The following is a 57,671-nucleotide window of genomic DNA, read 5'->3' as shown; positions in this document are numbered from 1 at the left end:
CGGGGGAGTAATACCGCCAACAGTTGGAAAAGCTAAGGTAGATAAAACAAAATTAGAAGAATAGACTGGTGGGGAACGCATACGGATGTGTTCCCTGCTTTTTTTATAGGGAGTGAAAAAATGGTTGAAATTGAAGACGTGAAGAACAGCTTACGGATTGATCACAGTTTAGATGATGAATTAATAGAACAACTCATAGCCACAGCAGAAAGTTATGTAATTCATGCGGTAGATAGCCGACTAGACAAAGAAGAATTTAAAAAATATCAGCAATTTGATTGGACAGTATCGTTATTAGTTCAACATTGGTACGTGAACCAACAAATTTCAGACGTGGAGCATATTCCGTTTACAGTAACAAGCTTAATACAGCAATTGAGAGGAAGTGCGTGGCATGCCGATAGTGAATAATCCAAATGAGTTACAAGAACGTGTGACTTTTATTGAATTGGTTGAATCTGACGGACCCGAAGCAGGTATGACCGAAGAAAAAGAATTGTTTTCTTGCTGGGCTAAGGTGCGTACACAATTTATTCAAGATATAAAAGCGCAATTTGATACAGAATATCAAAATTCTTTAGAAATTGTGATTCGACAGCAGCAAGATTATTCAATTGATGGTGAAATGAAAGTAAGATGGCGTGACAAGGATTATAACATTCTTGAAATCAATCCAGATTATGCCGAAAAAGCTTATATGGTGCTAGTTGTGAAGGCTTAAAAGTGTAATTTACAATTGTAAACAAATGCGAAAAATGGTATAATATAGACAAGCAGAAAGAAGCTTGATCGTCTTTTATTATGCTAGGGTAGCACCCGAACCGATTGCCAGACTGAAAAATTGTAGCAAGTTGCTAGCAAGCTTGTGGACTAGGAAAGGCAAACGGTTAGACGTCACAATTTATGAAGTAGGAAGGCGGTGGAAATCGCCTACTACCTTTATATATCCAAAAAATATTAAGGTATAATAGTGAGGGTAGAACGTTTAGCTGTGGGGCTAGACGTTTTAAAGAAGGGGTACATTAGGGTGTATCATTGCCAGCAGTTTCTGTTTAAAGACTAATGGCATTCTTATCTTTTCGCCTCTTCTTTCTTTTTCTTTTTTTCTTTAAGGCCATTCTTTTTTAAAGAGTGGCCTCTTTCTCTTTTATATCAAGCTTTCTGAGCTTTTTTAATGGATAATCATTCATCTAAAAAGTTTTAAAGTGCTTAGAATGCTCCTATATACATAAAAAAGCCTAAAAGCATGAGCTAATAGGCTAGTTTTAGTATAAAAATTATGTATGCCCCCAGCGCAAAAATATAAATCTAAAGAAATATCTAAAGACTTTAATAATAGACAAGCCTAAACCGTGCTATTATACAGTTTTTTCATTGTTTAGAAAAAACATAACTTTTTTTGTGTTAAAATATAAGAAACTGTGTAGGAAAAAAAAGAAAGATTGGTGAAATAATGCTGAATTTTAACGATTTTGCAGAAAAAACGCTAACTAGAAAAGAAATATATAAAGGAAAAATCATTGACGTGGCTTTAGATGATGTAAGGCTTCCCAATGGTCAAACTTCTAAACGAGAATTAGTTTTCCATGCAGGGGGCGTGGGAATTATTGCGCTAACGCCAGAAAATAAGATGGTGTTTGTACGTCAATTTAGAAAACCAATGGAAAAAGTGATTTTAGAGATACCTGCGGGTAAAATTGATGAAGGCGAAGGGAATCATCCAGCAGAGACAGGAAAAAGGGAATTAGAAGAAGAAACTGGATATAAGTGTGGTTCTATGACTTTTCTTACTTCAATGTATTTATCACCTGGTTTTTCCAATGAGATGATGTATATTTATCAAGCCAATGATATCAAAAAAACATCTCATCCTAGATCACAAGATGAAGATGAGCTGCTTGAGCTTTACGAATTGACATTAGATGAAGCTGAGCAGGCAATTAAAGACCAAACGATTTGTGATGCTAAAACGATTTATGCGATCACCTGGTGGAAATTGTTGATCGCACAAGGGAGTGTTTAACCTATGGCAAAAGGTCCGCTTATTTCTCGCTCGCAGTTGCGCAAGCATCGTGTTGAAGACGAAAAAAAGCAAGAAGAACAAAGACAAGAGGAAACACAATATCATAAAGAGGAGCAACGAATCGATAATTATTATCGTAAACAATTAAAAAAAAATAAACCTCTTAACGCAACACGATCTAGTCAAAACCAGCGCTCAAGACAAATGAATAGTTTCTTGATGAAATGGATCGTTATTGTATTTTTATTACTGGTACTGGTGTTAATGATGGTTTTCTTTATATAAATTTGATGAAAAGGTAGGAAAGACATGAAAATAGGAATTATTGGTGCAATGGCACAAGAAGTAAAAGTTTTGACTGAATCGTTCAAAGAAATAAAAAAATGGGAGAAAGCTGGCGCCACTTTTTATTCTGGCGAAATAGCTGGCAATGAAGTGATTGTCGTACAGTCCGGTATTGGTAAAGTATTGGCTTCACTCACAGCAAGTCTTCTGATTCAACACTACCAAGTCGATCTTTTAATTAATACCGGATCGGCTGGCGGGATCGGTGAAGGACTGTCCGTTGGAGATGTGGTTATCGCAGAAAAGCTAGCTTATTATGATGTAGATGCTACAGGCTTTGGGTATAGTTATGGTCAACTTCCAGGTGGAATGCCTCTGTATTATGAAACAAATAGTAAGCTAGTGGCACAAATTACTGTTGCAGCAGAGAAATCTAATCTTTCTATAAAAAAAGGTTTGATTGTTACGGGGGATTCTTTTATCGATGATCAAGATAAAATCCAAGAAATTTTAAGTCATTTTCCAGCAGCCTTGTGTTGTGAAATGGAGGGAACAGCAATCGCTCAAACAGCTTACCAATTTGATGTACCGGTAGTTGTTATTCGAGCAATGAGCGATACAGCGGATCATGCTGCGACGCAAAGTTTTGATGAGTTTATTGATGAAGCAGGTCAACGTTCAGCTGAGATGGTGCTGACATTTATCCGCTCTAATTAAAAAAAGAAGACGACAGGAAAATCTGTCGCCTTCTTTTTTTAATTACCAAATTTTCACTCGATTTTCAGGTTTGCGGTACATCCCATCAGTAGACTGGATGTCGAAAACAGTGAAAAAGTCGTCTAGATTTTGTAGCTGAACATTGGCTCTTAGTTTTGCTGGTGCGTGTACATCGATAGCTAACAATAACTGTTGATATTGTTCTTTTGCTTTTGTGCGCCAAATTTTGGCCCAGTTATAAAAGAAAGCTTCTAAGTGATTTTGATCTTCTTTTTTCGCTGCCTCTAAAGCACAGCTGAGTCCACCAGCATCTGCGATATTTTCTGAGACTGTTAGTTTACCGTTGACTGTACCACCAGCAAATTGTAAACCATCAAACTCTTTGATCATTTCTTGCGCCAGTTTTTCAAAGGAAGCCAGATCTTCTTTTGTCCACCAATTGTTCATATTTCCGTACTCATCAAATTTCGCGCCGTTATTGTCAAAAGCATGAGAAATTTCATGGGCAATCACAGCACCAATTCCGCCATAGTTAGCACTTGCTGATTGTTCAAGGCTATAAAACGGTGCTTGTAAAATCGCTGCTGGGAAGACAATGATGTTTAAGGAGCCATTATAATAGGCATTTACAGTAGAAGCGGCCATTTCCCATTCATTCCGATCTACAGGCTTTTTGAATTTCTTAAAGTTAGCGAGTCTCGCTAGCTTTGAAAAATTTCGAACATTAGCAACCAGAGAGTCTTCTTTATTGGTTACTAATTGATGATAGACAGCCGGAATTTTATCTGGGTAACCTACGTTAATTCCTATATTATCTAATTTTAAAACTGCCTTTTCTTTCGTTGCTTCTCCTAGCCAATCGTTTTGTTTTAAACGATCCTTATAGATAGCAATCATTGAATGAACCATATGCTCTACATCTTGTTTTGCTTTTTTACCAAAATAATTTTTTCCATAGTAAAGACCAATAATTTGATCAAATTGGTTTAAAGTTAAATGGAAAGCGGCTTTTTCTTGACTAGGGATATTTTCAATGCCGGATAAAGCACGGCGATATTGGCTGGCTGCTTGCCGGAAATCTTCACTTAAGTATCTGGCATAGCCAACGACAGTTAATGCAAACATCCAACTTTTTAGTAAAGGTAAGTGACCGTCTGTGATAAAGGTATTAAAGTTTTCGAAATATTCAGGTTCGGTGATAATGACTTGTTCAACCGTGTCATCAAATAATTGATCAAAAGCTTGTGTAAGATCAATTTGATCAGAATAAGTAGTGACAGTTTTTCTATCCCGAGGGTTGTAGATTTTGGTATAGTCAGCATTTTCTTCGGCTGTACGCACATAGGGGACTAAACTTCGATCAAAAGCTAGTGCTTGTTCTGCAATTGTTTCGCTTTCTGATTGGCTACACCCTGTCAGATTCAACAGTTCAACTACCATATCAAAAAAGACTTGCAATAATTTTTCACCTTGTTCACTATCATAATAGGTTTTGTCTGGTAAAATTAAAGCAGTTGGCGCCAGGTATAAAGCATGTTTTTGCGTATCTTTCATATCCGCATCGACAAAAAATTCAAAAGGTAAGGGAAGTCCATCTTTTATCCAACTAGCTAATTGTTGGTTAAGATCTTGATAACTATCGATCTCCTGAATCCGGTCAAGCAGATCTTGGATCGGTTCGGATTTGAGCGAATTTCTTTTGTCATAATCATTTGCTAAACGATAAAAAGCGATAGCTTCCTTCATTTTACCTTCAGGGATTTTACTTTCATCTACACTCATTTCGTTTAATTGCTTGATTAAAAGTTGTTCAATATTTTCTGCTATATCTTGAAATCCTCCTGTAGCGGGCTTATCAGACGGGATTTCTGCAGTTTCTAACCAATCTTGGTTAACAGCTTCATAAAAATCATCTTTTATATTTGTCATTTTTAACCTCCATTCATATCATCAATTATGATACAAATAAAAAAGAGAAACAAGTTTCTTATTTTATAAGCTTTAAATGTAAATTAATGTAAGAGCCAAAAGGTAACCGTTTGGACTTAAGTTAGGCAAATGAGTGTCCGGTAAGGAAGTTTTTGGATTCAAGTACGTAAAAGTAATGGCTATATTAAAGATAAGAACTAAAACTTGAAACCTATTTTTCGATACTTATCCCTTGGTATACCAAGCATCTTATGCACAAAATTAACTTCAACCTGCTTGCTTGAGCTGTTTTTGCATGGAGAAAGGTAGTTTTTCAAGGAACTGTTCGATAATGTTATTTAATACGGCTTCATCCAAAACATATTCATCCGCAAAAGCTTCTTGAAATAAAACGAGTAATTGCAGAATGGCTTCCGATACAGAAAGCTCGGAAAGCTCATCAATGAGAAGATAAAATAACTCGCCAAGCGTTCGGTCGTCTTTACTTTCACGTTCTTGCACCGCTAGGATCATATAACCGATAGCTACCAGTGTCGTATGCGCAAAGATCCCGTCATAAGAAATCCCTTGGTACTTGGCTAATTTTAAGTATTGTTTGCACATCTTGAAGTAGACTTCCACCGACCAGCGTCTAGCATAGAGCTGAATGATCTCGTCTTCGGTCAGATCGATATCGGTCGAAGCTAAGACCAAATAGTCGTTTCGTTTATTGCGATTGCGAATATATACCAACTTAATGGGAAGGATTTTCCCTTCTACGACAGCTTCTACTTGGACACTCAAAAGATAGCGAGAACGACCGCGGCGCTTTTTATTTCGTTTGAAGATTTCTTTGACATCCATCTTTTGGCCTTGATAACGATAGTAGATCTTTTGACTACGTTTAACCATCGCTACGCAGTGGCATTTCAGGTCACGGACCTGTTGGAACATTTTGGGACTGGAAAACCAGGTGTCAAATAAAACATAATCTGCAGAGATCCCTTGGTTCAAAGCCGATCGAAGCAGTTCCAGTGTCACTTCCGTGCCTTTACGAAGCGCTTGAGCTTTACGTTTCCCCCTATTCGTGCGTTGATCCCCGATATCAAGATCAGATTGGAGCTTTCTTTTCCCGGAGAGCAACGAAAAAGCAACAGGGACAAAGCTATTGCCATCACTCCAGCCTAATTGTAAATAACGAAATCCTTTGAAATATTTTTTCTTGGCATGGTCGTATTGTAAAGCGGCACATTCCACTTTTTTCGCATTCGAGCGGGTATACATGGAGTCATCCACGATAAACGTGGTCTTTCGGGCATCATCCGTCAATGGACGTAGGAAAGTAATGACGGATTTAGCCACTAAGATCAGTAATTTTTGCCAATGAATGTGCGGATCATTCAAGACATTGCGAAAGGTCTTATCCGAAAAAGGCAACTGTTCCTTCTGCTTTTGGTAAAACCGATAGGTAGAACCGTTGGTAAAGATCGAGGCCAATAAAAACGAAAAAATAACAGGAACCGAAAAACCCCTTTTATGGACTGCGTTTGCCTTTTTCAACGCAGAAGCCACATGGAATCGATGAAAAAAATCACTCACAGAGTTGGAAATTTTTTCTGAATTTGACGTTTTTTGTGTTATAATTGACATGGCATGAACACTCCTTGGTTAGTGGTTTTTTGGTAATTCTATTATACCAAGTTTTGAGTCGTTCATGCTATTTTTGTATCAAAAAACGTTTATTTATCAAGGGATGAACTGTATTTTTGAACTTTCAAGTTTTAGATAAGAAGTGATAAATGATTTTTGCTGAATAGTTATAGTACAATGTTAAAAAGAGGGGATAGTTATGGAGGAAAATCAGTGGGTTGGCTTAACAGCAGATAAGTTCGAACCATATAAAAATTGGATCACTTCTAAAAATGGTTTATGTGGGACAAACGCAGCTAGTGTGTTCATAGCTTTTTATCAGGATAATTTAGATGAGTCGATTGTTCCAAGTTTTATTCGGGAAAAAAATAGTAAAAATAATACGCATTTAGTGCATTTTCTACGCTTATTTATTCAAAAACGGGGCTGGCCTACAATTGCTTTTCAGCTAGCTCATGGACTATCAAGTTATTTTTCTTACTTTGGTCTTAGTTATCAGGCGCGTGCGACCATGATTGGCGGCTGGCAACGTGTAACTAAAAGGATTGATCAAGGAAAGCCTGTAATTATTGGGCTGAATAAATATTTAGGAAGCAGTTACGGGAATCATTGGGTCGTTGCTTATGCTTACAAGGAAACAGATAAAGGGCAACGTTTTGTAAAAATTCATGACAATTGGGGAAGTTATCAGAAAATTATTCCCGCAAAATGGATAAATGGCACGATTTCTTTACCTTAAACATCATGGCAAATTAGAATAAAAATATGTTAAAATAGAGAAAAAGTTTAATTGGAGGCACACATGGTCGCAAAAAATGAAGATGAATCGTTAAAAATTTTTAGTTTGAATGGTAATATTCCACTAGCAAAAAAGGTCGCTCGAGTTTTTGGCACAGAATTAGGCGAGTGCTCGATTAAAAGCTTTAGTGATGGGGAAATTTCTATCAGCATCGAAGAAAGTGTACGAGGAGTAGATACCTTTATCATCCAGGCTACCAATCGACCGGTGAATGATTATTATATGGAATTATTAATCATGATTGATGCGATGAAACGTGCAAGTGCAAAAACGATTAATGTCGTTTTGCCTTATTATGCCTATGCACGACAAGACCGCACAGCGAATCCTCACGAACCGATTACGGCAAAGTTGATTGCTAATCTTATTGTCGAAGCGGGGGCCACTCGTGTATTAACGTTAGATCTTCATACAGTACAAGTCCAAGGTTTTTTTGATATTCCTGTTGATAATTTGTTTACCATGCCTTTGTTTGCACAATATTATCGGGAAAAAGGTATGATGGATGATGACTATGTTGTTGTTTCACCCAAAAATAGCGGTGTTCAACGTGCACGAAGCTTGGCAGAGTATTTGGATACAACGATTGCAATCGTTGATCAAGGTGAGACAGAAGCAGACGAAGGTTACGTGATTGGAGACGTTCAAGATAAGAGCTGTATCCTCGTTGATGATATTTTGAACACTGGAAAAACTTTAGCCAATGCTGCAGAGCTTTTAAAAGCAAATGGCGCTAACAAGGTGTACGCATGTGCTTCTCACGCATTATTTTCTGACGGTGCAAAAGAAGTGTTGGAGCAATCAGAAATTCTTGATATTTGTGTGACCGATTCTTGTTTAACTGAAAAAGAGCAACAACCTCAAAATGCCAGCTACATTACTTGCGCAAAACTGCTAGGCGAAGGTGTTAAAAGAATTCATGAAAATACACCAATGAGCCCTTTATTTAATAAAGTAGATAAAGATTTTTTGTAAAAAAGAAACCAATGGAAAAATATTGAATTTTTTCATTGGTATTTTTCTCAATAATGGTTTAAGTTGTAAATAAAAGAAGGTGAGAAAATGACTTATTTAGATCATGCAGCAACGACGCCTATGCATCCAGCTGTGATCGACGAAATGAGTAAAGTGATGGCAGAAACTTTCGGTAACCCTTCTAGTATCCATCAATATGGCCGTAATGGGCAAGCAAAGTTAGAAAATGCCAGACAAGTCATCGCGGATAGCTTGCAGGTAAAACCGCATGAAATTATTTTTAATAGTGGGGGGACAGAAAGTGATAATACAGCGTTAATTGAGACAGCTTTGTCTAAACAAAAGCAAGGAAAGCATATTATCACAACCGCAGTCGAACATCCAGCGGTTTTGAATACGGCCAAATACTTAGAAAAAATAGGTTTTGAAGTGACCTATTTAGCAGTAGATGAAAATGGACAATTGTCTGTTGATGAGGTAAAGAAAGCTTTACGTGATGATACTATTCTCGTTTCAATTATGATGGCAAACAATGAGACGGGTAATCTTTTTCCCATCGCTGAGGTTGGCGAATTATTAAAAGATCATCCAGCAGTTTTCCACACGGACGCTGTACAAGCTTACGGGAAAATTGCAGTTCATCCGAATGAATTACAGGTAGATTTGTTGAGTGTATCTGCCCATAAGTTTAACGGTCCTAAAGGGGTCGGCTTTTTATATAAACGTGACGATGTCAGTCTTCCTGTTTTTTTGCATGGCGGAGAACAAGAAGAAAAACGTCGAGCAGGCACGCAAAATTTGGCAGCTATTTGTGGAATGGCTAAAGCAATTGAATGTTTATCCCCAGAAGTACAAAAGAGTAATCAAGAAAAGTACCAAGCTTTTTCTACTCAATTATTGAACGCTTTAACAGCTGCAGGAATTGAGTATCACGTAAATGGCGATATAGAAAATAAATTATCTCATGTATTAAATCTACAATTTGCGGGTATTTCTAATGACCTGATGTTGATGCACTTAGATTTAAAAGGGTTTGCTATTTCCACTGGCTCTGCTTGTACGGCTGGCAATGTTGAACCTTCCCATGTGCTTGAAGCAATGTATGGAAAAAAATCGCCAGCTATTGGGGAGTCTGTGCGTATAAGCTTTGGTTATGGTAATACTGAAGATGAGGTAGATCGTTTTGCGCAAACGATTATCGACACTGTAGAACGTTTGAAAAGAAATACTAGAAAAACCGGATAAAAGCCCTTATAATAATGTTAAAAGTATTGATGAGGTGAAAAAATGGCTTTTCAAGAAGTAACAACAATTTTAGGCGCACAGACTAGTTATAAACTAGCCCCTACGGCTAAAAAATATACTTTGCGCGATAATGGCTTTAGTGAAACATCCAGTGGAAACTTTCAATTGATTCGTCCCCTTGAAGCGACCCCGCAGAGTAAAGAAGGACTGAAACTGAAAATTACTGTAGATAAAGATATCCAAAAAATGAAGATGTCAGTGACAACAGCTAACGGTTTAAAGGCAGTGAACATTTTTAAGATGAAAAATGAATTGTTACAGGAAAAATTTTATTTTTTGATGGATGGATTTATCGACCGCGGATTATTTGAAAAAGCTTAAAATAGTTTATTATTTAAAACTTGCAAAATAGAATTTGCAAGTTTTTTGTTAGATTTTACTATGGGAAAAATCATTTTTAATTTTATATTTTCAGGGAGTGTTTTTCGTTTTTACTCATCATGTTTGAAAACATGAGGAATAGATCGAAGCTTCACTCTCTCATATTTGTTCTTTTAATTATTTATTGACTTTAAGAATCCTTGCGTGAAATTCTTTGGGTTCTGCTGTATAATGGCAATTACTGGAAAGTTGCGACCTTCAAATCGTAGATATTTCAGAATCTATATTGAAATGATGGTGATAGCATGACTGACAACAGCAACACACGCGTTGTCGTCGGAATGAGTGGCGGAGTAGACTCGTCTGTCACAGCCCTTTTGATGAAAGAACAAGGGTATGATGTCGTTGGTATTTTTATGAAAAATTGGGACGACACAGATGAAAATGGCGTTTGCACTGCAACTGAAGATTATAAAGATGTTGCAAAAGTAGCAGATCAAATTGGTATTCCTTATTATTCTGTCAATTTTGAAAAAGAATACTGGGATCGTGTATTTGAATACTTTTTAGCAGAATATCGTGCAGGACGTACGCCTAATCCGGATGTAATGTGTAACAAAGAAATTAAATTTAAAGCTTTCTTAGATTATGCAATGGACTTAGGTGCTGACTATGTAGCAACAGGACACTATGCGCAAGTAGAAAAAGACGAAAACGGTGTAGTACATATGTTGCGCGGCGCTGATAATAATAAGGACCAAACTTACTTTTTAAGTCAATTGTCTCAAGAACAACTTGCTAAAGTGAAATTTCCTCTGGGAAACATCGAAAAGTCAGAAGTTCGTGAAATTGCTGAAAATGCTGGACTTGCCACAGCCAAGAAAAAAGATTCTACCGGCGTATGCTTTATTGGCGAACGGAATTTCAAACAATTCTTAAGTAATTACCTACCAGCGCAAAAAGGCGATATGATGACACTTGATAGAGAAATTAAAGGACAACACGATGGATTAATGTATTATACAATCGGTCAACGTCAAGGTTTAGGTATCGGCGGCGGCGGTAAATCTAGCGCACCTTGGTTTGTAATCGGAAAAGATTTATCCACCAATACTTTATATGTAGGCCAAGGTTTTGAAAATCCTGCGTTGTATGCTGACCGCTTAGATGCAAGTGAAATCCACTTCACAACGGAAGAAGCAAAACCAAAAGAATTTCGTTGTACAGCCAAATTCCGTTATCGTCAAAAAGATACTCCAGTGACAGTACGGTTATTAGAAAATGAACGTGCTGAAGTCATTTTTGACGAAGCGGTACGGGCAATTACCCCGGGTCAAGCCGTTGTTTTTTATGATGGAGATGAATGCTTAGGTGGCGGTTTAATCGATCACGCATATAAAGCAGCAAAAACATTGCAATATGTTTAATAATAAAAGGCAGGAGCGCTTCCTGTCTTTTATTATTAGCAATACAAATTTTCACAAGCTAATTCATTGCAACTTTTTTTAAAACTCACTACCATTATTTTTAGAAAATACTTTATAGGAGTGAGTCTATGTATCAAGTAATAACCATGTATGGGGACAACGAGCCATGGTGGTTTTTTGAGGATTGGCAAAATGACATTCAAGAAGAGACTAGTTTTTTGTCATTAGATGACGCAAAACTTTTCTTTCAGAAAAAATGGGATTTGATTTGCAATCATTATACATATATTAACTCTAAAACCAACTTCTTAAGTGCTTTTTGGAATGATGGTGAAGAACGTTGGTGTGAGGAATGTGATGATGATTTGCAACAGTATAAGGGTTTGGCACTATTAAAAAATTATCAACCAATTACAGTTGAAAGCGAAAGGAAATTTTATGAAGCAACTAATTCTAGCGGAAAAGCCAAGCGTTGCAAAAGACCTGGGCAGAGTATTAGGAGCTAATAAAAAAACAAAGAACTACTACGAAGGCCCTAATGTGATTGTCACATGGGCCCTCGGTCATTTATTGGGTCTAAAAATGCCAGAAGATATCAATAAAAATTGGCAGACTTGGCAAATGGAAACATTACCGATGATTCCCAAAAACATTGGGATTAAACCATTACCAAAAACTGGGCAACAATTAAAAGCGATTAAACAATTAGCTCATAGAAAAGATATTAAAGAATTTGTTATTGCAACCGATGCGGGAAGAGAAGGCGAGTTAGTAGCTCGCTGGATTCTCGAATGGGTTCATTTTGACAAGCCAGTAAAACGTTTGTGGATTTCTTCGCAAACAAATAAAGCGATAAAAGAAGGATTCAAACAATTAAAACCAGCAAAAGAATATGATGCACTTTATGAATCAGCGCTAGCTAGGTCCAAAGCAGATTGGTTAGTAGGACTGAACATTTCACGGGCTTTAACAGTGAAGTATGAAGACAGTTTAAGTGCCGGAAGGGTTCAAACACCGACATTATCTTTTGTAAGGCAGCAAGAAAAACAAATTGATAAATTTCGACCACAGACCTATTATGTCATTGAATTAGAGGTGGCTGGTCAAAAAGCAGCTCGCATACAAAAAAATCCTTATGAAATAAAAGAACAACAAGAAGCACAAAACTTGATTACACAAATGAGTCAGCATGCGGGTGCTGTAGTGTCTGTGAATGAAAAAAATAAAACAGAAAATGCGCCATTGCCATATGATTTAACTGAAATTCAACGCGAGGCTAATCAGCGGTACGGTTTTTCAGCTAAAAAGACGCTTTCTGTAGTTCAAAGTCTTTATGAAACGCATAAGGTAGTTACTTATCCACGTACTGATAGCAAATATCTAACAAACGATATGAAAAAGACGATGAAAGAGCGTCTACAGGCAATAGCGAATTTTTCCCCTGAAGTAAAAGACTATATTAAATCAGGAGCCAAGGTTGAGCAAAAAGCCGTATTTAACGATGCAAAAGTATCTGATCACTCTGGTTTAATTCCTACTGAACAAGGCGCTAATCCAGCCAAATTTTCAAATGACGAACAAAAAATTTACAATATGATTGTTACGCGTTTTCTAACTTTATTTGCTAAAGCTCATAAAAAACTGCAACAAAAAGCGACAGTTAAATTTGGTGATGAAACTTTTGTATTTACTCAAAATAAAATGATTGAAGCTGGCTGGAAAGGTCAAGAAGAATCTGAAAAAAATGTTAACAAATGGCAAGAAGGACAAAAAATTCAACCTAATTTTTCTATAAAAAAAGAATTAACCAAGCCACCAAAACCTTTGAATGAAGCGAGTTTACTGGCTAAGATGGAAAAATTTAGCTTAGGGACACCCGCTACACGAGCAGAAATTATTGATAAATTACTTCGTTCAGAGCTAATGGAAAGAACACCGAGTGGTTTGCAAGTTTCTCCTAAAGGTAAGCAATTACTTGATTTGGTAAATCCATCGTTAGTAACCCCTGATTTAACTAAGAAATGGGAAGAAGAACTAGAAGCTATTGCACAAAATAAATTCTCGAGCAAAAAGTTTTTAGCACAGATTGAAAAAGATACAAAAGAGTTAGTTAATGAAGTAAAAAACAGTCAGAAGAAGTATCAAGACTTTTCGATAACACAGAAGAAATGCCCGGAGTGTGGATCTTTCTTAAGAGAAAAAAATACACGTAATGGTAAGATCTATGTTTGTTCAAATTCAGAATGTAGTTACCATCGTCGTAAGGATCCTAAGGTAAGTAATCATAGATGTCCTCAATGTCATAAGAAAATGGAAATTATTGAAGGTAAAAACGGGGCCTATTTCCGTTGTAAGTTTGATGGTATTACCGAAAAGATCCCAAATAAAAAAGAACAAAAGAAAAAAATGTCCAAGCAAGAAGAAAAACGTTTGTTAAAACAATATTCCAAACCAGATGAGCCAGAAGAAAGCCCACTAGCGATCGCGATGAAAGAAGCGATGAATAAAGACTAACGTTTATGTTAGGATGATGTTTAAAACACCAGGTTGAATTACCTGGTGTTTTTTAATTAATTATAATCAATAATGGCTAGATACTATTTGCGCACCAAAAGGCATTAATGCTAGACGTGCAAGTTTAAAAGATTGTCTAGCAAAAGGGATGCCAATGATTGTTATACATAAAAAGAATGCGCTTATTAGGTGACTAATAGCCAGGGGTAGACCACTTAAAAGCAACCAAATAATATTTAGTAATAAAGAAGTACCGCTATTATAATAAATAACTTCTTTACCAAATGGCCAAAAACTCATGGTAGCTAGTTTGAAACACTGCAGTCCAACAGGGATACCAATAATTGTAATAGACCATAACAAGGCAGCGAATAACCAGCAAAGCCCGCCGAACAAACCACCAAAAATAAACCAAATTAAATTTCCTAAAAGATTCATCTTTTTTCCTGCTTTCTGATAAATTTTATTTATTTTACTATAACTAAAACTTGAAACACCGAAAACTCGACTAAAGGCTTGATATAACTAAGATTGTTCTAATAAAAATAGCACGAACCTTTCCAAATTGGTAAAATAGAATTGACTAAAAAACCATCTACCAAGGAGTGTTCATGCTATGTCAATTATAACATCAAACAACCAAAATAAAAACGAAATTTCATCCTCCATTGATACTTTTTTCCAACGGTTTAATGTATCCACTATTGCGAAAAAATCGAATGCACAAAAGGAAAAAGGAGTGAACTTTCTCGTGCTTTTTCGCTACCTTGTAACCACCCTCTTTTCCAATCGCTCTGCTTTCCGTGACTTCCAACTTCATCAGGAGGAGTTAGGATTTTCAGATAAAACGTTTCGCAACCTACTAAACAATGGGAAAATTAACTGGCAACGCTTCTTGATTCTCTTATCCAAACAGGTCATTGCTTTCATTCGTCCGTTGACAGAAAAGGATCGTAAAGAAGTGTTTATCGTAGATGATTCCATGTATGAGCGTTTGAATGCGAAAAATGTAGAGCTTTGTGGTTGGCAATACGATCATACTGACCACAAAAACAAGAAAGGCTTTCGTTTTCTTCAACTTGGTTGGAGCGATGGCAATACCTTTTTGCCTGTGGCGTTTAGCCTTTTGTCCGCAAGTAAGAAAGTACGTGAAGTAGAGAAAATAGATCATCGGACACACGCTGGGAGAAGAAAAGCACAAGCACAACGCAAAGGAACCGACGTACTCATAGAGCTTCTTCAAGCTGCTCTAAAAGAAGGAATACAGGCAAAGTATGTGCTCTTTGATTCGTGGTTTTCAAGCCCGAAAATGTTTCATGCTTTGCGCGGACTCAACCTTCATGCCGTTTGTATGGTGAAACGTTCAAAAAAAGTCTATTATCGCTATCACGGCGAGTGGGTCGATGTAAAGACTATTTTTCAAATAGAGAAAAAGCGAAGAGGTCGTTCAAGATATCTTCTTTCTGTTTGTGTTGAATCTGAATTGGAGGGTAAGATACTTCCAATTAAGCTTATGTATGTGAGAAATCGCAACAAGCGGAATGATTATCTTGTCTTGGCTACAACCGATCTTTCTTTGAACGAAGATGAAATCATTCAGCTATATGGAAAACGCTGGTCGATCGAAGTGTATTTTAAAATCTGTAAACAACATCTCCGTCTAGCCAAGTACCAAGGGCTTTCTTATGATGGGATTTTTGCGCATACCATTACAGTCGCCGTTAGTTATCTCATTCTGGCTGTCCAACATCGTGAACAAGCCGATGAACGAACGATGGGCGAGTTATTTTATTTGATGATTGAAGAACTATCTGATATTAGTTTTTCAGAAGCTATCGTCCAACTTCTCGAGCTTTTTAAGGAAGTATTTGCGAACGAGATGATCCTTTCTGAAGAAACTTTAAATAACATCATGAGTCAGTTTATACAAAAACTACCTCAATCAACACAAAGACAGTTAAAAAAGGTTGCTTGAAATGAAATTTATCGTCCTTTTGCTTGATACCATAGGCTTAATGTGTACTTTTTATATTTCAAGTTTTAGACTATAACAAATATCATGAAAACAAGAACAAAAATGACCTTTTTGCTCAATGGGTTTACAAAAAGGTCGGATGGCTTATTAAAAGAAGCTATTTAATAACTTCTTCTGTTTCTTTGTCAAAGAAATGGGCTTTGTTAAGGTTAAAACTTAAATCAACCATTTCTCCTGGTTCATGAAAGTCACGAGCATCTACTTTTGAGATAAATTCTGTATCACCGATTTTTGTATATAACATGGTTTCTGCACCTAGTAGTTCAGATACCACCACTTCAGTGTGTACAGTAGTTTCTGGCGCAGCATCGATAACGACTTGTTCACCGTGAATATCTTCTGGACGAATGCCAAAGGTAATTTCTTTTTCGTTATAGCCTTTTTCGACTAACGACTTGTTACGGCCTTCAGGAACACGTAATTTTAGTCCATAGCCATCTTCAATTACGCCATCTTTTAGCGTAACATTGAAAAAGTTCATTGCTGGAGAGCCGATGAAACCTGCAACAAACTCATTTATAGGCGTATCATAAACTTCTCTAGGTGTACCAATCTGTTGGACGAGGCCGTCTTTCATAATGACAATTCGATCTGCCATTGTCATGGCTTCTGTCTGGTCGTGAGTCACATAAATTGTGGTAGTTTCTAGCCGACGGTGTAATTTAGCAATTTCTGCTCGCATAGCTACCCGTAATTTAGCGTCTAAGTTAGAAAGAGGCTCGTCCATTAAAAAGACTTTAGCATCACGAACGATAGCACGCCCTAAAGCTACCCGTTGGCGTTGTCCACCGGATAGTGCTGCAGGTTTGCGATCTAAGTATTCTTTTAAACCTAAAATCTCGGCGGCATTTTCTACCCGCTTTTTAATTTCATTTTTATCATATTTACGTAATTTCAACCCAAAAGCCATATTATCAAAGACCGTCATATGAGGGTATAAGGCGTAATTTTGAAAAACCATGGCAATTCTACGATCTTTCGGGGCAACATCGTTCATGACTTTGTCGCCAATTTTTAATTCACCTTCTGTAATATCTTCCAAACCAGCAATCATACGTAATGTAGTAGATTTCCCACAGCCAGAAGGACCGACAAAAACAATAAATTCTTGATCTTTAATATTTAAGTTAAAATCAGTAACAGCAAAGTGTTCTGCATTATCATATTTTTTTCCTATATCTTTTAATGACATTTCGACCATAATTTTATTCCTTCTTTCAAATCAATTTGTTATAAACAATATAGTTGAAAGCGGTTTACAAATGCAATATAAAAAATGCACAAAAAAGTCGTTACTTTTTGTGCATATTGTTAAAGCGCTTTTACTTCTTAAAAGTTAAAATCAACAGATAACATAAAAATAAATCATCCATCTTTTTTAAATTTGTTTTGGTCTGTTCTTGAAATTTGTCTACTTTATATTGTAGTGTGTTGCGATGCATAAATAATTCTTTGGCGGCTGAACTAACGTTACCTTGCATTTCCCAAAGTTTAGAAATAATTTTTATAAATTCTGGATTGAACCATTCAACAAAAAGGCTCTGCATTAAGTAGCTTTTACTAACATCTTGATGGGCGAAAAATAAAATAGCGCTTTCATCTATATCAAAGGATTTATCTTGGGTGTTATTATTTAATGCGTGAAGAAATAACTGCTCTTCTTCGTAGAAAAGCTGCGTAAAATCTTTTTCAAAAGAATGGAATGCGCCACAAAAAAACCGGGTATAGCTATTAAAATCACTATCTAAAGCTAGAAAAAGTCCTTCTAATTCTTCAGTGGATAAAGCATCTTCACTAAAAGATTCGACAATGACGCCATAATTTTTACTAAGCAAAAATAAATCGACAGTATGTGGTAAAATCGTGGTCATTTCTTCTTGCAAAGATAGAAGTTCGTTTTTTTCTAAAGTATGATATTCGAATTGAATCAAACGAAAGCTTCCTTTACTTGCTGGAATAGCTTCATTAAAAAACAAAGCAGTATACCAAGGATGATCATACTTTTCATCATGGAGGTAATTTGTTAAGTCAATATCAGCCATGCTTTGTAATAACTTTTCTTCGCTTGAAGAGAGATTTTCCTTTGGAATCCACAAAAAACCGTGCGATAGAGCGATGGATAAATAATCCTCATTCATTGTAGGAAAAGAGTGTAAAGAAGATGTAGGATAAATTTCTTGTAGCTTTTGCTGATTCATGTTTAATCTGCCTTTCAAATATAACCGTTTTTTTCATTGTAACTAAAAGTTGTAATTTCACCAAACTTGTATTTGAAGAATTTAGGTCAACAAATGAATTTTCCTGATCTAAGTTTAGCAAAGTAAATAGATTTTGTCCTAAAGACAGATAGAGAAGAGGCCAAAGCTTTGGCTGTTGTCCTTTAGTCTAGCAAAGCAGGGGCCAATCATTTGGCATTTGGCCCTAAGTCAGACAAAGGAAGGGCCACAAACAGAGTAATTGTCCCAAAGTTTAATAAAGAAGAGGCCATTCGTCTGTCTTTTGGACTAAAGTAATCCTCAACTTTGTGTCTTATTAAGTTGAACAAAGTAAGATCAGGAAACAGGAATTGAAGTTGAAAATTTTTCAAAAAAAGCTTGACATTTTTGTCTGCTACACGTAAACTAGGCAGCAACTTAAATAAATGACATAGAACAAGAAGAGTAACTTTAGTTTTGTTTCAAGAGAGTTTCTGTCTGGTGAGAAGAAACAATGAAATTATGGTGAACCACATCTTGGAGTCGTCTTTTTGAATGAAGTAGAAAAGTCCGGGCAGCCCGTTATAGCCAAAGTTATTGATTGATGACTTACTGAGTTTTATTCTGTAAAGAATGAATAAATAAAGGTGGAACCGCGTAGTTGACGTCCTTTAGCCCTTTGGCTAAAGGACTTTTTTATTTTTCGATTGATAACTTACTAAGGTCTTTTCTGTGAGGAAAAGATAAATTGGGGTGGAACCACGTATTTTGCGTCCTCTGGGTAAAACCAGAGGATATTTTTATTTTAAAGGAGAATGTATATGGAGTATTTAATTTCTATTTTTCCACAATTGCTTAACGGAATGGAAGTCACTTTTCGCTTATTTGGTCTAACGATTATTGGCTCAGTTCCTATTGGTATTATTTTAGCATTTGTATTATGTAGCCGTTCAAAAATTTTCAAGTCAATTATTCAAGTATATGTGTGGTTGATGCGGGGAACACCATTATTGCTACAATTAATTTTTGTTTTCTATGGCTTGCCTATTATGGGAATTGTGTTTGATCGTTTTGAAGCAGCACTAGTAGCATTTATATTAAACTACGCAGCTTATTTTGCAGAAATTTTCCGTGGTGGGATTCAATCAATTCCTAATGGTCAATACGAAGCAGCACGTGTGCTACGTTTAACTTACGGGCAAACTTTACGAAAGATCATTATCCCACAAGTTTTCAAGGTTACTTTACCTTCTGTTGGAAATGAAATTATCAATTTGGTAAAAGATACATCGCTTGTTTATATTCTAGGATTACAAGATGTGATGCGTATTGGAAAAGTGGCGATGGAACGAGACGTTTCCTTAGTGCCACTATTGGGTGTAGGGATTTTATATCTTCTTATGGTAGCTGTCTTTACGCTTATCCTTCGCGGCCTAGAAAAACGTATGAATTATTATCGTTAGGAGGGAAATATATGTTAGAGCTTAAAAATATAAGTAAATCTTTTGGTTCAAAAAAAGTGATTAATTCATTAGATTTAACCATACCTGACGGATCAATTTTAGCTATTGTTGGACCTTCAGGTGGCGGAAAAACGACTTTGTTACGGACGCTAGCAGGTTTAGAAACTGTAGATAGTGGAGATTTTTTATTAGATGGGGAAAAATTTGATCCAGTAAATTCAAAGCATCAAGAACAAGTAGTAGGTGTTGTTTTTCAGGAATTTGAATTATTTCCACACTTAAGTGTATTTGAAAATATTGTATTAGCGCCTAAATTGGCTTTAAAAGAAGAAAAGGACGCTTATACGAAAAAAGCAGAAGATATTGCTGCGCAACTGGGTATAGAATCGTTAATGCAGCAATACCCTTACCAATTATCTGGTGGGCAAAAACAACGGGTAGCTATTGCTAGAGCGATGGCGATGGATCCTAAAGTGCTCGCTTATGATGAACCTACAAGCGCACTAGATCCCGCTTTACGTGAGCATGTTGAACAAATTATTTTGGGGTTGAAACAACAAGGCGTTACGCAACTTGTTGTTACCCATGATATGACTTTTGCTGAAAATATTGCAGATAATTTATTAGAAGTTGAGGAAATCAAATAAGAGGAGGAAAAAGGAAATGAAAAAATTAAAGGGAATTGTTTTAGGTTTGGCAAGTGTTTTTCTGTTGGGGGCTTGTTCCTCAGGAGGAAATGAGCAAGCAGACAATGACACAGAAAATGCAGATGTGGTTATTGGGCTGGATGATACGTTTGTTCCTATGGGATTTCGTGATGACGATGGAAATTTAACAGGGTTTGATATTGAATTGGCTAAAGCTGTATTTGCTTTAAATGATACTGAGGTTGCCTTTCAACCGATTGACTGGTCGATGAAAGAAAACGAACTAAACAATGAAACAATCGACGCGATTTGGAATGGCTACACACAAACTCCTGAGCGTGAAGATGAAGTCGCGTTTTCTGATCCTTATATGAATAATAGTCAGTTATTAGTGACTTCTAAAGACAGTGGGATCAACTCAGTTGAAGAAATGGATGGAAAAATACTAGGTGCACAAGAAGGTTCTTCTGGTTACAATTCTTTTAATAATGATTCCGAAGTGTTAAAGGATAGAGTAGATAGCGAAGATGCAACACTTTACGATAGTTTTAACGAAGCGTTTATTGATTTGGAAAGTGGGCGTATTGATGGGCTTTTAATTGATCGAGTTTATGCTGAATATTATTTGAATCAAAATGAGAAGATAGATGCCTTTAACCTGATTGAAACCCCTTATGAGGATGAAAATTTCGCGGTGGGTGTTAGACCAGATGACGAAGAATTGTTACAAGAAATTAATGATGGTATTAACGAGTTACAGGAAAATGGTGAATTTGCAGAGATTTCAGAAAAATGGTTTGGTGAAGATGTTTCAATGGATTGATAAAAAAGTGAAAGAAAGTAGGGAAGAAACTTTTGTTCCCTTCTTTTTTTTTGTATAATGGTTAAGAGTGAAAGGAGGGATTATATGGCACAAAAAAAGAAACGTTCAAAAAAGCGAAAAACAAAAAAGCAGAAACATCAGCAAGAGAAATTAATGCTGATTGCTTTTGGATTTTTATTTATCTTATTTGGCGTATTTGCATTATTTCAACTAGGCTTTTTAGGAACGTTGATCGCTAATGGTTTTCGTATTATCGGCGGTAATACTTATCCCTTCCTTTGTGCTTTGTTAATCATCTATGGTTCATGGGTAATGCTTAAAAATAACGAGCCAAGAAAGGGAAAAATATCCTATGGAGGAAAAATTTTTGGTGGGCTCCTCATTTATTTAGGTGTGTTAATTTTTTTCCACGCCCAATTATTCGGCAGAATCCAAACCTCTGATCCACAATTCTTAGCAACAACTTGGCAGACTTTGGTCAGTGATATTCAAAATAGTCAAGTGAGTGCTAATGTTGGAGGCGGTATGCTAGGTGCTTTACTTTATCAGATGACCTTCTTTCTGGTTTCCAAAGTAGGTAGTTATGTAGTTGCAGTCCTTTTCGTTATTTTAGGTGCTTACTTTATAAGTTCAATGGATAGCCAACAACTATTAGAACTTTTACATGGTCTAAAAGAAAAGATACAAAAGTTAATTGAAGGGAACCCTGAGAAAAAAGCGCAAAAGCAAGCCGATAGAAAAGCAAAGAAACAAGCAAAAAGGGAACAAAAAGAACAAAAACAGGCACAAGAAAGAGAAGCTCTTTTACAGCAAGTAAAAGAGCAGGAAAAAAACCAAGTTCGCTCTCTATCTGAGGCAGAAAAATTAGCTCAAGACCAAAAAGATGAAGCCAGTGGTGAAGCAGAACAGCTAAGTTTTGTTCCTATTGATAGCTATCAACAAAGTCAGATGACAAACAAAAAAGCAGAGAATGAAAGAACAGACGAAGCTTTACCAGAAGAAGCAGAAGACGATGGTAAACCACTTGAATTTGAAATCTCGCAAGAAGTTGAGGATGAAGATTACGAATTACCGCCGTCCTCTCTTTTAACTGAAGTGAAATCGACAGATCAAAGTGATGAATATAAAAAAATTGAAAAAAATATCACGATTTTGGAAAAAACATTCAAAAGCTTTGGTGTGAACGCTAAGGTTGTTAAAGCTAGTTTAGGACCTTCTGTAACAAAATTTGAAATAGAACCAGCGATCGGAGTTAAAGTTAGTAAAATTGTTAACCTTTCAGACGATATTGCCTTAGCCCTTGCTGCTAAAGACATTCGTATGGAAGCCCCTATTCCTGGTAAATCTCTAATAGGTATCGAGGTCCCTAATGAAACTGTTAGCACCGTAGCCTTTAAGGAAATGATTGATGAAACGCCCGCTCATCCTGAGCACTTACTTGAAGTCCCATTAGGGCGAGATATTTCGGGGAAAATCCAGACAGTTGATTTGACGAAGATGCCTCATCTACTTGTTGCAGGCTCTACTGGTAGTGGGAAATCGGTGTCTATTAATGGCATTATTACTAGCATTTTAATGCAGGCCAAACCACATGAAGTCAAACTTATGATGGTTGACCCGAAAATGGTAGAGTTAAATGTTTATAACGGTATTCCTCATCTTTTGACACCAGTTGTAACCAATCCGAAAAAAGCAGCACAAGCATTACAAAAAGTCGTGAAAGAAATGGAAGAACGTTATGAAAAATTTGCGGCAACAGGGGTACGTAATATTACTGGTTATAATGAAATGATTAAACAAAGAAATCAAACTGAAGACCAGAAGTATCCGACAATGCCATTTATCGTGGTTATTGTAGATGAGTTAGCTGACTTGATGATGGTAGCTAGTAACGAGGTAGAAGACGCGATTACCCGTCTAGCACAAATGGCTCGTGCTGCAGGGATTCATATGATTTTGGCAACGCAGCGTCCAAGTGTGGATGTCATTACCGGGATTATCAAAGCTAATGTTCCTTCGCGAGTTGCTTTTGCGGTATCCAGCGGTACAGACTCGCGTACGATTATTGATTCCAATGGTGCGGAAAAATTATTAGGACGAGGCGATATGTTGTTTCTACCAATGGGAGAAAATAAAGGGATTCGGGTACAAGGAGCCTTTATTTCAGACCATGAAGTAGAAGAAGTGGTTAAATTTGTGACTGACCAGCAAGGGGCAAATTACGAAGAGAAAATGATGGTCAGTGACGAAGAGATTGCCAAAGATAATAAAAGAGAAGAATCCGAAGATGAGTTGTATGATCAAGCCAAAGAATTAGTCGTGGACATGCAAACAGCTAGTGTTTCTTTGCTTCAACGACGCTTTAGGATTGGTTATAATAGAGCTGCTCGCTTAGTGGACGAACTAGAAGCCAATCATGTTGTAGGTGCTTCAGAAGGTAGTAAACCACGTAAAGTTTTAGTAGATAAAGCGCAAAATCCGGCAGATGATAATTATCAAGGTGAACCTCAGGAATAAAAGTCATCACTAAATCTGTGTTTAAAACCGTTCATTTAAACAAAAAACAATACCTAACAGTTTCACATATAAGTGTGGAATGTTAGGTATTTTTACTAGCTAAAAGTAATGTATTTTTGTTATATAAGAAATAAGTGCAATGGAATTAATTTGTTGACATGTGTAAACTAAAAGACTATTATTTTAGCAAACAAAAGGGAAAGGAGAATGTAATATGAGACGCCAAATTATTGGTATTTCTGCAAATAATATACTGGATTCTGGCGAAATGTTATATCATTTGCCTATCAGTTATACACCGGATGGTTATGTTAAGGCGGTTCAAAAAGCGGGTGGTCTGCCTCTTGTTTTACCAGTTGGTACAAAAGATTTAGCCAAAGATTATATTTCTCAAGTTGACAAATTAATACTAACTGGCGGTCAAGATGTTTTACCAAAGTTTTATAAACAGGCAAAGACTGTTCAAGGAAACTATTCTGAAGCGCGCGACCGTTTTGAATTAGCATTGTTAGAAGAAGCCTTATTACAAAAAAAGCCGGTATTTGCGGTATGTCGTGGAATGCAGTTAATGAATGTATTTTTCGGTGGCGATTTAAAACAAGAATTATCCTCTTTTACTAAAATTTTACATATGCAAGATCCAGTCCCTAGAGAGCAACCAACACATCAGTTGCTTACAAAAGGTAGTAGCATTTTGCAAGAAATTTATGGAGAAAAGACAAGTGTTAATTCTTTTCACAACCAAGCGTTAAACCGTCTTTCTAGTAATCTTACAGAAACAGCTCTTTGCCCTGATGGTGTGATTGAAGCAGTTGAAAATAAAAAACAGCGTCTATTAGGTGTTCAATGGCATCCAGACTTTGCTTTTGAAGCTCAACCAAATGAGATGAGGATATTTAACTATGTGGTAAAAAAATTGTAAGGAAAAATTTAATATATAGGAGAAAAATATGAAAAAAATAGGGTTGCTGTTGGGTGCAGCATTGTTTATATTGGCAGGGTGTTTTAGTACTGGAGGTAATACTGAAGAAAAAAATAGTACACAACAAGAAATTTCGGTGTCTCTTTCTGGAGAGCTTACGACTTTGGATAGCGCACAGTATACTGATGTGAATAGTTCAGACATGATTGGTCAATTAACAGAAGGCCTTTACCGTTATGATGAAGAAGGCGAGCCTGAATTGGCTTTGGCTAGCAAAGAACCAGAAGTTAGCGAAGATGGGTTAACGTATACCTTTCAATTAAAAGACACAAATTATAGCGATGGCACGCCAGTTAAAGCGGAGGATTTTGTTTATGCTTTTCAAACGGTAGTTGATCCCAAGACTGCTTCTAGTAGTAGTAATCGAATGGATATTTTTCAGAATGGCAGAGAAATTCGTGAGGGTGATAAGGAAGTAGATGAGTTAGGAGCCCAAGCTATTGATGATAGTACTTTAAAGCTGCAATTAGAAGATCCACTCCCTTTTTTACCAGAAATTCTTACAGGGACCCCTTTTATGCCTAAATCGAAAGAGTTTGCTGAAGGTGAAGGAAAACAATATGGTACGAATACAGAAAAATTTTTAGGAAATGGTCCTTTTGTCATTAATGATTGGGACGGCAATAATGAATCATGGACTTTAGAAAAAAATCCAGAGTATTGGGATCAAGATAATGTGCAAATGGAAACAATTAACGTACAAGTAGTAAAAGAAGTAGCTACGGGAACGAACTTATTTACTGATGGTCAGCTAGATTATACTTTGTTAGCTGATACGCAAGCCCAACAATATCAAAACGATGAGCAAGCTTATTTTGAACCAAAAGCTATGGTTGGTTACATCAGTCCAAACCAAAAGCGGGAAGTAACTAGTAATGTAAATGTAAGAAAAGCTATCTTACAAGCAATTGATAAAGACAATTTTGCGCAAAATATTCTATCTGATGGCTCTACACCATTAAATGGTTTTGTTGCGTCTGATTTTGCTAAAAACCCTTCGACAGACGAGGATTTTCGGGAAGAAAATGGTGATTTACTGCCTTATGATAAAAAAGCAGCGCAACAATCATGGGAAAAAGCAAAAGAAGAACTTGGCCAAGATGAAATCACTTTAGAATTGCTGTCAGCAGATGCAGCGATGAGTAAAAAGACTATTGAATATATTCAAGGTCAATTGGAAGAGACGCTTTCCGGCTTAGAAATCACAATAAAATCCGTACCATTGCAAAACCGCTTGGATTTACAAACTGAAGGAGACTTTGATTTAGTGTTTGGTACTTGGACGCCGGACTATGCGGATCCGATTGATTTTTTGAATTTCTATGATTCTCAAAGTGGACTAAATACTTCCGGTTATGATAATCCAGATTATGATAAAGGATTAGAAGAAGCTCGTACAACACTAGCTAATGATCCAGACGCAAGATGGGATAAACTACTTGAAATGGAGCGGTTGTTAGTAGAAGAAGATGCTGCTGTTCTACCATTTTACCAAGGCGCGAATGCTTATTTAAAAACAGATCGTCTTGGTGGGATACAAGTTTTTCCTTTTGGTCGGACAGTTTCCTATCGAACGACTTTTATTACAGAATAATTTTGATATGGTTAGAAATCTCAGATATTTTTATCTGAGATTTTTTTACCTAAAAAGCTGTTAAACCAATTTTTACAAATAAATAATAAGTACTTCCTCATTTTATTTTCAATTTTCTCTTGCTTTTTTAATAATTAATAATTACAATCTTATATAACTTCAGAAAAAGAAAATAATTCTGAAAATTCTCAATGAAAAAGGGGCAAGTGATGTGAGAAAGAAACATGTTTATAGTTTGTTTGCAATGAGTGCCTTGGTTCTTGCAGGATGTACAACAGGAGGAACGCAAGATTCAGGTGAAGGTGAAGGTGCTTCTGGTACTTCAGGGAATGAGTATACTTTTATTGAAAGACAAGAAATGCCAACAGCGGACTTATCACAGGCTACAGATACAGTTAGTTTTTCGGCCTTAAATAATGTTTATGAAGGAATTTATCGTTTGGACGAAAATGATGAGCCGCAACCTGCAGGTGCAGCAGAAGAAGCAGAGATTTCGGATGATGGACTAACCTACACTATTCAATTACGCGAAGATGCAACTTGGTCAAATGGTGATCCTGTAACAGCCGATGATTATGTTTATGGTTGGCAGCGTACGGTCGATCCAGAAACAGCTTCAGAATTCGCTTATATCTATGAACCAGTTGAAAATGCAGAAGCTGTAATGGACGGAGATGCAGACTTGGATGAGTTAGGAATTGAAGCAGTTGATGATTATGAATTGGAAATCACCTTAGAAAGACCGACAGAATACTTCGACAATTTATTAGCTTTTCCAGTCTTTTTCCCACAAAATGAAGAAGTTGTGGAAGAAAATGGGGATGATTATGCACAGACAAGTGACAATCTGGTTTATAATGGACCGTTTGTCTTAGCTGATTTTGATGGCCCTGGATCAGATACTGAATGGGCTTATGATAAAAATGAAGACTATTGGGATGCAGATAATGTTTCACTAGATCGAGTGAACGTTAATGTTGTTAAAGAAGCATCAACTGCTTTGAACTTATTCCAAGATGGTCAAGCAGATGAGATTACATTAAGTGGTGAACTTGCACAACAAATGGCTAATGACCCCGATTATCTTACAATTCCTATGGCATCTACTTTTTATATGGAAATGAATCAAGATGATGAGGATTCACCGTTTAATAACGAAAACTTTCGTAAAGCAATCTCTTACTCTATTGATCGTGAAGCTTTAGTTAACTCAGTTTTAGCTGATGGATCGATTGAACCTTCTGGCTTAGTACCAAGTGATATGAGCGAAAATCCAGAAACTGGGGATGACTTTACTGAAGATGCAGGTAGCCAGGTTGAATATGATCCAGAACAAGCACAAGAATATTGGGAACAAGCACAAGAAGAACTAGGTGAAGATTCGTTAGAAATAGACCTATTAGCAGATGATACAGATGGTTCTAGAAGAGCGCAAGAATTCTTACAAGAATCCATTCAAGATAGCTTAGATGGAGTAAGTGTTTCATTAAGTCCTGTACCTTTTTCTGTTCGTTTAGATCGTTCAACTTCCGGAGATTTTGACATGGCTCTAAGCGGCTGGGGAGCTGACTATGCTGACCCAAGTGCGTTCCTTGACTTGTTCCAAACAGACACATCAAATAACCATGGAAAGTATAGTAATGAAGATTACGATCAACAAATGGATGAAGCAACTAATGAAAACGGCAATGATCCTGAAGCACGTTGGGGTAATTTGGTAGAAGCTGAAAAAATCATTATGGAAGATCAAGGCGTCGTTCCATTGTATCAAAATGCTGAAGCTCATCTAAGAGCAGACAGGGTCAATGGTCTTGTTTCTCACCCTGCTGGTGCGCAATATGATTACAAGTGGGTAACGGTCGACGAATAGATTTTATGGTAACTTGAAAATAAAAATAGACTGAGACAACAAATAAATTACAATGTCTCAGTCTTTATTGTTAAAAAATTGCCAATAGTAAAGTCAACAGGCTTAATAAAAGCAGTATACCTGCAGGTTCTAACCAGAAACGAAAGCTGGAACGACCGACTTCTGACAATTTCATACCTTCTGTTTTTGTTTTTTTATTTCTTTTCTTGAAAGAGCGTTGAAAATTATCAAAAAATCCAGAAGAAAATACCCAAAGAAAACCGCCAATGATCAGAAAAAATAAGGTAAATAGAAATAAATTATCTGATAAAGCAGTAAGGGAAAAATCTTTTTGGATGATCGTGAGTAATATACTAACTAACAAACTTGTTAGGCTGATGATCCAAGAACTTTTTTTAAATCTCATAAGGAGGTTCCTCTCTTAGTTATAAAAATAAAGATAGATTTAATGTATAAAAATATTGTTTAGAAGTCAAAGAAATAGGGGGAAAAAACGTGAACGATTTTATAAAATATTTATTGCAGCGTGTGTTTTTCATGGCAATTACATTGTGGTTGATTGCAACTATCACTTTTTTTATGATGCAGTTTTTGCCAGGGACACCTTATACCAATGCTGAAAAATTAAGTCCGGAACAAATCGCTTTATTAAATAAACAAATGGGCTTAGATCAACCAATAATCGTTCAATATGGTAATTATCTAGTAAATATTATGCAAGGCGATTTTGGTATTTCTTTCCAATTTAAAAACCAGGCAGTGTCTAGTTTATTAGGTGGACGTATTGGTCCATCACTTCAATTGGGAATCCAAGCTATTGGGCTTGGTACGATTTTTGGAATTGTTTTAGGAACGATTTCTGCTATGAAGCAAAATACTTGGGTGGACACTTTAAGTACGTTAGTTGCTATTTTAGGACGCTCTATTCCTAACTTTGTATTTGCTGTATTATTGCAATACGTATTTGCAATTAAACTAGAAATTTTACCAATTGCAAGATGGGATAGCTTTGCTTATACGATTTTACCAACATTAGCACTAGCGATGGCACCACTAGCGGATTCAGCTCGTTTTATACGTACTGAAATGGTCGAAGTATTACATAGTGACCAAGTTGAGCTGGCAAAATCAAAAGGACTAAGTCGCTGGGAGCGAGCATTCAAGCACGGCTTGCGTAATAGCTTGATTCCAATCTTGACTTTACTAGGACCATTAGCAGTTGCGCTAATGACTGGTTCACTTGTTGTAGAAAATATTTTTGCTATACCAGGTATCGGAGAACAATTTGTTAAATCAATTATGACCAATGATTATCCGACAATTATGGCAGTAACGATTCTTTATTCTACGATGTTAGTGTCGATTATCTTTATTGTTGACGTATTATATGGCATTGTTGATCCTCGTATTCGTATTTCAGAAGGGAGTCGTGGATAATGGAAAATAAAAATTATACAAATGACCAAATCACACAAATTCCAACTTCTGAGTTTGAACCCTTGGAAAAGAGTACAAAAGTTGAGCGTGAAGCTATTACAGCCCCTTCGCTAAACTTTTTACAAGATTCATGGCGTCGGCTAAAGAAAAATAAAGCGGCCGTTTTTTCCTCTATTTTTCTTATCATTGTGTTACTCATATCAGTCGTAACTATTTTTGCTACGCCACATGACCCGACCGAACAAAATTCTAGTTATATTAATTTGCCACCTAAGATACCTGGAATTGATATTAATGGTTTAAACGGCGTATCTGAAGTTGGTGGAGAAATGGTGGATCGCTATGAAGCTGCTGATGTACCAGAAGATGTTCATTTTTATTTAGGAACAGATGGTTTAGGACGGGACTTATTAAGCCGTCTATTTATGGGCGTACGAATTTCATTAATGATTGCCTTTATTGCAGCAGCGCTAGATATTTTCTTTGGGGTCAGTTATGGAGTTATTTCAGGCTTATTAGGTGGTAGAGTGGATAACTATATGCAGCGAGTTATCGAAGTGTTAGCCGGGATCCCTAATCTTGTTGTGATGATTTTGATGTTAGTAGTGTTTAATCCTGGAATTTTCTCAATTGTTGCGGCAATGGCGATTACCAACTGGATACCGATGGCCAGGATTGCTCGAGCCCAGACACTTAAATTAAAAGACCAGGAATTTGTCTTAGCAGCCACAACTCTAGGAGAAAGTAGGACTAAAATTGCTTTTAAACATATTTTACCTAATATTTCTAGCGTCATTATTGTACAAATGATGTTTAGTATTCCAGAAGCTATTTTCTTTGAAGCCTTCTTAAGTTTTATCGGGATTGGTTTAACGCCTCCTACTGCATCTCTTGGTACATTGCTCAATGAAGGATATAAGACTTTCTTATTCTTACCTTATCAAATGGCCATACCTGCAGCTGTACTGTCCGTCATTATGATTGGATTTAATTTACTAGCAGATGGTTTGCGTGATGCGTTTGATCCGAAGATGAAGGAGTGATTATGGTGAAAAAAGTTTTAGAAGTCAAAGATTTAGAAATTTCATTTACCACTTATGCTGGAAAGGTTCAAGCGATTCGAGATGTAAGTTTTGATTTATATGAAGGCGAAACCTTAGCGATCGTTGGTGAATCAGGTAGTGGAAAATCAGTAACGACTCGAAGCATCATGGGCCTATTAGCTGAAAACGCGGTGGTTGAAAATGGCCAAATTTTATTTAATGATGAAGATATTTTAAAAAATTCGGAAAAACGAATGCAAAAAATTCGAGGGAAAGATATTTCGATGATTTTCCAAGATCCCATGACTTCCTTGGATCCGACAATGAAGATTGGAAAACAAGTCGCTGAATCATTATTAAAACATACCAAAGTATCAAAAAAAGATGCTTTACAGAAAGCTTTAGAGTTATTAGAACTGGTAGGGATTCCCAATGCTAAAAAAAGATTAAAAAATTATCCTCATCAATTTTCCGGTGGGCAACGTCAACGGATCGTCATTGCTGTAGCCTTGATTTGTTATCCCGAAATATTAATCGCTGACGAGCCTACGACTGCTTTGGATGTGACGATTCAAGCGCAAATTTTAGAGCTATTAAAAGATATTCAGCAAAAAGTTAATTCTTCCATTATCTTTATTACTCATGATTTGGGCGTAGTAGCTAATGTGGCAGATCGTGTGGCTGTGATGTATGCGGGTAAAATCGTAGAAATTGGAACAGCTGCTGAAATCTTTTACAATCCGCAACATCCATATACTTGGGGGCTTTTAGGTTCTATGCCAACTTTGGAAGGTATAGACGATCGGTTGTATGCTATTCCAGGAACACCGCCAGATTTGTTAGAGCCACCTACTGGGGACGCTTTTTATCCTAGAAATGAGTATGCGATGAAAATCGATACGCAAAAACAACCGCCCTTTTTTGAATTATCTAAAACCCATAAAGCAGCTACCTGGCTGTTAGCGCCTCAAGCGCCGAAGGTAGAGCCACCTAAAGAAATTTTGCTGCGTTGGGAAGCATTTAAAAAGAAACAACAGCCGGAAACGGAGGAAAGTAAATGAAGAACGTTTTATTAGATGTAAAAAATTTAAAACAGTACTTTAATGCAGGTAGCAAAAATGAAGTCAAAGCGGTCGATGACATTACTTTCCATATCTATGAAGGCGAAACGTTTGGTTTAGTGGGAGAATCTGGTAGTGGTAAATCGACTACTGGACGTACGATTATTCGTTTGAATCAAGCAACTGGAGGTACTATTGAATTTGACGGCAAAGACGTAATGAAGTTACATGGAAAAAAAGCGATGAATACTTTTCGTCGTGATGTACAGATGATTTTTCAAGACCCTTATGCATCTTTGAATGGAAGAATGAAAGTTCAAGATATTATCGCTGAGGGAATCGATATTAACGGCTTGGCAAAGTCAGAAACAGAACGGAATGAACGAGTAAATGAGTTATTAAGAACTGTTGGTTTAAATCCAAACCATGGAACGCGCTATCCGCATGAATTTTCTGGTGGACAACGCCAACGGATTGGCGTTGCACGAGCTTTGGCAGTGGACCCTAAATTTATTATTTGTGACGAGCCGATTTCGGCCTTAGATGTATCCATTCAAGCCCAAGTAGTCAACTTGTTACAATACTTGCAAAAAGAACATAATTTGACTTACTTATTTATTGCCCATGATTTGTCTATGGTTAAGCATATCAGCGATCGTATTGGTGTGATGCATAATGGTAAGTTACTAGAAGTAGGGACAAGCGATGACATTTATTATTATGGTGTTCATCCTTATACTGAAAGTTTACTTTCAGCTATTCCTATGCCTGATCCAGAGTATGAACAGACAAGAACACGTATTAAGTATAAAGGAGAGCAAGATAATCCGGATACAGCACGTGAAATGTTAGAAATTGACCCAGGTCATTATGTTTATGCTACTGAAGAGGAAAAAACACAGTACCAAGAAAAACTTGCAAACAAAAAAGCTGCAAAGAAAAAACAAGCTGTCTAAATTTATTTATTCTTCAGATGGGAAGGCCAAACTTATTTTAAGGGCCTTATAAATAAGGAGGACCTAGTGAAAGTATTAAAAGCTTATAAATTTCGTATTTATCCAAATGAAGAACAAATACAATATTTTATACAGACTTTCGGTTGTGTACGTTTTACTTATAATCAGTTGTTGTATGCCCGAAAAAAAGCCCTACAAGCAGGAGATTATGTGACACGACTGACTCCTGCTCAATTAAAAAAAGACTATCCGTTTTTAAAACAAACGGATAGTCTAGCTTTAGCTAATGCTCAGCGTAATTTAGATCGAGCGTTTAAAAATTATTTTAGTAAAAGAGCGGGCTATCCTAAATGGAAGTCGAAAAAAAGTCATTGGCAATCTTATACCACAAATAATCAAAAACATACAATTTATTTTATTGGGGAAGAATTAAAGTTACCTAAACTTAAGTCTTTAGTAAAAGCCAATTTGCATAGAGAAATTTTGGGCGAAATAAAGTCAGCGACGATTTCAGCTAAAAACAATCAATTGTTTTTTGTTTCAATTCTGTGTTTAGAAAACGTGATGTCTTTACCCAAAACGGGTGAGTCTATAGGAGTTGCTTATTGTTCTGAAAACTTAGTTCAAATGTCATCTACGAATGTTTTTCTTAGTCGTAAAAGTAATTCTTACTATCAGTTGAAAACAGCTAAGAAAAGATTGGAACTTCGAGCAAAGTTAGCAAAAAAAAGAAAAGTGTTGTTGAGTCAGGCCAAAAATTATCAAAAGCAAAAAAGGAAAGTCCAGAAATTGTATATGATAATTGATAACCAAAAAAACGATTATATTAACCAATTAACTTATTTCTTAGTGAAAAACTATGATTATATCTATTTGGAAAAGCATCCGAAATTCAGTGAAAATGCAAAATTTTCGGAAACTGATTGGCAACATCTTTTAAGGAAAATACAGTATAAAGTAAGTTGGTATAATAAGCAGCTGGCATTTGTTGCCCCTGACACAAAAGAAAGTGAAGAGAAGTGCTTTACTATTGAGCAATTGGGCAGACAGCTAACTACTAGTTAAAATTATTAGGAACTGGAAGGAGCGCCAGGGATCGCCTAGGGTATAGAAAAAATCTTTATGATTTTTGTTTCTAGGAATATTGCTCACTAATTATAAAAAACCATGAAAAGACTGCCTCATTATCCTGAAGCAGTCTTTTTGCTGTGAAGCGAAAGCGAGGCGTAGTGTCCGAATTAACCGAATAGGTTTATAATCATAGAAAAATAGAAATATGTAGGTTCATTTATATACTTATAATTTAACTGAAAAACAAAGTGTTTCAAATCGTTGACACAAACCTAAATAAAGGTTATATTGGAGCCGGTAAAATAAAAATAGCCTGTTAGGTGAGGTTACTATACAGAGGAATGCTACTGCCCGGAAATATCGAAAGATGCCAACGTGGTTAACAAAAATGTCCGACCTAAGGAGTTTTTAACGTAGCTGGGTTAAATCCCTAGGCTGTATTGAGCCAAAACTCAACGAAGAGGTGTGCTTTGCAAATATATCCAATATCGTAAGGTAAACACGCTCTTAGTAGCGTGTTTTTTATTATGTGACACAGAAAAGGAGGTAAATACTTTTGTAGGATGCATAGCATAATATTGAGTTTTTAGCTGGAAAACGAGCACTGTAACTTCTCCTTAGCTTAGAGGAGGAATAGAAATGGAAAAACTTAAGTTAAATAAAAACCAATACTATGACGCAATTTATCGTGCTGCAAAGAAAAATGATCGTAAATCATTTCGTAAGTTGTTTTTACGCTTACATGATCGTGATCAACATGAGGTATTTCATCTATTATATCCTGAAAAAAAACAAATGATCGCAAATTTTTTGACCCCAGAAGAATTTTCAGATCTTTTTGAATGGATGACGATTGAAGATCAAGAGTATGTTGTTAACTATTTTCCAAAAGCATTTTTAGCAAAACTATTTAATACCATGCCCACAGATGATGTAGTGAAATTTTTAAAACAATCTGCCAATATAGAGCAAAGTTATCCATTGGGTTTGATGAATGAAAAAAAACGTGTGAGAGTAGAAGAGTTGTTGTCTTATCAGCTTGAAACTGCTGGATCGATAATGACTAAAGAATTTGTTTCAGTGAACCAAAATCAAACGGCGAGTGAAGTGATTGCTTTTCTTCGGCAAGTTGGTAATCATGCAGAAACGGTCTACTATATTTATGTATTGGACAATCAAGCTGATTTAGTGGGCGTTTTGTCTTTACGTGATTTGATTCTGTCGCCTGAAGAGGAAATTATGCAAAATACTATGTCTAGACAAATAGTTTCTGTACCAGTTGATATGGACCAAGAAGAGGTTGCACGAGTCATACAAGACTACGACTTATTAGCAGCCCCTGTGGTTGAAGATGATAATACTATGATAGGTATTGTTACAGTTGATGACGTCATGGACATACTTGAAAACGAAGTTACAGAAGATTTTAGAGATATTGCCGCCATTCGTCGTAGTAATAAACCTAAAGAAGAAGGTGCATTACAGAAAGCCAAAGCACGTACGCCTTGGATTGTTATTTTGATTTTTCTTGGTATGCTTAATGGCGGGTTAATCAGTTCTTTTGAAGAGACATTAGAATCGGTTGTGTTACTTGCCGCATTTATTCCTGTGATGATGGATACAGCAGGCAATGTAGGCACGCAGTCATTAGCTGTTTCCGTACGAAATTTAAATGTAGAAAAAGATGAAAAACAAAGCCTTTGGAAGACGATTAGAAAAGAGTTTGGCGCTGGGATATTAATAGGAATTGCCGCGGCGATTGTTATCTTCCTAATAATAGCAATTTTTTATCAAAATGTAACTTTAGCATTTATTGTGGGCTTCTCTTTGCTATTTACTATATCGTTTTCTACTGTAGTAGGTGCTGTTATTCCTGCGATTGCAGATAAGCTGCATGTAGATCCAGCTGTAGCTAGTGGCCCTTTTATTACTACAATCAATGATGCCTTAGGATTAATGCTTTATTTCAGTATTGCAACTAGTTTAATACATGTTCTTTGATTTGCTCTACACTATATTTTTTTAAATAAGTTTGTAAAAATGCCTATTCGTTATTTTTGGTTTACACAATAACGAATAGGCATTTTTATTTTTCACGAAAATTTTCTTTTAACTGATAAAGTTTTGAAGGACGGCCTATGCTGGCAGGTCGTTCTCCAACTTCCTTTAAAAATCCGATTAAACTTTTTTTGAAGTTTGAATGATCAATGGCGTGATAGTCTACGCCTAGAAATTTGGCGAAAACTTTACGCGCTTCTGTGATTGTGAAAGTATCCCCCAAAACTTGCAGCACTTGTGGTTCATGGTTCATTTTGTTTACAATGCGGTTAAAAGCTTTGATGATAATTTGACTGTGGTCAAATGCCAAGGTATCTTCTCCTAAAGATGCTTGGGTTTTTAGATCAAGAATAATTTTTGTATCGCCACTTGTAAGGTGAAGACGATTGTTCTTACGTTCTAAAGAAAACCAACGTGCTTGGTTTGCATCATCGCCAGCCGAAAGTATTGCTTCTCCGATAAAAGCTAAATAGCTAACGGTGATTACCCAACCTCGTGGGTCACGGTCAGGTGTACTAAAAGTATGTAGTTGTTCGATATTTTTTTCAGAAATCGTAACGCCGGTTTCTTCTTTTGTTTCGCGAATGACGCTATCGCCTGTTGATTCGTTAGGGGTTATAAAACCACCTGGTAAAGCCCATGAATTACGATAAGGATTTCCGCGTCGCTGAATCAATAAGACCTTAATTTGATCGGTACTTTTGTTATAACAAAGTAAAACCATATCGACTGTAACAGAAGGCTTTTGATACATTGGAGGTTCTTGGTTTTTATACCATTCTAAAAATTCTTGTTCACTTGCGATATGTTGATAATAATGCTTTTCTTCTTGTTTAGAAGAGAATTCCATAGCTTTCCCTCACTTTAAAATATACAGCTATAATGTTTTGCGTTAATATCGTTTGTATTGTAGCATATAAAAAAGTAACTTTAATAAAAAATAAAAGACATGACTAAGTTAAAGAAAAATAAGAGTATATAGAACAAAGCGATTTTTTTATTTTTTTGTATTGAGCGCAAACCTAGCCAAAATAAAGCAAGCAAAAGTAACAACCGTAAAATGAGTGTAAGGGCTATAAATAGTGAAAGCCAATTTTGTACATTCATGAAAGCGTAGATTTGCGTGTAAAAGTTACAAAATAAAGCATGCAAAATAGTAAGTATAAAACTGATAATAACAGATTTTTTTTGTTTTGTGTTCATAAGAGCTCCTTAAAAATTAGACTAAATACATTATAGCAAATGTTGTTTTTAACTCAAAAAGTATTTTTTAATTATAAGAAAATAAGAAGTCAGCATAGAAAAAATAAAACAAAGCAAGTAAAATTATGTTATACTATCAAAAGTATGAACGTGTTTTTTAAAGGAGGAACTTTTACCCATGGGGGAAAAAGAAACATTTTATATTACTACACCGATTTATTATCCTAGTGGTAAATTACATATTGGAAATTCTTATACAACAATCGCCTGTGATGCGATGGCTCGTTATAAACGATTAATGGGGTTTGATGTATTTTATTTGACGGGTGTAGATGAACATGGAGAAAAAATTGAACAAAAAGCTGAAGAATTAGGCGTAGCGCCCCAAGATTATGTTGATAAAATGGCAGCAGATGTTAAAAAGTTATGGAAGACTTTAGGTATTAGTTATGACAAGTTTATCCGTACAACGGATGATTATCATGAAAAGGCTGTTCAAAAAATCTTCCAACAATTGCTAGATCAAGGCGATATCTATTTAGGTGAATACGAAGGTTGGTATTCTGTTTCAGATGAAGAATTTTTCACTGAAAAGCAATTAGAAGAAGTTTATCGTGACGAACAAGGAAATGTCATTGGTGGAAAAGCACCTAGTGGTCATGAAGTCGAATTGATTCAAGAAGAGTCATATTTTTTCCGCATGAGTAAATACGCGGATCGCTTGGTGGAATACTATGAAGAACACCCTGAATTTATTCGTCCCGAGTCACGAAAAAATGAAATGCTTAAAAACTTTATTGAGCCAGGATTAGAAGATCTAGCGGTTTCAAGGACCACATTTGATTGGGGGATTCCAGTAAGTTCAGATCCTAAACATGTGGTTTATGTTTGGATCGATGCTTTAACGAATTATATCACTGCTTTAGGCTATGGTTCAGCAGACGAAACAAATTTTGAAAAATTTTGGCCAGCTGATGTTCACATGGTAGGAAAGGAAATTGTACGTTTCCATACGATCTATTGGCCAATTATGTTGATGGCACTAGGTCTTTCCTTGCCTAAACAAGTTTTCGCTCATGGTTGGTTGTTAATGAAAGACGGTAAAATGTCTAAATCAAAAGGTAATGTTGTTTATCCTGAAATGTTAGTCGAACGTTATGGGCTAGACGCTTTACGCTACTATCTTTTGCGTTCTGTGCCTTTTGGAAGCGATGGTATTTTCACACCAGAAGATTTTATTTCACGAGTGAACTATGATTTAGCGAATGATTTAGGTAATTTATTAAACCGGACGGTAGCTATGGTCAACAAATACTGTGAGGGCGTTGTGCCAGACTATGCTTCTAAGGTAACGCCGTATGATAGCGAACTATCGACTACTGCTGCTAACGTGGTTGGACGTTATCGTGAAGCCATGGATGATATGGAATTTAGTACAGCTCTTTCGGAAGTATGGACACTGATTGCTCGTTCGAATAAATATATTGATGAAACAGAACCTTGGAAACTAGCCAAAGAAGAGGATAAAAAAGCAGAATTAAACAGTGTGATGGTTCATCTGGCTGAAAGCCTTCGAATCACGGCTATTCTTTTGCAGCCTATTATGATTGAAACGTCAACGAAAATCTTCAAACAGTTAGGTTTAGATGAAGAACCTAAGGGCTTGCAAGAATTACGTTTTGGTGAATTTCCTCATGACACGAAGGTCGTTAGTAAAGGGGATCCTATCTTCCCTCGTTTAGATGCAGAGACTGAAGTAGCTTATATTCAAAATAAAATGGCAGAAGGTAAACAAACCAACGATGAATCTGTGAAATGGAATCCAGAAGAAACTGAACTTGCCTCAGAAAAAAATAAACAAATTAAGTATGAAGACTTCGATAAAGTTGAATTAAAAGTGGCAGAAGTCATTGATTGTAAAAAAGTGGAAGATGCTGATAAACTATTAAAATTCCGCTTGGCTTGTGGTGACAATCAAGATCGGCAAATTTTGTCAGGCATTGCTGAATTCTACCCTGATCCCAATGCGTTAATTGGCAGTAAGCTAGTCATTGTTGCTAACTTAAAATCACGGAAAATGCGAGGTCAAATTAGCCAAGGAATGATTCTTTCAGCAGAAGATCCAGAAACTGGCAGATTAAAAATTGTTGAAGCACCTAAAGGAATGCCTAATGGCGCGATTATCGCTTAGTTTAATTTTGATAAAGTCTGTATAATAAAAAGGATGATTTTCCAGTCTATCATGTGGACTAAAGTAGAACTACGCAAAGAATTTAATATTAAGAAAAAAGCCTCAACAAACGCATGAAAGTTTGTTGAGGCCTTTTGTTTAGACTAAAATTTATATTTGATACTATTTAAGCCATAGTTTTTGATTGTTATATATCATCAAAAAATTATTTTCTGAAAAATTTATGATATATAACTTTGACAACTTCCATCATAAAAATTGCAGCTAATGAAAGTCCGGCAGCTGGTGCCCATAGATCCATTCCAAATTCATTTGGAATGGAAAAGATTGACCGTAATCCAGGTAAAATTGTTATGACGTAAAGTGTTAAACAGAAAGCCACAGCAGCTAATACATATTTATTTGTGGTAAAACCAACACCTAAGATCGTTTGTTGGTTTGAACGTGCCGCAAAAGTTTGTAAAGTTCTAGACAAAATCAAAGTTGTAAATGCCATGGCAACCCCCATTTCATTGCTGTATTGTAAACCAATTTGATGAGAGACGATAACAGCAATTCCGATAATCGAGCCGCGAGTAAGTACTGAACGTAATGTTTCACCAGCAAAAATACCTTCATTGACTGAACGAGGTTTTCGATCCATGATGCCTGGTTCTGAATTTTCCATTCCAAGTGCAATAGCAGGTAGCGAGTCGTTAACTAAGTTAACGAAAAGCAATTGTAAGGCAGTAAATGGATTTGGTAAATCTAATACAACAGCAAATAAAATCGCAATAATCGCTCCAAGATTTCCACTAAATAAATAAGCGATAGCTTTTTTTATATTATCGAAGACCGTTCTTCCGACTTCTACGGCTCTTACAATCGAAACAAAATTATCATCTGTTAAGATCATCGCGGAAGCATCTTTACTAACATCTGTCCCACTACCCATCGCAATACCAATGTCTGCTTGTTTAAGAGCAGGGGCATCATTTACACCATCGCCAGTCATTGCTGAAATTTGGTTCTTAGCTTGCCATGCTTCAACAATGCGAATCTTGTTTTCTGGAGAAACACGAGCATAGACAGAAATATGTTCCAGATTGTTATTAAGTTCTTCGTCGCTCATTTCATCAAGCTCTTGACCTGTAACAGCGAAGTCGCCTTCTTCCATTAAGCCGATGTTTTTTCCAATAGCTTCAGCTGTCGTTTTGTGATCTCCGGTAATCATAATGGTCTTCATACCAGCTGCTTTAGTTTTCTTAATAGCGCCATAAACAACTTCACGAGGGGGGTCAATCATTGCCATTAAACCAACTAAGACAAGCTCGGATTCATCATCAAAACTTAATTTCTCTTTTGAAGATGACATTTTTTTATAGCCAAAAGCAAGTACCCGTAATGCTCGACTCGAAAAAGATTCATTCTGATTTATTAGGTAATCATACCAATATTGACTTAAAGGCTGTTCTTTTCCATCTACTAAAATATACTTAGCACGTTTAAACATAACATCTGGGCCGCCTTTAGTTAACATCAATCGTTCATCATTTACATCATTTAAAGTAGACATTAACTTACGGTCAGAATCAAATGGTAGTTCATCAATGCGTTGATTCGTTTCCCGAATTTTTTTACTTTCTAGCCCTTGTTTTTGCGCAAAATTGACCAAAGCAATTTCGGTGGGGTCACCAATTTCATTTTCTTCTGTATTTACATAACTATCATTACATAAAACTGATATGTCTATTAAACGTTCTTTTGCAAAGGACCATTCAGCTGACTCATTGTCATTATTTTGTGTTTTTTGACTAGGGAGGAAATAATCGACCACGGTCATTTTGTTTTTAGTTAAGGTCCCTGTTTTATCTGTACAAATGATACTTGTTGATCCTAAGGTTTCTACAGCTGGAAGTTTTCGAATAATAGCGTGTTGTCTTGCCATCTTATTCGTACCGACGGAAAGAACAATAGTCACAATGGATTGTAATGCTTCTGGAACGGCAGCAACAGCAATGGCAACGGCAAACATTAATGCTTGTAATAGCTCTTCTGTCAAGTCAGTAGGCTGATCACCAAACCAAATTCTTGCAGCTTGAACAATAAAAATACCAATAGATAGTAGTAAGATCCAAATTCCCAACTTTTTACTAAAACTATCAAGCTTACGTTGAAGAGGCGTTTGTTTCTGTTCGGCCGTATTAAGCATATCAGCAATTTTACCGATTTCTGATTTTGTCCCTGTGGCTGTAACGACAAAAGTCGCGCGACCGTTTGTCACAAGAGAGCTACTAAAGACAAGATTTGTACGATCACCAAGAGCAGCTTCTTGTTCAATCACAGCTTCTGTTTTATCTACAACTTCGGACTCACCAGTCAACATCCCTTCGTTTACCTGAAGCGAACCGTTTTCTATAATCCGTCCATCAGCTGGAATATAATCTCCTGCTTCAAGGAAGACAATGTCGCCAGGAACAAGTTCACGTGCAGGAACAGTTTGCTTTTCATTTCCTCGAATAACTGTAGCAGTGGGTGCCGACATTTGTCTTAATGCATCTAATGAGCTTTCTGCTTTTTTCGTTTGAACGACACTGATAATAGCATTCATTATTAAAACAATCATGATTACAATCGTTTCAATATAGTCCCCTAATAAAACCTGAATAATTGCGGCAATTAAAAGAATAACCACCATTGCGTCTTTAAAGGAGTTGAAAAATAACGCCAATACGGATTTCTTTTTTTCTTTTTCAATTTCATTAAAGCCTTCTGTTTCTTGTCGACGTTTAACTTCTTGTTGTGACAAGCCGCTTTTATCAACGTTTAATTGATCTAAAACATCTTTTTTTTCCTGCTGATAGTAGTTCATTACCATCTCTCCTCATCTTTTCCTTAATCGTTACTGTTTTTAGATGGGAGTTTGTCAAAGTGCATAAAAAAGACCTTTACCAAAGATTTCTGAATATCAAATTTCAGAAGTTTTTGGTAAAGGTCTTGCTAACAACGACAATTCACATTGTCAATAATGCCGGAGATATGAAATCTCGTAATGACGACATTATTGCCAGAGCTACTCCCCTTATGTACTTAAGTTTATGTTTTATTAGGCGAAAAGTCAATTAAAATTTTCAGTAATTAAGATAATAGTAATATTTAAGTAATAGCTCATTAAGTTTTATTCGGAGTTATTATAATAAAAACAATGCTTTATAGGGATTTCTCCTTTCCTAACTAAGAAAAACAAGGTAAAATAAGGATATTGAATAAAAAGGAAAGAAGGACAGACTTTTGAAACCAAATCCGAATTTTTACGTACAAAAAATTAATCAAATCGTTAAAGATACAGAAAAAGTTGGGGAGGATATGAATCCTAACTATGAAGAAATACGCGGACTTATTGATGAAGATAATATTGCTGAATTAACCGAAGAAAGACAATTAGAAGCAGTGGAAGTGTTTAAAGAAGGTACTGCAAAATATCGTGACCTTCTCAAAACTTTATCAAGTTTGCGGGCACCAGCGCGCGTCATGGGGGCTCATAAAAAGTTTGAACGGTCTTATCAAAATTATGTAGACGGTTGCCAAGACATGATTGAAAGCATCTCTAATGAAGTTGATGTGAAAGCTTTTGACGCTGCTGAACAAAAACAAGATGAAGCGACAGATGAAATTGCTTCTGCTTTACAAAAGATCACCAGTTTTTTGATGTAATTGTTGTCACAATGTAAATTTTATTAGGAGAAAAAGATGCGCTTAATACCTTGTTTACTGTCTGATGGAAGACATAGGTAGAGCGTTCTTTACTGGTATGTATAAATAAATTTTGGACAATATCGTTTACTTTTCATTTGTCAAATTTAGTCACATGTGTTAGGTTAACGCTAACAGATATAAAAGTGAGGGATCTTCTATTGAAAAACTAAGTCGATTTGTTGAAAGCTGCATGAAGGCTGTACCTTTTAAAAAGGGGGCAGTGTGCAGATTTTTACGGTTGGCTGGTTTTCTTTGAAGGTCTTTTTGTATGCCTTTTTTGAAAATGCCGGCCTAAAAATTGGTCAGGCATTTTTTCTTGCTTAAAAAAGCAAGTTGAGGTGATTATAATGAGTAAAATTGAAATCAAAAATTTGACCTTTGGCTTTGACACCCTAGCCGAGCCATTGTTTGAGCACACTAATTTGACCATAGATACTCAGTGGAAATTAGGTTTGATCGGAAGAAATGGCCGAGGAAAGACGACATTACTTCAATTACTATTAGGAGAATACGTTTATAGTGGGGCAATTACCCATCAATTAGCCTTTACTTATTTTCCCCAAAAAGTTTTGGATAAGACACAATTAACCTATGATTGTTTACAAACATTAGCTGTTTTTGATTTATGGGAAATCGAACGTGAGCTAAATTTATTACAAACAGATCCGGAAATTTTATGGCGTCCTTTTGCTAGTTTATCTGGTGGCGAGCAGACAAAAGTATTATTAGCTTTATTATTTATTGATGATCGTCACTTTCCATTAATCGATGAACCCACGAATCACTTAGATATTACGGCTCGCCAACAAGTAGCAAATTATCTACAAGCAAAAAGAAATGGGTTTATTGTCGTAAGTCACGATCGTAGTTTTGTAAACGAGGTAGTAGATCATGTCCTTTCCATTGAAAAAAGTCAGTTAGTTTTATATCAAGGAAACTTTAGTACTTATGAAGAACAAAAAGAACAACGCGATCACTATGAACAGGAAGAAAACCGTAAGTTGAAGAAAGAAATTGGTCGTCTAAAACAAACGGCTGCGGAGAAAGCTGAATGGTCACGCGGCAGAGAAAGAGATAAACAAGGAAACCCTAATCAAAAAGGTAGCGGCGCTATTTATGATACGGGAGCTATTGGTGCTCGTGCAGCGCGCACGATGAAACGCTCTAAAGCTATTGTTAATCGTATGGAAGAAAAAGCTGAAGAAAAAAAGGGCCTATTGCATGATATTGAAGACATTGATGCTTTAACTATGAACTATCAGCCTTCTTATCACAAACAGTTGCTTAAAGTAGAAGAGCTACAATTAAGTTATGCTGATGTGCCATTGTTTGAGCCTCTTTCTTTTGAAATAAAGCAAGGACAGCGTCTAGCAGTTCAAGGAGCGAATGGTTCAGGGAAGTCTTCAATTATTCAATTTTTATTAGGTGAGTTTCATGGTCAAGTCAGTGGGAATGCATCACTTGCTCATGGTTTAGATATTAGTTATGTAAGGCAAAACTATGAAGATAACACAGGAACACTGCAAGAATTTGCACAAGCACATCATCTGTCTTATGAAGAACTATTAAATAATTTGCACAAACTAGGGCTAGAACGGAAAGTATTTACAAACCGAATTGAAGATATGAGTTTAGGGCAACGTAAAAGAGTTGAATTAGCCAAGTCATTAGCGACACCAGCTGAGCTATTTATTTGGGATGAACCACTTAATTATTTAGATGTTTTTAACCATGAACAATTAGAAGCGGTTATTCAAAGTGTTCAACCGTCCATGTTGGTTGTAGAGCATGAAGTGACTTTTTTGGAAAATATTGCAACTAAAATGATTTATTTGTGATTTGTCCTTTTTTAGCACATAGGATCGAAGGTTTAGTGTGGTTAAATGCTTTTAAGCACATAAGAATGCCAAACTTACGTGCTTAACTGAAATATTCATTGCAAAAATGGGTTATTTTGCTGAAACAAGCACATAAGACCGAGAAACTAGTGTGGTTATCGGCAAATAAGCACATAAGTGCATAAAAGTAGTGTGGTTATTTATGATTAAGCACATAAGAATTGAAAAGTTACGTGCTAAAATGGCTCGTAGTTCATAAAAAGAACCAAGCGATTTTTTACCAGAAATAAAAAAGTCGCTTGGTTTTAAATTGTATTTTAAAGTTTAATCAAATAACACGCAAACACATTCAGGAGCATAGAAATCTTTACTGATAAGGGTCAGTTCTCCTGTTTGACTATTACGTTCAAATAAAGAAAGATAATCAGATTTTTGATGACCGCAGACAATAAATTGTTCTGTTGGATCAAGGTTAAAATCGCGGGGGAAATCACCTTCAGTTGAAATGTTTTGCACAAATTCTAAATTTTCCCCGTTATCTTTAACAGCAAAAACAGTAATCGAATTATGGCCACGATTTGAAACATAAAGGAACTTTCCATCTGAAGTAATGCGAATAGCTGCTCCTCCATTAAAGTCGTAATAGTCTTTTGGAATGGTTGATATTTTGTTTTCTTGAGTGAATTTACCTGTACTTGCGTCATAAGTTAATACTGTGACTGTACTATCTAGTTCACCAAAAAGATAAGCATATTTTTCATTTGGATGAAAAACAAGATGACGTGGCCCCGTTCCTGCTGGTGCCTCAAATACAGCAATTTCAGTTAGTTTCCCCTCATCAGATACATCATAGGTGTATACACGGTCCGTACCTAAGTCACAAACAGCCAAGCGTTTGTCAGGAGTTAAATTTGCATAGTGAGCGTGTGCATGGTCTTGATTTTCATGAGGGCCGGTTGGTTCGTCGTGATATATTGCATCACTAGCTTTTAACGAACCATCTGCTAAAATTTGATAGACATTTACTTCACCTTTGTGATAATTCGCCCCATACACGAGTTGGCGATCATTATCCACTGCAACATAACATAAAGGCGCACCTTCTTCTGTGACAGCATTTAAATAGTGAAAAGATGAATCATAAGCTGCAACTCCGCCCTTGTCATCAACAGTGGTTACACTATAAAGATTTTTGGCTTTACTTAGGGCTAAATAAGTAGGGCTAGTTTCTTTAGCAGCCAGTGTTAGATCCGTTAATTTTTTATTTTCCGTATCTAACTGCGCTGAATAAACTCCTTTACTTTCACCTCTGGTATAAGTTCCTAGTAAAATTTTTTCAAGCATTGTATTCCTCCTTGTCTTGTAAGTTGACTACACTTTATTTTATCATAGAATAATAAGAAAAAAATCTGTTTTATTTGTTAAAAAGCATTATTTTAAAAGGAAAATCCCTTTGGCTGGTGGATGAATGTGGTATAATTTTAATTATAAAAGAAACTAGGAGGAACTTATGCATGCAACAAGGTAAAATTTTAAGCATCGGTGATCAAGCAGTTGATGAAAATGAAAAAATGCTAATCTTTTTCGGTAAAAGCGTGACAAAAGGATTGGCACCTTATTCGATTATCCAAGAGATCAACGAGCCAGAAAAAGTCGAACTAACTGTTGGAGATAAGATTTTTTTTGGTCAGCAAGAATATCAGATTACTTATGTAGGTCATCTGGTAAACCAAAATTTACAAACAATACAACATAGCTCATTTGTATTTTCCGATGACACACAAGATAAATTATCCAGCAGTGTTTATTTAACACCGGCAAAAGTACCGGATATTTCTGAAGGGATGACGATTACTTATTGCTAGAGGGGGAAGTTTGTTATGGATAAAAAAGGAAAGCGATCATTTTCGTGGTTTTGGAAATGGTTTTTAAATAATCAGTTTGTAACAGGATTGTTGATTGTTTTATTAATTTTATTAATTATCAATCTTTTTACAAAAGTTTCTTATCTTTTTTTCCCTGTAGGACAATTTTTGGCTATTGTTGCTTTGCCGATTATAATAGCTGGGATTTTATTTTATTTGCTAAATCCAATTGTTGATTTTTTCGAAAGAAAAGGCATAAACCGATATTACAGTATTATTGGTTTATTTATTCTTGTTGCAGGTTTAATTGCTTGGGGTATCATTGTAATCATTCCAGAAATACGTGAGCAGACCACTACTTTTGTTGACCGTTTACCTGGCTATATCGATACTGTTCAGGTATCTTTGGCGAACTTTTTTTCTGATCCTATTTTTGACAAGGTGCAAGATCAAATTGCTATTTCTGGTGAAAGAATTATGTCATCTATTACTGGAATGGTACAAAATATTTCGAAGACGACAGTGCAAAGTATTGGAAATTTTTTCGGCGCAGTTGCCTCAATTTTTATTGCGATTGTTACAATGCCGGTAATTTTATTTTATTTATTAAAAGATGGGAAAAAAATTGCGCCTTATTTTGTGCAATTTTTACCTACAAAAATGCGACAGCCTACTTTAAGAGTGCTAAAAGAAATGAACCAGCAAGTATCTTCTTATATTAGAGGACAGTTAGCTGTTGCTTTTGCGGTAGCCATTTTGTTTATGGTAGGTTTTTCAATTATTGGTTTGGATTATGCAATTACCTTAGGTGTTATTGCTGGCTTTTTGAATTTAGTTCCTTATATTGGTTCATTTTTAGCGATGATACCGGCGATCTTTCTAGGAATTGTTGGAGGTCCTGTACTGTTAGTTCAAGTGATTATTGTTTTTGCTATTGAGCAGCTCATTGAGGGACGATTGATCTCGCCTTTGGTGTTAGGAAATCAACTTGCTGTTCATCCAGTAACAATTTTGTTTGTATTGCTGACAGCAGGTAAATTATTTGGCTTTTTTGGGGTTGTGTTAGGCGTTCCCGCTTATGCAGCTATCAAAGTAGTGATAACAAACATCTTCAATTGGTATAAAACAGTCTCAGGATTATATACAGAAGACGAGGACCAAAAACAAGCAACAGAAGATAAAAATAAATAAAAAAGCGTTACAGTTTTCTGCAACGCTTTTTTTGGCTACTAAGTTTAAGCAGCAGCTTTTTTCAATGCTTTCATTCCGCCAATGACATGAATGGCTTGAAATCCATTGTTGTTTAAAAACTCAGCGATAATTTCAGAGCGACGTCCAGAATGACTGAGGACGTAATAAGTTGTACTTTTATCTAATTCGCTCAAGCGATTAGGTAGGCTGGTGGTTGGTATAGAAATTGCCCCTGCCAGATGATTTTCTTTATAAGCGCCTTTATCACGAATATCCAAAATAGCAATAGATTCTTCAAGTAATGAACGGAAATCTTGTATAGCAATTGATTGCATAGTATCCCTCATTTCTTTTTGGATAAACTTGATTTTAAGTGTTTTTCTTCTATGATGCAAGTTTTTGAACTAGAATACAAAAGATATGAAACTTTTCTTAATAATTACAGCAAGAGTTTAATAAGTAAAACTTGCTTTTTTTGCTAGAATCAAGTAAAGTGTACCTGTGTCTATTATAGGCATGGCCTGTCTCTTAGTTTGACGAATCACCAACGTTTTACTCAGTTACAGGAATAAGTAAAAAAAAGAGGTGAAGAAAATGGCAATTTCACAAGAACGCAAGACTGAAATCATCGAAAAGTTTGCGCGTCATGAAGGAGATACTGGTTCCCCAGAGGTTCAAATCGCTGTTTTGACTGAAGATATCAATTCATTGAATGAACATCTTCGTGAACATAAAAAAGATCACCATTCACGTCGTGGTTTGATGAAAAAGATTGGACATCGTCGTAACCTTCTAGCATATTTGCGTAATAAAGATGTTACTCGTTACCGCGAATTGATCCAAGCCTTAGGATTACGCCGTTAATCAAGTCAAAAAGAAAAGTGGGGTTCTTATGGATCTCACTTTTTTGCTGTGAATCACTGCGATTTAGCGACCAACGGGAGCTAAGAGAGGATGATGAACAGTACTAGGCGAGAGGAACGAGCGTAGTTCCCCAAACCGAATCACTGCGATTTAGCGACCAAAGGGAGCTAAGAGAAGATCCTTCAAGAGCTTAGCGGCTATGCCGCTTAGCACTTGATGAGATTAAAGCGCGAGCGAAGAGATGAACAGTACTAGGCGAGAGGAACGAGCGTAGTTCCGCAACCCATTGCTTTCGAATCAAAGGTAAAGCATTAAGGTATTAAAATGGTCTTTACTGTAAAAATAATAATAAATTTGAAAAAAGCTGTGAGTGTCGGCTTGATCTAACTACTAACCAAATAAAAGCACTGAATATTTTCAATGTTTTTATTTGTTTAGTAGCAAGCCCTACACACAGTGGAAAAGGAGAAGTTATGACAAAACAAGTTTTTGAAACAACTTGGGGAGGACGTCCTCTACAAGTGGAAGTTGGACAACTGGCCAAACAAGCAAATGGTGCTGTATTAGTACGATATGGTGAAACAGTAGTATTAAGTGCAGTTGTGGCTTCAAAAGAAGCTAAGGGAACGGACTTTTTCCCACTGACTATCAATTATGAAGAAAAAATGTACGCTGTAGGAAAGATTCCGGGAGGCTTTATAAAAAGAGAAGGCCGTCCTAGTACCGATGCAACTTTAACTGCGCGGTTAATTGATCGCCCTATTCGCCCAATGTTTGCAGAAGGCTTCCGTAATGAAGTACAAGTAACAAACACAGTTATGAGTGTGGAACAAGATTGTTCGCCAGCCATGGCAGCTATGCTAGGTTCTTCTTTAGCTTTGTCAATTTCTGACATCCCATTTGAAGGTCCTATTGCGGGTGTAGAAGTTGGACGTGTGAATGGTGAATACATTTTAAACCCGACAGTAGAACAACATGAAAGTTCAGATATTGATTTAACCGTTGCTGGTACTAGTGAAGCAATCAATATGGTCGAATCAGGTGCTCAAGAAGTGACTGAAGCAGATATGCTTGGCGCTTTGATGTTCGGGCAAGAGGCTATTCAAGAATTGGTAGCTTTTGAAGAAGAAGTAGCCGCAAGTTGCGGTAAAGAAAAAATGGATATTTCTTTATTACAAGTAGATGAAGATTTACAAAAAGCTATTTATAATAATTACTATGAAACCATGAAAACGGCAGTTTTAACAGAAGAAAAATTAGCGCGTGAAGATGAAATTGAAAATGTAAAAACAATTGTTAAAGAAGCTTATGAAGAGCAAATCACAGCACTAGAAGAAGAAGCTAGTGATCATCTGGCTCAAGAAGTAAATCAAATTGCTGAAGATTTAGAAAAAGATGTCGTTCGTGAACTCATAACCATTGACAAAATACGTCCTGATGGTAGAAAAGTTGATGAAATTCGTTCACTTTCTTCTGAAGTTGGTTTATTACCACGAGCTCATGGTTCAGGACTGTTTACTCGTGGACAAACGCAAGCTTTATCAGCTTGTACATTAGCGCCTTTAGGTGAACATCAAGTAATCGATGGTTTAGGTGTAGAAGAATCTAAACGTTTCATCCACCACTATAATTTCCCTAAATACAGCGTAGGTTCAACGGGCCGCGCAGGTTCTCCAGGTCGCCGAGAAATTGGTCACGGTGCATTAGGTGAACGAGCATTGTCGCAAATTATCCCAAGTGAAGCAGAATTTCCTTATACTATTCGTTTAGTTGCAGAAGTTCTAGAATCTAATGGTTCTTCTTCACAAGCAAGTATTTGTGCTGGAACTTTAGCATTAATGGATGCAGGTGTTCCTATTAAAGCACCTGTTGCTGGTATTGCGATGGGACTTGTATCAGATGGTGAAAATTATACGATTTTGACTGATATTCAAGGTATGGAAGACCACTTAGGAGATATGGACTTTAAAGTTGCCGGAACTAAAGATGGTATCACTGCTTTACAAATGGATATTAAAATTCAAGGAATCACCGAACAAATCTTACGTGAAGCTTTAGCTCAAGCTAAACAAGCGCGAATGGAAATTTTACAACAATTAACATCAACGATTGCTCAACCAAAAGAAGAATTAAGCCCTTATGCGCCGAAAATCGAAATGATGTCTATTGACCCTGAAAAGATCAAAGATGTTATTGGTAAAGGCGGCGACGTGATTAACGGTATTATAGATGAAACCGGCGTTAAAATTGACATTGATCAAGAGGGAAATGTGTCCATTGCTTCTTCAGACGCTGAAATGATTAAAAAAGCAAGTGGAATTATTAAAGACTTGACCAAAGAAATCAAGCCAGGAGAAGTTTATTTAGGAAAAGTTGTTCGAATTGAAAAATTTGGTGCTTTTGTTAATATTGCTAAAGGAAAAGATGGCTTAGTTCATATTTCGCAAATTGCAAAGGAACGTATCAATAAAGTAGAAGATGTTCTTCATGTAGGCGACGAAGTACTTGTCAAAGTAACTGAAATAGACAAACAAGGGCGCATTAATCTTTCAAGAAAAGCAATGCTAAAAGATGATGAGAAGACTGATGATAAAAAAGATAGTAAAAGTACTAAAGAATAATTGAAACTTAAAAAATACCTTATAAGCGATTTTTGTTTGCTTATAAGGTATTTTTTAAAGATAATAATAGAGATAGGGGGAATGGTAAATGCGGTCAAATTGGCAAAATAAAATTATTCAGTTCATGCGAGGAAGATACGGTGTATTTGATCCGTTAAATAAGAGGTTACTTATTTTAACAGCGGTGTTAATCATTTTTAATGTGTTTATTACGATTCCATTCGTGAATTTACTTCCATTACTGCTATTGGTTATTGTTTATTACCGTTTCTTCTCCAAACGTATTTATGTTCGTTCAAATGAAAATCAGAGATACTTACGTTGGGAAAATAAAATAAAAAACTTCTTTCGTCTAAGAAAAGAAGCTTTTCAAAATCGTAAAACATATACTTATTTTCATTGTCCAGAATGTAAGAAAGCACTGCGGGCGCCTAAAGGCAGAGGTAAGATCAAGATAACTTGTTCCCAATGTCGTCATCAGTTTACTAAAAAAGTATAAGTTATGCTTTAAATAATTACAAAAAGCTGAGATAGCTTAATATTCATTAAATGATGTTAAGTTGTCTCAGCTTTTTTACTATCGTTGTACTTCACGCCACATTAACTTTTTACCTGTTTTAGGATCTTTTTGTCCTGTTAGTTCGAAATTAAACGACTCATAAAAAGGAATTGCTTGTTCATTTTTTTGATGGACACGAATATAGATATGATTCACTTTAAAGCGATCTTCTAAATAAGTTAATACCGCTTGGAAAAGGGCATGTCCGTAACCTTTCTTTTGCTGGTTATGGTCAATCATAAAACGATCAAATAAAATCGTCCGATTTTGTTTATCTTCTGCTCCGATCATAGCAAAACCGACAATTTGGCTGTCTACACACAGTGCAATCGGTGTCCAGTCATAGGATGAATCATAAGCAGCTTCTAATAGGGATTCAGCATTATCTTCGATCAATTCTTCTTGTTCAGGTGCAACGGATAATTGGATGATTTTATGCCAATTTTTTTGCGTGACTGGTTCCAAATGATATCTCATTGAAATCGCCTCCTTTTATATAAAGTATAACAAAATAAAAAAATTTTTCTAAGGATTTAACTCAAAACAAAAAATAGTTTTGCAAAATCAAAAATTAATTAGGATTAGTATTTGAACTTTATTCACAATTGGTCTACAATGAATGAGAATGCAAAAGAGTTTGGAGGGAAATTAATGTCCGTTTTAGAGATAAAAGATTTACATGTATCCATTGAAGATAAAGAAATTTTAAAAGGGGTTGATCTTAGGCTTAATACAGGCGAAGTTCATGCGATTATGGGGCCTAACGGGACTGGGAAATCTACACTATCAGCTGCCATCATGGGCAGCCCTAATTATGAAGTTACCCAAGGAGAAATCCTATATGACGGTCAAAACGTTTTAGAAATGGAAGTAGATGAGCGTGCGCGTTTAGGCTTATTTTTAGCCATGCAGTATCCTAGTGAAATTCCTGGTATCACGAATGCCGAATTTATGAGAGCTTCAATTAATGCCAAACGCGCAGAAGAAGATCAGATCCCAGTTATGCAATTTATAAAAAAATTGGATAAGACGATGAAATTATTGAATATGCCTGAAGAAATGGCTGAACGTTATTTGAATGAAGGTTTTTCTGGCGGGGAGAAAAAACGTAATGAGATTTTACAACTTTTGATGTTAGAACCAACTTTTGCGGTTCTAGATGAAATCGATTCCGGGCTTGACATTGATGCGTTAAAAGTGGTTGCTAAAGGTGTAAATGCTATGCGAGGAGAAAACTTTGGCGCTTTGATTATTACTCACTATCAAAGGCTGTTAAACTATATTACACCTGATGTCGTACATATTATGATGGATGGCAAAATTGCTTTGACTGGGGATGCGGAACTGGCAAAACGCTTGGAAAATGAAGGCTATTCAGGCATTAGTAAGGAATTAGGTATTGAATATCAGGAAGAAGAAGCGTAAGGAGGTCAAGTGACATGAAGAAAAGTTTAATGAATCATCTTGATGCGATTGACGTTTTTTCATCCCGTAAAAACGAACCTAATTGGATGCGCGAAATGCGACAAGCTGCGTTAAAAAAAGTAGATGAATTAGATTTGCGAAGGATTGAACGAGTGCGTTATGATCGTTGGCCACTTTTTAATATTGATGCAAAAAGTTTAACAACAGAACAACCGATAAGTGATAGTACTTCTGGTTTTAATGAAAAAAAAGAAGGTCCTGTTTTAGTTCAACAGGATGATAACGTTATTTTTGAACAATTACCCCAAGAATTAGTAGATAAGGGTGTTATTTTAACTGATATATTTACAGCTATGCAAAAATATCCTGACTTAGTCAAAAAATATTATATGACAAGCTGCGTATTAATGGATGAAGATAAAGTAACAGCTGCTCATGCAGCTTTTATGAATGGTGGTTTGTTTTTGTATGTTCCTAAAAATGTGGTGATTGAACAACCAGTTGAAGTGATTTTCCATCATAATGGAGATGCGAGTGCTCATTTTTACAAACATGTATTAATCGTAGCAGAGGAAAATAGCGAATTTAGTTATCTTGAGCGGTATATATCAGAAGGTAATGATGCACAAAAAATATCTGGTAATATTATTGTTGAGGTGATTGCAAAAAATGAAGCCAAAATTAAGTTTTCCGGTATTGATCAATTAGGAGAAAATCTTTCTTGTTATATCAAACGACGTGGATATTTAATGCGTAATGCTTCGATTGAGTGGGCAATGGGTATTATGAATGAAGGCGACGTTGTTGGGGATTTTGATTCTGAATTGGAAGGAGAAGGTTCTCACGCAGAAGTCAAAGCAGTTGTTATTAGTGCAGGTGATCAAAAACAAGCAATCGATACGCGAGTAACCAATAAAGCGCCCCACTCGATTGGACATATCTTACAACATGGAGTTATCCGCGATCGCGCTACTTTAACTTTTAATGGTATTGGTCATATCTTAAAAGGTGCAAAAGGCTCGGATGCGCAACAGGAAAGTCGGGTGTTGATGCTTTCTGATAAAGCACGCGGTGATGCAAATCCGATCTTACTGATCGATGAAAATGAGGTATCAGCAGGACATGCTGCTAGTGTTGGACGAGTGGATCCTGAACAAATGTATTATTTGATGAGTCGTGGTTTAGCAAAAGAAGAAGCAGAACGATTAGTCATTCGCGGCTTTTTAAGTGCTGTATTAAGTTCAATTCCTGTAAAAGAGGTAGAAAAAGAGTTGATTGCTGTCATTGAAAGGAAGTTAGATGCATGATAGATGCTAAAAGCTTGCAAGAAGAATTTCCAATTTTAGACCAAAAAGTCAATGATGAACCATTAGTATATTTAGATAATGCTGCTACGACGCAAAAGCCCAAAGCTGTCTTGCAAACGATTGAAGACTACTATTATAAAGCTAATGCAAACGTGCATAGAGGGGTGCATACCTTAGCAGAACGCGCTACAAAAAAGTATGAAGCAGCACGTGAAAAAGTACGCCAGTTGATTCATGCACATGAGATAGCTGAAGTTCTTTTTACGCGAGGAACGACGACTAGCCTGAATTGGATAGCACAAAGTTTTGGCGATGCTTTTATCCATGAAGGAGACGAAATTGTTATTTCCTATATGGAACATCATTCCAATGTCGTCCCTTGGCAGCAGTTAGCTAAAAAAAAGAACGCTGTGCTGAAATATATCCCTTTAACAAAAGATGGTTTTTTGGATATTGCTGAAGCTAGAAAACAAATTACAGACAAAACGGCACTTGTAGCCATCGCTCACGCTTCTAATGTGTTAGGTGTGATCAATCCAATCGAGGAATTGACACAATTAGCTCATAAACACCAAGCTGTAATCGCAGTGGATGGGGCACAAGCTGTCCCTCATATGCCGGTTGATGTAGAAAAACTTGACGTTGACTTTTATGCTTTTTCAGGTCATAAAATGTGTGGTCCAACAGGAATTGGTGTATTGTACGGTAAACGATATTGGTTAGAGCAAATGGAACCAGTAGAATTTGGCGGCGAAATGATTGACTTTGTACATCCTTATGAAAGCACATGGACAGAGTTACCTTGGAAATTTGAAGCAGGGACACCTAATATTGCGGGAAGTATTGCGCTGGCTAGCGCAATTGATTATTTAACTAAAATTGGCTTAGCAGAAATTTATCAGCACGAAAAAGAGTTGGTGAATTATGTTTTACCACGATTACAAGCAATTGATGGCTTGACGATTTATGGACCACAGAAGCCACGTGACCATACGGGGGTGATCGCTTTTAACTTAGATGGTTTACATCCGCATGATGTAGCGTCCGCGCTAGATATGGAAGGTGTGGCCGTTCGCGCGGGCCACCACTGTGCTCAGCCACTTTTAGAATACTTAGACCTTGTAGCTACTACCAGAGCAAGTTTTTATCTATATAATACAAAGGAAGATGCAGATCGTTTAGTAGAGGCGATTAAAGTGACAAAGGAGTTTTTTAAAAATGGCACTTTCTAAATTAGAAAATCTATATCGTCAAGTGATTTTGGATCATTCCAGTCATCCCCATAATCAAGGAACATTAGAAGATTCCAGTCACCATACGGAATTAAATAATCCAACTTGTGGTGATGTAATTCATTTGGAGTTACAAACAGAAGAAGGTGTAATAAAAGATATTGCCTTTTCTGGGCATGGCTGTTCAATTTCAACAGCTAGTGCTTCAATGATGACGGAGATAGTTAAAGGAAAAACAATAGAAGAAGCAATGGGCTTAGCAGAAGACTTTTCCTTACTGGTTCAAGGAAAAGATGTAAAGGACATCGAGATGTTAGGAGATGCTGGTATGCTTAGTGGCGTCTCAAAATTTCCTGCTCGCATTAAATGTGCTACGCTTTCTTGGAAAGCTTTAAAAAAAGCAATTGAAGAATCAGAGACTGGCGTAGCTGAAACAGGTTTTATAAAACATGAGGATTAAAAATCATCGACCAATAGCTATCATAAACACACAAGAACGTTATAGCTTGTGTGTTTTTTGTACATGCAAAATGAAAATGATAAACTGGATTTAAGGAGGCTAAGAGATGAGTGAATTAAATGATTTATTGCATGCAGCAAATAAAGTAGTATTTTTGACTGGAGCAGGTGTTTCTACTGCTTCGGGTATTCCAGATTACCGTTCAAAAAATGGATTATATGCTACAGGAGGGTCTCCAGAATATTTGTTAAGTCATGCTTGTTTGATCAACGAACCAGAAAAACACTATGATTTTGTCATAAATAATATGATACATCCTGAAGCTGAACCAAATGTTATTCATGAAAAAATGGCTAGTTTTACACAAAAAGGTAATACTGATATTGTTACTCAAAATGTAGATGGATTGCATTTGGCAGCTGGTACAGATCCGCAACACTTAGTTGAATTTCATGGCGATATTTCCCATGTTTACTGTCAAAAATGTGGACGTAGTGCTACTATGGAAGAATATTTAGCAAGTATGTATCATAAAAATTGCGGTGGCATATTACGTACTAATATTGTATTATATGAGGAAGCTATTGACACACAAAAAGTTGAAAAAGCTGTAAAAGCGATCAGTGAAGCTGATTTGATTGTTGTAGTGGGAACTTCTTTTGTCGTATTTCCTTTTGCCAGCTTGGTTCAATATGCTTCGCCTAATGCAACAATGTTAGCAGTTAACCGGGACCCGATTTCTTTACCAGCAAATGGGAAAATGATCACAGGTGATGCGGTAAAAGCGTTTGAACAAGTGCAAGTTGACTAGCAGCAAAAAAATACTTTTACAAAATTATATATTTTTTCAAAATAGCCGAAAAGGGCCATCTTGTCTACATCAAGTGACATTTTTCGGCTTTTTAAGTTTCACTGATTGCTTTAAAGAAAAGATAAATTCTGTAAACAGTACATAAAATTTTATATTATTTTAGAAACCGCTTTATTTTTTGCTATCATAGATTCACTGTATTTTTTAATAGTTGAAGGAGCACTGTCCATGGTAAAAAAACTTTTAAGTTGCGTAGAGGAATATAAAAAGACGACAGCACTTAGTATGTTCCTGGTTATTTTTGAATCATTTATAGAAATTTTAATTCCAACCTTGATGGCTATTATTATTGATGAAGGCATTTCACAAGGGAGAACTTCAGTTGTTTGGCAACTTGGTATTTTGCTCATTTTATTAGCACTATTAGGATTGTTTATTGGCGCTTTATCGGGAAGATACGCCGCCATTGCATCCGCGGGTTTTGCTAAAAACTTACGGAAAACCTTATTTTTTAATGTACAAAAGTTTTCTTTTTCCAATATTGATAAATTTACAGCGCCTAGTTTAATTACACGGATGACAACAGATGTAACAAATTTACAAAATGCTTATCAAATGTTGGTACGTATTATGATTAAAAGTCCGGTTCAATTTAGTTTTGCTATTATTATGTCAGCTTTGATCAATCCTAAT

52 protein-coding genes, 1 riboswitch and 1 other annotated feature (2 of these 54 running past the window's edge) are annotated in these 57,671 nt (G+C 36.2%); of the genes, 41 read left to right on the top strand and 11 right to left on the bottom strand.

Going from position 1 to position 57,671, the window contains the following annotated elements; translation table 11 throughout:
- The 6 genes from AC806_RS09620 to AC806_RS09595 form a co-directional block, all read left to right on the top strand.
- Nucleotides 1–11, top strand: partial view of a phage major capsid protein gene (locus tag AC806_RS09620; RefSeq protein WP_069029225.1) — the 3' end only. The gene continues 1,486 nt to the left of window position 1, outside the view; 11 of the gene's 1,497 nt are visible here — the last part of the coding sequence; its start codon lies beyond the left edge, outside the window; it ends in the stop codon at nt 9–11.
- 76 nt (nt 12–87) lie between these two features.
- Nucleotides 88–411 carry a head-tail connector protein gene (locus tag AC806_RS09615; protein ID WP_231960490.1) on the top strand — a complete coding sequence of 108 codons (324 nt, stop codon included), beginning with the start codon at nt 88–90 and terminating at the stop codon, nt 409–411.
- Nucleotides 395–721, top strand: coding sequence for a phage head completion protein (locus AC806_RS09610; RefSeq protein WP_069029223.1), 327 nt, complete (start codon nt 395–397; stop codon nt 719–721). Before AC806_RS09615 ends, AC806_RS09610 begins: the two co-directional genes overlap by 17 nt.
- A 732-nt stretch (nt 722–1,453) precedes the next feature.
- A complete protein-coding gene (locus AC806_RS09605) occupies nt 1,454–2,023 on the top strand; it encodes an NUDIX hydrolase (RefSeq protein WP_061840712.1) in 570 nt (189 codons plus the stop codon).
- 3 nt (nt 2,024–2,026) lie between these two features.
- Nucleotides 2,027–2,308: a cell wall synthase accessory phosphoprotein MacP gene (gene macP, locus AC806_RS09600; protein ID WP_061840711.1), complete on the top strand. Its 282-nt coding sequence runs from the start codon at nt 2,027–2,029 to the stop codon at nt 2,306–2,308.
- A gap of 24 nt (nt 2,309–2,332) precedes the next feature.
- Nucleotides 2,333–3,025: a 5'-methylthioadenosine/adenosylhomocysteine nucleosidase gene (locus AC806_RS09595; protein ID WP_061840710.1), complete on the top strand. Its 693-nt coding sequence runs from the start codon at nt 2,333–2,335 to the stop codon at nt 3,023–3,025.
- Between the two features lie 42 nt (nt 3,026–3,067).
- On the opposite strand, the gene AC806_RS09590 is transcribed toward AC806_RS09595, so the two are convergent.
- Complete coding sequence (locus tag AC806_RS09590) at nt 3,068–4,954, bottom strand: M13 family metallopeptidase (RefSeq protein ID WP_069029222.1); 1,887 nt, start codon at nt 4,952–4,954, stop codon at nt 3,068–3,070.
- A gap of 267 nt (nt 4,955–5,221) precedes the next feature.
- Nucleotides 5,222–6,583 carry an IS4-like element ISTeha4 family transposase gene (locus tag AC806_RS09585; RefSeq protein ID WP_069029221.1) on the bottom strand — a complete coding sequence of 454 codons (1,362 nt, stop codon included), beginning with the start codon at nt 6,581–6,583 and terminating at the stop codon, nt 5,222–5,224.
- A gap of 199 nt (nt 6,584–6,782) precedes the next feature.
- Here AC806_RS09585 and AC806_RS09580 point away from each other — a divergent pair, with 199 nt between their 5' ends.
- The 7 genes from AC806_RS09580 (at nt 6,783) to AC806_RS09550 (ending at nt 13,924) form a co-directional block, all read left to right on the top strand.
- Nucleotides 6,783–7,322, top strand: coding sequence for a C39 family peptidase (locus AC806_RS09580; RefSeq protein ID WP_061841408.1), 540 nt, complete (start codon nt 6,783–6,785; stop codon nt 7,320–7,322).
- A 63-nt stretch (nt 7,323–7,385) separates the two neighbouring features.
- On the top strand, nt 7,386–8,357 hold the full coding sequence (locus AC806_RS09575) for a ribose-phosphate diphosphokinase (RefSeq protein ID WP_061841407.1): 972 nt from the start codon (nt 7,386–7,388) through the stop codon (nt 8,355–8,357).
- 87 nt (nt 8,358–8,444) lie between these two features.
- Entirely contained in the window at nt 8,445–9,602 is a 1,158-nt protein-coding gene (locus AC806_RS09570; RefSeq protein WP_069029220.1) for a cysteine desulfurase family protein, read from the top strand.
- Between the two features lie 42 nt (nt 9,603–9,644).
- Nucleotides 9,645–9,983: a DUF1831 domain-containing protein gene (locus AC806_RS09565; RefSeq protein ID WP_014125500.1), complete on the top strand. Its 339-nt coding sequence runs from the start codon at nt 9,645–9,647 to the stop codon at nt 9,981–9,983.
- A 305-nt stretch (nt 9,984–10,288) separates the two neighbouring features.
- Nucleotides 10,289–11,410 (top strand): tRNA 2-thiouridine(34) synthase MnmA, encoded by a 1,122-nt coding sequence (gene mnmA / locus AC806_RS09560; RefSeq protein ID WP_069029219.1) that lies wholly within the window; start codon nt 10,289–10,291, stop codon nt 11,408–11,410.
- Nucleotides 11,411–11,538: 128 nt separating this feature from the next.
- Complete coding sequence (locus AC806_RS09555) at nt 11,539–11,916, top strand: DUF1033 family protein (protein WP_069029218.1); 378 nt, start codon at nt 11,539–11,541, stop codon at nt 11,914–11,916.
- Nucleotides 11,849–13,924: a DNA topoisomerase 3 gene (locus AC806_RS09550; protein ID WP_069029217.1), complete on the top strand. Its 2,076-nt coding sequence runs from the start codon at nt 11,849–11,851 to the stop codon at nt 13,922–13,924. The genes AC806_RS09555 and AC806_RS09550 overlap by 68 nt, the downstream gene beginning before the upstream one ends.
- A gap of 66 nt (nt 13,925–13,990) precedes the next feature.
- On the opposite strand, the gene AC806_RS09545 is transcribed toward AC806_RS09550, so the two are convergent.
- Entirely contained in the window at nt 13,991–14,362 is a 372-nt protein-coding gene (locus AC806_RS09545; RefSeq protein ID WP_061841402.1) for a YccF domain-containing protein, read from the bottom strand.
- A 178-nt stretch (nt 14,363–14,540) separates the two neighbouring features.
- Between AC806_RS09545 and AC806_RS09540 the strand changes: the two genes are divergently transcribed.
- A complete protein-coding gene (locus AC806_RS09540) occupies nt 14,541–15,899 on the top strand; it encodes an IS4 family transposase (RefSeq protein ID WP_069029216.1) in 1,359 nt (452 codons plus the stop codon).
- Nucleotides 15,900–16,056: 157 nt separating this feature from the next.
- Here the strand turns inward: AC806_RS09540 and AC806_RS09535 are convergent, their stop codons facing one another.
- Together AC806_RS09535 and AC806_RS09530 are read right to left on the bottom strand one after the other, a co-directional pair.
- On the bottom strand, nt 16,057–17,160 hold the full coding sequence (locus AC806_RS09535) for an ABC transporter ATP-binding protein (protein WP_069029215.1): 1,104 nt from the start codon (nt 17,158–17,160) through the stop codon (nt 16,057–16,059).
- A gap of 121 nt (nt 17,161–17,281) precedes the next feature.
- Nucleotides 17,282–18,157 carry a helix-turn-helix domain-containing protein gene (locus AC806_RS09530; protein ID WP_069029214.1) on the bottom strand — a complete coding sequence of 292 codons (876 nt, stop codon included), beginning with the start codon at nt 18,155–18,157 and terminating at the stop codon, nt 17,282–17,284.
- A 440-nt stretch (nt 18,158–18,597) separates the two neighbouring features.
- Nucleotides 18,598–18,829, top strand: a binding site (T-box leader).
- Nucleotides 18,830–18,975: 146 nt separating this feature from the next.
- Between AC806_RS09530 and AC806_RS09525 the strand changes: the two genes are divergently transcribed.
- The 7 genes from AC806_RS09525 to AC806_RS09495 all read left to right on the top strand — a co-directional run bounded on the left by AC806_RS09525 (nt 18,976) and on the right by AC806_RS09495 (nt 28,050).
- On the top strand, nt 18,976–19,617 hold the full coding sequence (locus tag AC806_RS09525; RefSeq protein ID WP_041591850.1) for an amino acid ABC transporter permease: 642 nt from the start codon (nt 18,976–18,978) through the stop codon (nt 19,615–19,617).
- An 11-nt stretch (nt 19,618–19,628) separates the two neighbouring features.
- The gene (locus AC806_RS09520) at nt 19,629–20,264 is read left to right on the top strand and encodes an amino acid ABC transporter ATP-binding protein (protein ID WP_014125491.1); all 636 of its coding nucleotides are present in this window, start codon (nt 19,629–19,631) and stop codon (nt 20,262–20,264) included.
- A 16-nt stretch (nt 20,265–20,280) separates the two neighbouring features.
- A complete protein-coding gene (locus AC806_RS09515) occupies nt 20,281–21,087 on the top strand; it encodes an amino acid ABC transporter substrate-binding protein (RefSeq protein WP_014125490.1) in 807 nt (268 codons plus the stop codon).
- 84 nt (nt 21,088–21,171) lie between these two features.
- The gene (locus AC806_RS09510) at nt 21,172–23,604 is read left to right on the top strand and encodes a DNA translocase FtsK (RefSeq protein WP_014125489.1); all 2,433 of its coding nucleotides are present in this window, start codon (nt 21,172–21,174) and stop codon (nt 23,602–23,604) included.
- A 214-nt stretch (nt 23,605–23,818) separates the two neighbouring features.
- Complete coding sequence (locus AC806_RS09505) at nt 23,819–24,526, top strand: gamma-glutamyl-gamma-aminobutyrate hydrolase family protein (protein ID WP_014125488.1); 708 nt, start codon at nt 23,819–23,821, stop codon at nt 24,524–24,526.
- A 28-nt stretch (nt 24,527–24,554) separates the two neighbouring features.
- Nucleotides 24,555–26,180, top strand: coding sequence for a peptide ABC transporter substrate-binding protein (locus AC806_RS09500; protein ID WP_014125487.1), 1,626 nt, complete (start codon nt 24,555–24,557; stop codon nt 26,178–26,180).
- A gap of 211 nt (nt 26,181–26,391) precedes the next feature.
- The gene (locus AC806_RS09495; protein ID WP_069029213.1) at nt 26,392–28,050 is read left to right on the top strand and encodes a peptide ABC transporter substrate-binding protein; all 1,659 of its coding nucleotides are present in this window, start codon (nt 26,392–26,394) and stop codon (nt 28,048–28,050) included.
- A 70-nt stretch (nt 28,051–28,120) separates the two neighbouring features.
- Here the strand turns inward: AC806_RS09495 and AC806_RS09490 are convergent, their stop codons facing one another.
- Nucleotides 28,121–28,456 (bottom strand): DUF3899 domain-containing protein, encoded by a 336-nt coding sequence (locus AC806_RS09490; RefSeq protein WP_014125485.1) that lies wholly within the window; start codon nt 28,454–28,456, stop codon nt 28,121–28,123.
- Between the two features lie 89 nt (nt 28,457–28,545).
- On the opposite strand from AC806_RS09490, the gene opp3b reads away from it, so the two are divergent.
- The 6 genes from opp3b to mgtE all read left to right on the top strand — a co-directional run bounded on the left by opp3b (nt 28,546) and on the right by mgtE (nt 35,619).
- Entirely contained in the window at nt 28,546–29,487 is a 942-nt protein-coding gene (gene opp3b / locus AC806_RS09485; protein WP_069029212.1) for an oligopeptide ABC transporter permease, read from the top strand.
- Complete coding sequence (locus AC806_RS09480; RefSeq protein WP_069029211.1) at nt 29,487–30,530, top strand: ABC transporter permease; 1,044 nt, start codon at nt 29,487–29,489, stop codon at nt 30,528–30,530. Before opp3b ends, AC806_RS09480 begins: the two co-directional genes overlap by 1 nt.
- Nucleotides 30,531–30,532: 2 nt before the next feature.
- Complete coding sequence (locus AC806_RS09475; protein WP_014125482.1) at nt 30,533–31,591, top strand: ABC transporter ATP-binding protein; 1,059 nt, start codon at nt 30,533–30,535, stop codon at nt 31,589–31,591.
- Nucleotides 31,588–32,547: an ABC transporter ATP-binding protein gene (locus AC806_RS09470; protein WP_061841144.1), complete on the top strand. Its 960-nt coding sequence runs from the start codon at nt 31,588–31,590 to the stop codon at nt 32,545–32,547. Before AC806_RS09475 ends, AC806_RS09470 begins: the two co-directional genes overlap by 4 nt.
- 66 nt (nt 32,548–32,613) lie before the next feature.
- Entirely contained in the window at nt 32,614–33,612 is a 999-nt protein-coding gene (locus AC806_RS09465) for an RNA-guided endonuclease TnpB family protein (protein WP_061841145.1), read from the top strand.
- Between the two features lie 311 nt (nt 33,613–33,923).
- Nucleotides 33,924–34,089: riboswitch (M-box (ykoK) riboswitch) on the top strand.
- 168 nt (nt 34,090–34,257) lie between these two features.
- Nucleotides 34,258–35,619 carry a magnesium transporter gene (gene mgtE, locus AC806_RS09460; RefSeq protein ID WP_061841146.1) on the top strand — a complete coding sequence of 454 codons (1,362 nt, stop codon included), beginning with the start codon at nt 34,258–34,260 and terminating at the stop codon, nt 35,617–35,619.
- Nucleotides 35,620–35,704: 85 nt separating this feature from the next.
- Here the strand turns inward: mgtE and AC806_RS09455 are convergent, their stop codons facing one another.
- Nucleotides 35,705–36,526 (bottom strand): NUDIX hydrolase, encoded by an 822-nt coding sequence (locus tag AC806_RS09455; protein WP_061841147.1) that lies wholly within the window; start codon nt 36,524–36,526, stop codon nt 35,705–35,707.
- Between the two features lie 531 nt (nt 36,527–37,057).
- Here AC806_RS09455 and metG point away from each other — a divergent pair.
- Nucleotides 37,058–39,070 carry a methionine--tRNA ligase gene (metG, locus tag AC806_RS09445; RefSeq protein WP_061841148.1) on the top strand — a complete coding sequence of 671 codons (2,013 nt, stop codon included), beginning with the start codon at nt 37,058–37,060 and terminating at the stop codon, nt 39,068–39,070.
- 205 nt (nt 39,071–39,275) lie between these two features.
- On the opposite strand, the gene AC806_RS09440 is transcribed toward metG, so the two are convergent.
- Nucleotides 39,276–41,921 (bottom strand): cation-translocating P-type ATPase, encoded by a 2,646-nt coding sequence (locus tag AC806_RS09440; protein ID WP_061841149.1) that lies wholly within the window; start codon nt 41,919–41,921, stop codon nt 39,276–39,278.
- 419 nt (nt 41,922–42,340) lie between these two features.
- Between AC806_RS09440 and AC806_RS09430 the strand changes: the two genes are divergently transcribed.
- On the top strand, nt 42,341–42,763 hold the full coding sequence (locus AC806_RS09430) for a hypothetical protein (RefSeq protein WP_069029209.1): 423 nt from the start codon (nt 42,341–42,343) through the stop codon (nt 42,761–42,763).
- Nucleotides 42,764–43,152: 389 nt separating this feature from the next.
- On the top strand, nt 43,153–44,643 hold the full coding sequence (abc-f, locus tag AC806_RS09425) for a ribosomal protection-like ABC-F family protein (protein ID WP_069029208.1): 1,491 nt from the start codon (nt 43,153–43,155) through the stop codon (nt 44,641–44,643).
- Nucleotides 44,644–44,967: 324 nt separating this feature from the next.
- On the opposite strand, the gene AC806_RS09420 is transcribed toward abc-f, so the two are convergent.
- Nucleotides 44,968–45,987, bottom strand: a complete 1,020-nt coding sequence (locus tag AC806_RS09420) for a lactonase family protein (RefSeq protein WP_069029207.1) — start codon at nt 45,985–45,987, stop codon at nt 44,968–44,970.
- A gap of 170 nt (nt 45,988–46,157) precedes the next feature.
- On the opposite strand from AC806_RS09420, the gene AC806_RS09415 reads away from it, so the two are divergent.
- Nucleotides 46,158–46,508 carry a PTS glucitol/sorbitol transporter subunit IIA gene (locus tag AC806_RS09415; RefSeq protein ID WP_014123949.1) on the top strand — a complete coding sequence of 117 codons (351 nt, stop codon included), beginning with the start codon at nt 46,158–46,160 and terminating at the stop codon, nt 46,506–46,508.
- 15 nt (nt 46,509–46,523) lie between these two features.
- Nucleotides 46,524–47,699, top strand: a complete 1,176-nt coding sequence (locus tag AC806_RS09410; RefSeq protein WP_061840817.1) for an AI-2E family transporter — start codon at nt 46,524–46,526, stop codon at nt 47,697–47,699.
- Between the two features lie 44 nt (nt 47,700–47,743).
- Here the strand turns inward: AC806_RS09410 and AC806_RS09405 are convergent, their stop codons facing one another.
- On the bottom strand, nt 47,744–48,034 hold the full coding sequence (locus tag AC806_RS09405) for a rhodanese-like domain-containing protein (protein WP_041591761.1): 291 nt from the start codon (nt 48,032–48,034) through the stop codon (nt 47,744–47,746).
- Nucleotides 48,035–48,293: 259 nt separating this feature from the next.
- Here AC806_RS09405 and rpsO point away from each other — a divergent pair, with 259 nt between their 5' ends.
- The 3 genes from rpsO (at nt 48,294) to AC806_RS09390 (ending at nt 51,683) form a co-directional block, all read left to right on the top strand.
- Nucleotides 48,294–48,563 (top strand): 30S ribosomal protein S15, encoded by a 270-nt coding sequence (rpsO, locus tag AC806_RS09400; protein ID WP_014123952.1) that lies wholly within the window; start codon nt 48,294–48,296, stop codon nt 48,561–48,563.
- Nucleotides 48,564–49,036: 473 nt separating this feature from the next.
- Nucleotides 49,037–51,184 carry a polyribonucleotide nucleotidyltransferase gene (gene pnp, locus AC806_RS09395; protein WP_061840816.1) on the top strand — a complete coding sequence of 716 codons (2,148 nt, stop codon included), beginning with the start codon at nt 49,037–49,039 and terminating at the stop codon, nt 51,182–51,184.
- 88 nt (nt 51,185–51,272) lie between these two features.
- Complete coding sequence (locus AC806_RS09390; RefSeq protein WP_014123954.1) at nt 51,273–51,683, top strand: hypothetical protein; 411 nt, start codon at nt 51,273–51,275, stop codon at nt 51,681–51,683.
- A 78-nt stretch (nt 51,684–51,761) separates the two neighbouring features.
- Here the strand turns inward: AC806_RS09390 and AC806_RS09385 are convergent, their stop codons facing one another.
- A complete protein-coding gene (locus AC806_RS09385) occupies nt 51,762–52,220 on the bottom strand; it encodes a GNAT family N-acetyltransferase (protein WP_069029206.1) in 459 nt (152 codons plus the stop codon).
- A 174-nt stretch (nt 52,221–52,394) separates the two neighbouring features.
- Here AC806_RS09385 and sufC point away from each other — a divergent pair, with 174 nt between their 5' ends.
- The 6 genes from sufC to AC806_RS09355 all read left to right on the top strand — a co-directional run.
- Complete coding sequence (sufC, locus tag AC806_RS09380; protein WP_014123956.1) at nt 52,395–53,168, top strand: Fe-S cluster assembly ATPase SufC; 774 nt, start codon at nt 52,395–52,397, stop codon at nt 53,166–53,168.
- A gap of 14 nt (nt 53,169–53,182) precedes the next feature.
- On the top strand, nt 53,183–54,475 hold the full coding sequence (gene sufD, locus AC806_RS09375; protein ID WP_061840815.1) for a Fe-S cluster assembly protein SufD: 1,293 nt from the start codon (nt 53,183–53,185) through the stop codon (nt 54,473–54,475).
- Complete coding sequence (locus AC806_RS09370) at nt 54,472–55,707, top strand: cysteine desulfurase (RefSeq protein WP_061840814.1); 1,236 nt, start codon at nt 54,472–54,474, stop codon at nt 55,705–55,707. The genes sufD and AC806_RS09370 overlap by 4 nt, the downstream gene beginning before the upstream one ends.
- Nucleotides 55,694–56,167 carry a Fe-S cluster assembly sulfur transfer protein SufU gene (sufU, locus tag AC806_RS09365; RefSeq protein WP_061840813.1) on the top strand — a complete coding sequence of 158 codons (474 nt, stop codon included), beginning with the start codon at nt 55,694–55,696 and terminating at the stop codon, nt 56,165–56,167. Before AC806_RS09370 ends, sufU begins: the two co-directional genes overlap by 14 nt.
- Before the next feature lie 106 nt (nt 56,168–56,273).
- Entirely contained in the window at nt 56,274–56,978 is a 705-nt protein-coding gene (locus AC806_RS09360; RefSeq protein ID WP_069029205.1) for an NAD-dependent protein deacylase, read from the top strand.
- Nucleotides 56,979–57,206: 228 nt separating this feature from the next.
- Nucleotides 57,207–57,671, top strand: partial view of an ABC transporter ATP-binding protein gene (locus AC806_RS09355; RefSeq protein ID WP_061840811.1) — the start only. The gene runs 1,275 nt beyond the window's last position; only the first 465 of its 1,740 coding nucleotides appear in the window; it begins with the start codon at nt 57,207–57,209; its stop codon lies beyond the right edge, outside the window.

This window comes from Tetragenococcus halophilus (genome assembly GCF_001712815.1).
Taxonomy (GTDB): domain Bacteria; phylum Bacillota; class Bacilli; order Lactobacillales; family Enterococcaceae; genus Tetragenococcus; species Tetragenococcus halophilus.
This window is presented reverse-complemented; position numbering and strand designations above follow the sequence as displayed.

Bases quoted from the DNA above. Each gene is read 5' to 3' on its own strand.
- AC806_RS09610 (WP_069029223.1), top strand. From the start codon at position 395: ATGCCGATAGTGAATAATCCAAATGAGTTACAAGAACGTGTGACTTTT.
- AC806_RS09605 (WP_061840712.1), top strand. From the start codon at position 1,454: ATGCTGAATTTTAACGATTTTGCAGAAAAAACGCTAACTAGAAAAGAA.
- macP (WP_061840711.1), top strand. From the start codon at position 2,027: ATGGCAAAAGGTCCGCTTATTTCTCGCTCGCAGTTGCGCAAGCATCGT.
- AC806_RS09595 (WP_061840710.1), top strand. From the start codon at position 2,333: ATGAAAATAGGAATTATTGGTGCAATGGCACAAGAAGTAAAAGTTTTG.
- AC806_RS09590 (WP_069029222.1), bottom strand. From the start codon at position 4,954: ATGACAAATATAAAAGATGATTTTTATGAAGCTGTTAACCAAGATTGG.
- AC806_RS09585 (WP_069029221.1), bottom strand. From the start codon at position 6,583: ATGTCAATTATAACACAAAAAACGTCAAATTCAGAAAAAATTTCCAAC.
- AC806_RS09580 (WP_061841408.1), top strand. From the start codon at position 6,783: ATGGAGGAAAATCAGTGGGTTGGCTTAACAGCAGATAAGTTCGAACCA.
- AC806_RS09575 (WP_061841407.1), top strand. From the start codon at position 7,386: ATGGTCGCAAAAAATGAAGATGAATCGTTAAAAATTTTTAGTTTGAAT.
- AC806_RS09570 (WP_069029220.1), top strand. From the start codon at position 8,445: ATGACTTATTTAGATCATGCAGCAACGACGCCTATGCATCCAGCTGTG.
- AC806_RS09565 (WP_014125500.1), top strand. From the start codon at position 9,645: ATGGCTTTTCAAGAAGTAACAACAATTTTAGGCGCACAGACTAGTTAT.
- mnmA (WP_069029219.1), top strand. From the start codon at position 10,289: ATGACTGACAACAGCAACACACGCGTTGTCGTCGGAATGAGTGGCGGA.
- AC806_RS09555 (WP_069029218.1), top strand. From the start codon at position 11,539: ATGTATCAAGTAATAACCATGTATGGGGACAACGAGCCATGGTGGTTT.
- AC806_RS09550 (WP_069029217.1), top strand. From the start codon at position 11,849: ATGAAGCAACTAATTCTAGCGGAAAAGCCAAGCGTTGCAAAAGACCTG.
- AC806_RS09545 (WP_061841402.1), bottom strand. From the start codon at position 14,362: ATGAATCTTTTAGGAAATTTAATTTGGTTTATTTTTGGTGGTTTGTTC.
- AC806_RS09540 (WP_069029216.1), top strand. From the start codon at position 14,541: ATGTCAATTATAACATCAAACAACCAAAATAAAAACGAAATTTCATCC.
- AC806_RS09535 (WP_069029215.1), bottom strand. From the start codon at position 17,160: ATGGTCGAAATGTCATTAAAAGATATAGGAAAAAAATATGATAATGCA.
- AC806_RS09530 (WP_069029214.1), bottom strand. From the start codon at position 18,157: ATGAATCAGCAAAAGCTACAAGAAATTTATCCTACATCTTCTTTACAC.
- AC806_RS09525 (WP_041591850.1), top strand. From the start codon at position 18,976: ATGGAGTATTTAATTTCTATTTTTCCACAATTGCTTAACGGAATGGAA.
- AC806_RS09520 (WP_014125491.1), top strand. From the start codon at position 19,629: ATGTTAGAGCTTAAAAATATAAGTAAATCTTTTGGTTCAAAAAAAGTG.
- AC806_RS09515 (WP_014125490.1), top strand. From the start codon at position 20,281: ATGAAAAAATTAAAGGGAATTGTTTTAGGTTTGGCAAGTGTTTTTCTG.
- AC806_RS09510 (WP_014125489.1), top strand. From the start codon at position 21,172: ATGGCACAAAAAAAGAAACGTTCAAAAAAGCGAAAAACAAAAAAGCAG.
- AC806_RS09505 (WP_014125488.1), top strand. From the start codon at position 23,819: ATGAGACGCCAAATTATTGGTATTTCTGCAAATAATATACTGGATTCT.
- AC806_RS09500 (WP_014125487.1), top strand. From the start codon at position 24,555: ATGAAAAAAATAGGGTTGCTGTTGGGTGCAGCATTGTTTATATTGGCA.
- AC806_RS09490 (WP_014125485.1), bottom strand. From the start codon at position 28,456: ATGAGATTTAAAAAAAGTTCTTGGATCATCAGCCTAACAAGTTTGTTA.
- AC806_RS09480 (WP_069029211.1), top strand. From the start codon at position 29,487: ATGGAAAATAAAAATTATACAAATGACCAAATCACACAAATTCCAACT.
- AC806_RS09475 (WP_014125482.1), top strand. From the start codon at position 30,533: ATGGTGAAAAAAGTTTTAGAAGTCAAAGATTTAGAAATTTCATTTACC.
- AC806_RS09470 (WP_061841144.1), top strand. From the start codon at position 31,588: ATGAAGAACGTTTTATTAGATGTAAAAAATTTAAAACAGTACTTTAAT.
- mgtE (WP_061841146.1), top strand. From the start codon at position 34,258: ATGGAAAAACTTAAGTTAAATAAAAACCAATACTATGACGCAATTTAT.
- AC806_RS09455 (WP_061841147.1), bottom strand. From the start codon at position 36,526: ATGGAATTCTCTTCTAAACAAGAAGAAAAGCATTATTATCAACATATC.
- metG (WP_061841148.1), top strand. From the start codon at position 37,058: ATGGGGGAAAAAGAAACATTTTATATTACTACACCGATTTATTATCCT.
- AC806_RS09440 (WP_061841149.1), bottom strand. From the start codon at position 41,921: ATGAACTACTATCAGCAGGAAAAAAAAGATGTTTTAGATCAATTAAAC.
- abc-f (WP_069029208.1), top strand. From the start codon at position 43,153: ATGAGTAAAATTGAAATCAAAAATTTGACCTTTGGCTTTGACACCCTA.
- AC806_RS09420 (WP_069029207.1), bottom strand. From the start codon at position 45,987: ATGCTTGAAAAAATTTTACTAGGAACTTATACCAGAGGTGAAAGTAAA.
- AC806_RS09415 (WP_014123949.1), top strand. From the start codon at position 46,158: ATGCAACAAGGTAAAATTTTAAGCATCGGTGATCAAGCAGTTGATGAA.
- AC806_RS09410 (WP_061840817.1), top strand. From the start codon at position 46,524: ATGGATAAAAAAGGAAAGCGATCATTTTCGTGGTTTTGGAAATGGTTT.
- AC806_RS09405 (WP_041591761.1), bottom strand. From the start codon at position 48,034: ATGCAATCAATTGCTATACAAGATTTCCGTTCATTACTTGAAGAATCT.
- rpsO (WP_014123952.1), top strand. From the start codon at position 48,294: ATGGCAATTTCACAAGAACGCAAGACTGAAATCATCGAAAAGTTTGCG.
- pnp (WP_061840816.1), top strand. From the start codon at position 49,037: ATGACAAAACAAGTTTTTGAAACAACTTGGGGAGGACGTCCTCTACAA.
- AC806_RS09390 (WP_014123954.1), top strand. From the start codon at position 51,273: ATGCGGTCAAATTGGCAAAATAAAATTATTCAGTTCATGCGAGGAAGA.
- AC806_RS09385 (WP_069029206.1), bottom strand. From the start codon at position 52,220: ATGAGATATCATTTGGAACCAGTCACGCAAAAAAATTGGCATAAAATC.
- sufC (WP_014123956.1), top strand. From the start codon at position 52,395: ATGTCCGTTTTAGAGATAAAAGATTTACATGTATCCATTGAAGATAAA.
- sufD (WP_061840815.1), top strand. From the start codon at position 53,183: ATGAAGAAAAGTTTAATGAATCATCTTGATGCGATTGACGTTTTTTCA.
- AC806_RS09370 (WP_061840814.1), top strand. From the start codon at position 54,472: ATGATAGATGCTAAAAGCTTGCAAGAAGAATTTCCAATTTTAGACCAA.
- sufU (WP_061840813.1), top strand. From the start codon at position 55,694: ATGGCACTTTCTAAATTAGAAAATCTATATCGTCAAGTGATTTTGGAT.
- AC806_RS09360 (WP_069029205.1), top strand. From the start codon at position 56,274: ATGAGTGAATTAAATGATTTATTGCATGCAGCAAATAAAGTAGTATTT.